General features: G+C 48.9%; 60 protein-coding genes and 1 riboswitch (1 of these 61 running past the window's edge). Of the genes, 57 read left to right on the forward strand and 3 right to left on the reverse strand.

Annotated elements, in window-relative coordinates; translation table 11 throughout:
• Positions 1-147: 147 nt before the first annotated feature.
• Entirely contained in the window at positions 148-672 is a 525-nt protein-coding gene (locus EJP77_RS19980) for a hypothetical protein (protein ID WP_127201029.1), read from the reverse strand.
• Between the two features lie 230 nt (positions 673-902).
• Here EJP77_RS19980 and EJP77_RS19985 point away from each other — a divergent pair, with 230 nt between their 5' ends.
• From EJP77_RS19985 to rsmI, 10 genes are all read left to right on the forward strand, one after another.
• The gene (locus EJP77_RS19985; protein ID WP_127201030.1) at positions 903-1,088 is read left to right on the forward strand and encodes a sigma factor G inhibitor Gin; all 186 of its coding nucleotides are present in this window, start codon (positions 903-905) and stop codon (positions 1,086-1,088) included.
• Between the two features lie 142 nt (positions 1,089-1,230).
• Positions 1,231-2,901, forward strand: coding sequence for an aminotransferase class I/II-fold pyridoxal phosphate-dependent enzyme (locus EJP77_RS19990; RefSeq protein ID WP_127201031.1), 1,671 nt, complete (start codon positions 1,231-1,233; stop codon positions 2,899-2,901).
• A complete protein-coding gene (gene tmk, locus EJP77_RS19995; protein ID WP_127201032.1) occupies positions 2,891-3,538 on the forward strand; it encodes a dTMP kinase in 648 nt (215 codons plus the stop codon). The genes EJP77_RS19990 and tmk overlap by 11 nt, the downstream gene beginning before the upstream one ends.
• A gap of 48 nt (positions 3,539-3,586) precedes the next feature.
• On the forward strand, positions 3,587-3,916 hold the full coding sequence (locus tag EJP77_RS20000; RefSeq protein WP_068621674.1) for a cyclic-di-AMP receptor: 330 nt from the start codon (positions 3,587-3,589) through the stop codon (positions 3,914-3,916).
• A 68-nt stretch (positions 3,917-3,984) separates the two neighbouring features.
• A complete protein-coding gene (locus EJP77_RS20005) occupies positions 3,985-4,428 on the forward strand; it encodes a YaaR family protein (RefSeq protein ID WP_127201033.1) in 444 nt (147 codons plus the stop codon).
• A 36-nt stretch (positions 4,429-4,464) separates the two neighbouring features.
• Positions 4,465-5,445: a DNA polymerase III subunit delta' gene (gene holB, locus EJP77_RS20010; RefSeq protein ID WP_127201034.1), complete on the forward strand. Its 981-nt coding sequence runs from the start codon at positions 4,465-4,467 to the stop codon at positions 5,443-5,445.
• A gap of 148 nt (positions 5,446-5,593) precedes the next feature.
• Positions 5,594-6,394, forward strand: coding sequence for a PSP1 domain-containing protein (locus EJP77_RS20015; protein WP_127201035.1), 801 nt, complete (start codon positions 5,594-5,596; stop codon positions 6,392-6,394).
• A gap of 77 nt (positions 6,395-6,471) precedes the next feature.
• Positions 6,472-6,792, forward strand: coding sequence for an initiation-control protein YabA (locus tag EJP77_RS20020; RefSeq protein ID WP_425464269.1), 321 nt, complete (start codon positions 6,472-6,474; stop codon positions 6,790-6,792).
• Between the two features lie 64 nt (positions 6,793-6,856).
• Complete coding sequence (locus tag EJP77_RS20025) at positions 6,857-7,612, forward strand: tRNA1(Val) (adenine(37)-N6)-methyltransferase (protein WP_127201037.1); 756 nt, start codon at positions 6,857-6,859, stop codon at positions 7,610-7,612.
• Entirely contained in the window at positions 7,609-8,496 is an 888-nt protein-coding gene (gene rsmI / locus EJP77_RS20030) for a 16S rRNA (cytidine(1402)-2'-O)-methyltransferase (RefSeq protein WP_127201038.1), read from the forward strand. Before EJP77_RS20025 ends, rsmI begins: the two co-directional genes overlap by 4 nt.
• 140 nt (positions 8,497-8,636) lie before the next feature.
• On the opposite strand, the gene EJP77_RS20035 is transcribed toward rsmI, so the two are convergent.
• Entirely contained in the window at positions 8,637-8,891 is a 255-nt protein-coding gene (locus tag EJP77_RS20035) for an AbrB/MazE/SpoVT family DNA-binding domain-containing protein (RefSeq protein WP_127201039.1), read from the reverse strand.
• A 305-nt stretch (positions 8,892-9,196) separates the two neighbouring features.
• Here EJP77_RS20035 and EJP77_RS20040 point away from each other — a divergent pair, with 305 nt between their 5' ends.
• The 13 genes from EJP77_RS20040 (at position 9,197) to EJP77_RS20100 (ending at position 21,852) form a co-directional block, all read left to right on the forward strand.
• Positions 9,197-10,480, forward strand: a complete 1,284-nt coding sequence (locus EJP77_RS20040; RefSeq protein ID WP_127201040.1) for an HD domain-containing protein — start codon at positions 9,197-9,199, stop codon at positions 10,478-10,480.
• 25 nt (positions 10,481-10,505) lie between these two features.
• On the forward strand, positions 10,506-11,270 hold the full coding sequence (locus EJP77_RS20045) for a TatD family hydrolase (RefSeq protein ID WP_127201041.1): 765 nt from the start codon (positions 10,506-10,508) through the stop codon (positions 11,268-11,270).
• A 281-nt stretch (positions 11,271-11,551) separates the two neighbouring features.
• A riboswitch (cyclic di-AMP (ydaO/yuaA leader) is annotated at positions 11,552-11,754 on the forward strand.
• Between the two features lie 261 nt (positions 11,755-12,015).
• Positions 12,016-13,161 carry a resuscitation-promoting factor gene (locus EJP77_RS20050; RefSeq protein WP_127201042.1) on the forward strand — a complete coding sequence of 382 codons (1,146 nt, stop codon included), beginning with the start codon at positions 12,016-12,018 and terminating at the stop codon, positions 13,159-13,161.
• Positions 13,162-13,447: 286 nt separating this feature from the next.
• Positions 13,448-14,002, forward strand: a complete 555-nt coding sequence (rnmV, locus tag EJP77_RS20055; RefSeq protein ID WP_127201043.1) for a ribonuclease M5 — start codon at positions 13,448-13,450, stop codon at positions 14,000-14,002.
• Positions 13,999-14,883 carry a 16S rRNA (adenine(1518)-N(6)/adenine(1519)-N(6))-dimethyltransferase RsmA gene (rsmA, locus tag EJP77_RS20060; protein ID WP_127201044.1) on the forward strand — a complete coding sequence of 295 codons (885 nt, stop codon included), beginning with the start codon at positions 13,999-14,001 and terminating at the stop codon, positions 14,881-14,883. Before rnmV ends, rsmA begins: the two co-directional genes overlap by 4 nt.
• 53 nt (positions 14,884-14,936) lie before the next feature.
• Positions 14,937-15,842 carry a sporulation peptidase YabG gene (yabG, locus tag EJP77_RS20065; protein WP_127201045.1) on the forward strand — a complete coding sequence of 302 codons (906 nt, stop codon included), beginning with the start codon at positions 14,937-14,939 and terminating at the stop codon, positions 15,840-15,842.
• A gap of 263 nt (positions 15,843-16,105) precedes the next feature.
• A complete protein-coding gene (veg, locus tag EJP77_RS20070; RefSeq protein WP_127201046.1) occupies positions 16,106-16,387 on the forward strand; it encodes a biofilm formation stimulator Veg in 282 nt (93 codons plus the stop codon).
• Between the two features lie 167 nt (positions 16,388-16,554).
• Complete coding sequence (locus EJP77_RS20075; RefSeq protein ID WP_068621700.1) at positions 16,555-16,734, forward strand: small, acid-soluble spore protein, alpha/beta type; 180 nt, start codon at positions 16,555-16,557, stop codon at positions 16,732-16,734.
• Positions 16,735-16,914: 180 nt separating this feature from the next.
• Positions 16,915-17,769: a 4-(cytidine 5'-diphospho)-2-C-methyl-D-erythritol kinase gene (gene ispE / locus EJP77_RS20080; protein WP_127201047.1), complete on the forward strand. Its 855-nt coding sequence runs from the start codon at positions 16,915-16,917 to the stop codon at positions 17,767-17,769.
• Between the two features lie 140 nt (positions 17,770-17,909).
• A complete protein-coding gene (gene purR / locus EJP77_RS20085; protein ID WP_127201048.1) occupies positions 17,910-18,749 on the forward strand; it encodes a pur operon repressor in 840 nt (279 codons plus the stop codon).
• Between the two features lie 173 nt (positions 18,750-18,922).
• Complete coding sequence (spoVG, locus tag EJP77_RS20090) at positions 18,923-19,213, forward strand: septation regulator SpoVG (RefSeq protein ID WP_127201049.1); 291 nt, start codon at positions 18,923-18,925, stop codon at positions 19,211-19,213.
• A 136-nt stretch (positions 19,214-19,349) separates the two neighbouring features.
• Positions 19,350-20,747: a bifunctional UDP-N-acetylglucosamine diphosphorylase/glucosamine-1-phosphate N-acetyltransferase GlmU gene (glmU, locus tag EJP77_RS20095; protein WP_127201050.1), complete on the forward strand. Its 1,398-nt coding sequence runs from the start codon at positions 19,350-19,352 to the stop codon at positions 20,745-20,747.
• A 151-nt stretch (positions 20,748-20,898) separates the two neighbouring features.
• Positions 20,899-21,852, forward strand: coding sequence for a ribose-phosphate diphosphokinase (locus EJP77_RS20100; protein ID WP_068621711.1), 954 nt, complete (start codon positions 20,899-20,901; stop codon positions 21,850-21,852).
• Positions 21,853-21,961: 109 nt separating this feature from the next.
• Here EJP77_RS20100 and EJP77_RS20105 read toward each other — a convergent pair whose 3' ends face one another.
• A complete protein-coding gene (locus EJP77_RS20105) occupies positions 21,962-22,162 on the reverse strand; it encodes a hypothetical protein (RefSeq protein WP_127201051.1) in 201 nt (66 codons plus the stop codon).
• Between the two features lie 189 nt (positions 22,163-22,351).
• On the opposite strand from EJP77_RS20105, the gene pth reads away from it, so the two are divergent.
• The 34 genes from pth to greA form a co-directional block, all read left to right on the forward strand.
• Positions 22,352-22,912 carry an aminoacyl-tRNA hydrolase gene (gene pth, locus EJP77_RS20110; RefSeq protein ID WP_127201052.1) on the forward strand — a complete coding sequence of 187 codons (561 nt, stop codon included), beginning with the start codon at positions 22,352-22,354 and terminating at the stop codon, positions 22,910-22,912.
• An 86-nt stretch (positions 22,913-22,998) separates the two neighbouring features.
• The gene (fin, locus tag EJP77_RS20115) at positions 22,999-23,229 is read left to right on the forward strand and encodes an anti-sigma-F factor Fin (RefSeq protein WP_127201053.1); all 231 of its coding nucleotides are present in this window, start codon (positions 22,999-23,001) and stop codon (positions 23,227-23,229) included.
• A 149-nt stretch (positions 23,230-23,378) separates the two neighbouring features.
• Positions 23,379-26,903 carry a transcription-repair coupling factor gene (gene mfd, locus EJP77_RS20120; RefSeq protein ID WP_127201054.1) on the forward strand — a complete coding sequence of 1,175 codons (3,525 nt, stop codon included), beginning with the start codon at positions 23,379-23,381 and terminating at the stop codon, positions 26,901-26,903.
• Entirely contained in the window at positions 26,890-28,017 is a 1,128-nt protein-coding gene (locus EJP77_RS20125; RefSeq protein WP_127201055.1) for a peptidylprolyl isomerase, read from the forward strand. The genes mfd and EJP77_RS20125 overlap by 14 nt, the downstream gene beginning before the upstream one ends.
• Before the next feature lie 239 nt (positions 28,018-28,256).
• Positions 28,257-28,799 (forward strand): stage V sporulation protein T, encoded by a 543-nt coding sequence (gene spoVT / locus EJP77_RS20130; RefSeq protein WP_127201056.1) that lies wholly within the window; start codon positions 28,257-28,259, stop codon positions 28,797-28,799.
• Between the two features lie 167 nt (positions 28,800-28,966).
• Positions 28,967-30,661 (forward strand): putative polysaccharide biosynthesis protein, encoded by a 1,695-nt coding sequence (locus EJP77_RS20135; RefSeq protein ID WP_127201057.1) that lies wholly within the window; start codon positions 28,967-28,969, stop codon positions 30,659-30,661.
• Positions 30,662-30,931: 270 nt separating this feature from the next.
• Positions 30,932-32,440, forward strand: coding sequence for a bifunctional methyltransferase/pyrophosphohydrolase YabN (gene yabN / locus EJP77_RS20140; protein ID WP_127201058.1), 1,509 nt, complete (start codon positions 30,932-30,934; stop codon positions 32,438-32,440).
• Between the two features lie 192 nt (positions 32,441-32,632).
• Entirely contained in the window at positions 32,633-32,905 is a 273-nt protein-coding gene (locus tag EJP77_RS20145; RefSeq protein ID WP_068621727.1) for an HU family DNA-binding protein, read from the forward strand.
• Positions 32,905-33,186, forward strand: a complete 282-nt coding sequence (locus tag EJP77_RS20150; RefSeq protein WP_127201059.1) for an RNA-binding S4 domain-containing protein — start codon at positions 32,905-32,907, stop codon at positions 33,184-33,186. Before EJP77_RS20145 ends, EJP77_RS20150 begins: the two co-directional genes overlap by 1 nt.
• A 158-nt stretch (positions 33,187-33,344) precedes the next feature.
• Positions 33,345-33,626: a sporulation protein YabP gene (yabP, locus tag EJP77_RS20155; protein ID WP_127201060.1), complete on the forward strand. Its 282-nt coding sequence runs from the start codon at positions 33,345-33,347 to the stop codon at positions 33,624-33,626.
• Entirely contained in the window at positions 33,623-34,192 is a 570-nt protein-coding gene (gene yabQ, locus EJP77_RS20160; protein ID WP_127201061.1) for a spore cortex biosynthesis protein YabQ, read from the forward strand. Before yabP ends, yabQ begins: the two co-directional genes overlap by 4 nt.
• 22 nt (positions 34,193-34,214) lie before the next feature.
• Complete coding sequence (locus EJP77_RS20165) at positions 34,215-34,562, forward strand: FtsB family cell division protein (protein ID WP_127201062.1); 348 nt, start codon at positions 34,215-34,217, stop codon at positions 34,560-34,562.
• A 119-nt stretch (positions 34,563-34,681) separates the two neighbouring features.
• The gene (locus tag EJP77_RS20170; protein WP_127201063.1) at positions 34,682-35,179 is read left to right on the forward strand and encodes a S1 domain-containing RNA-binding protein; all 498 of its coding nucleotides are present in this window, start codon (positions 34,682-34,684) and stop codon (positions 35,177-35,179) included.
• Between the two features lie 487 nt (positions 35,180-35,666).
• Positions 35,667-38,168: a stage II sporulation protein E gene (gene spoIIE, locus EJP77_RS20175; RefSeq protein ID WP_185897411.1), complete on the forward strand. Its 2,502-nt coding sequence runs from the start codon at positions 35,667-35,669 to the stop codon at positions 38,166-38,168.
• Positions 38,169-38,460: 292 nt separating this feature from the next.
• Complete coding sequence (locus tag EJP77_RS20180) at positions 38,461-39,201, forward strand: vWA domain-containing protein (RefSeq protein ID WP_127201064.1); 741 nt, start codon at positions 38,461-38,463, stop codon at positions 39,199-39,201.
• Entirely contained in the window at positions 39,185-40,108 is a 924-nt protein-coding gene (locus tag EJP77_RS20185; RefSeq protein WP_425464268.1) for a serine/threonine protein kinase, read from the forward strand. The genes EJP77_RS20180 and EJP77_RS20185 overlap by 17 nt, the downstream gene beginning before the upstream one ends.
• Positions 40,109-40,164: 56 nt before the next feature.
• The gene (gene tilS, locus EJP77_RS20190) at positions 40,165-41,613 is read left to right on the forward strand and encodes a tRNA lysidine(34) synthetase TilS (protein WP_127201065.1); all 1,449 of its coding nucleotides are present in this window, start codon (positions 40,165-40,167) and stop codon (positions 41,611-41,613) included.
• 52 nt (positions 41,614-41,665) lie between these two features.
• Entirely contained in the window at positions 41,666-42,205 is a 540-nt protein-coding gene (hpt, locus tag EJP77_RS20195) for a hypoxanthine phosphoribosyltransferase (protein ID WP_127201066.1), read from the forward strand.
• A gap of 101 nt (positions 42,206-42,306) precedes the next feature.
• Positions 42,307-44,418 (forward strand): ATP-dependent zinc metalloprotease FtsH, encoded by a 2,112-nt coding sequence (gene ftsH / locus EJP77_RS20200; protein ID WP_127201067.1) that lies wholly within the window; start codon positions 42,307-42,309, stop codon positions 44,416-44,418.
• A gap of 245 nt (positions 44,419-44,663) precedes the next feature.
• Positions 44,664-45,602: a quinolinate synthase NadA gene (nadA, locus tag EJP77_RS20205; RefSeq protein ID WP_127201068.1), complete on the forward strand. Its 939-nt coding sequence runs from the start codon at positions 44,664-44,666 to the stop codon at positions 45,600-45,602.
• Between the two features lie 39 nt (positions 45,603-45,641).
• Positions 45,642-47,258, forward strand: coding sequence for an L-aspartate oxidase (gene nadB / locus EJP77_RS20210; protein WP_127201069.1), 1,617 nt, complete (start codon positions 45,642-45,644; stop codon positions 47,256-47,258).
• Positions 47,248-48,114, forward strand: coding sequence for a carboxylating nicotinate-nucleotide diphosphorylase (nadC, locus tag EJP77_RS20215; RefSeq protein WP_127201070.1), 867 nt, complete (start codon positions 47,248-47,250; stop codon positions 48,112-48,114). Before nadB ends, nadC begins: the two co-directional genes overlap by 11 nt.
• A gap of 5 nt (positions 48,115-48,119) precedes the next feature.
• A complete protein-coding gene (locus EJP77_RS20220; RefSeq protein WP_127201071.1) occupies positions 48,120-48,887 on the forward strand; it encodes a type III pantothenate kinase in 768 nt (255 codons plus the stop codon).
• A gap of 91 nt (positions 48,888-48,978) precedes the next feature.
• Positions 48,979-49,866, forward strand: a complete 888-nt coding sequence (gene hslO, locus EJP77_RS20225; protein ID WP_127201072.1) for an Hsp33 family molecular chaperone HslO — start codon at positions 48,979-48,981, stop codon at positions 49,864-49,866.
• A 256-nt stretch (positions 49,867-50,122) separates the two neighbouring features.
• Positions 50,123-51,061, forward strand: a complete 939-nt coding sequence (gene cysK / locus EJP77_RS20230) for a cysteine synthase A (protein WP_127201073.1) — start codon at positions 50,123-50,125, stop codon at positions 51,059-51,061.
• A 196-nt stretch (positions 51,062-51,257) separates the two neighbouring features.
• Entirely contained in the window at positions 51,258-52,844 is a 1,587-nt protein-coding gene (locus EJP77_RS20235) for an anthranilate synthase component I family protein (RefSeq protein WP_127201074.1), read from the forward strand.
• Entirely contained in the window at positions 52,841-53,422 is a 582-nt protein-coding gene (gene pabA, locus EJP77_RS20240) for an aminodeoxychorismate/anthranilate synthase component II (RefSeq protein ID WP_127201075.1), read from the forward strand. Before EJP77_RS20235 ends, pabA begins: the two co-directional genes overlap by 4 nt.
• The gene (gene pabC, locus EJP77_RS20245; protein WP_127201076.1) at positions 53,419-54,306 is read left to right on the forward strand and encodes an aminodeoxychorismate lyase; all 888 of its coding nucleotides are present in this window, start codon (positions 53,419-53,421) and stop codon (positions 54,304-54,306) included. Before pabA ends, pabC begins: the two co-directional genes overlap by 4 nt.
• Positions 54,243-55,172 carry a dihydropteroate synthase gene (gene folP / locus EJP77_RS20250; RefSeq protein WP_127201077.1) on the forward strand — a complete coding sequence of 310 codons (930 nt, stop codon included), beginning with the start codon at positions 54,243-54,245 and terminating at the stop codon, positions 55,170-55,172. Before pabC ends, folP begins: the two co-directional genes overlap by 64 nt.
• A gap of 6 nt (positions 55,173-55,178) precedes the next feature.
• Positions 55,179-55,541 carry a dihydroneopterin aldolase gene (gene folB / locus EJP77_RS20255; protein WP_127201078.1) on the forward strand — a complete coding sequence of 121 codons (363 nt, stop codon included), beginning with the start codon at positions 55,179-55,181 and terminating at the stop codon, positions 55,539-55,541.
• A gap of 9 nt (positions 55,542-55,550) precedes the next feature.
• On the forward strand, positions 55,551-56,099 hold the full coding sequence (gene folK / locus EJP77_RS20260) for a 2-amino-4-hydroxy-6-hydroxymethyldihydropteridine diphosphokinase (RefSeq protein ID WP_127201079.1): 549 nt from the start codon (positions 55,551-55,553) through the stop codon (positions 56,097-56,099).
• Positions 56,051-56,275 carry a helix-turn-helix domain-containing protein gene (locus EJP77_RS20265; RefSeq protein ID WP_127201080.1) on the forward strand — a complete coding sequence of 75 codons (225 nt, stop codon included), beginning with the start codon at positions 56,051-56,053 and terminating at the stop codon, positions 56,273-56,275. The genes folK and EJP77_RS20265 overlap by 49 nt, the downstream gene beginning before the upstream one ends.
• Positions 56,276-56,282: 7 nt before the next feature.
• Positions 56,283-57,284, forward strand: a complete 1,002-nt coding sequence (dusB, locus tag EJP77_RS20270) for a tRNA dihydrouridine synthase DusB (RefSeq protein WP_127201081.1) — start codon at positions 56,283-56,285, stop codon at positions 57,282-57,284.
• A gap of 280 nt (positions 57,285-57,564) precedes the next feature.
• Positions 57,565-57,671: the start of a transcription elongation factor GreA gene (gene greA, locus EJP77_RS20275; RefSeq protein WP_127201082.1), read on the forward strand. It continues 370 nt past the right edge of the window; 107 of the gene's 477 nt are visible here — the first part of the coding sequence; its start codon is at positions 57,565-57,567; the stop codon falls past the right edge of the window.

The raw sequence follows: 57,671 nt of genomic DNA on the forward strand, positions 1-57,671 counted from the left end.
AGTAGGACGCCGCCAAGCGAAGAACCACTGCCGATCATCGGTGGTGGTTTTTATTTTTCAATAAGATAAACTTGCGAATACTCCATACAAAGACAACCCGGCTCTCTAAATTGAGAACCGGGTTGTTGTGTTTTGAGGCTTCTACTTTTAGGGCATATAATAGGAGATATCCTGCTCGTTGAGTTTGACCAGGCCATCCTTAGGCTGTTTACGAAGTGTGAGGAAGCCATAGTAGCGAGGGAGCATAAGCCATATATGCCAGAACAACATAGAGACTACAAAAGAAATTGGGGACCAAGGAAGGAGAATGGCAATCAAGCACAATCCTATCCAGGTAGTATGTAACTGAACTTTCTGGAATGTCCGGTAGTTCACATGCTGATCAGGCATATAACCGATCCAGGGAAGCTTGTAGCTAAATCTCCAGCGCTTACTATAGGAGTGTAGGACAATGATAAGTACAGAACGTGAAATAGCCAATTGAAACCAAAGGATTATAGGCAGGGAAAATATAAATGAAAAGATACTTGTCCATAGAATTGCAATGATTTCGGCCAGTACACAGACTAGGGGTAACAACAGAAAAATGACGACAAGAGGCCGGGGGAACGTAACCTTCTTCAAAAGTCTGTACTGATAGAAGGTGGCCTGGCTGGTATTTTCAACGGACATGGAGTAGCAAATCCTCCTTTAAAAGATCACTTAAATAGGTAATACGTTATGTATGCCTGTCTTATTAATATATCGGATGTAATAAAGAATATTTAAGGTTTGCCCCGTACAAACACCTAAAGAAGGCCCGCTGCATACACATATAGAAACAATTGAAGGGGCTATGAAATAGGTTTAAAATAATAGAAACTGTGCCATACTGATAGTAAAAAGATAAGGTGGGATCTTTATTGGACGGGCAGAGTGAAGAAAAGTGCATCATTTGCGGCGAGCATAAACAAGAGGGCATCGTGATTGTCTCTGAATTTATCTGTGACGCATGTGAGGCTGAGATGGTTCATACAGATGTTAAGGATGATAAATACCACTTTTTCATTCACCGGATGAAACAGATCTGGTTACAGAATAATGCTTAGGCTCTGATGAAAGGATCCACTTGCGTAATAAGGGGGTCCTTTTTTGTTTGTTTTTTGCGATCATTCGGTTCTGAAATATATATTACACAGGCTTATTATACGATAAAATAGAGAGAAACCGCAGGGAAGGATTTCATATGTTATGTCTAACCGCAATGACAATATAAAGGCTCCTTTGGCAGAGGCACTATTGAGATATGTGGAAAGGAAGGATACTTCTTTTCATGTGCCTGGTCACAAAAATGGACGTGTTTTTGAACAACTTACCGGAGGATATAAGGTTCTCCGTGAAATAGCGAGTATCGATGCTACTGAAATATTCGGGCTGGATGATCTTCACCATCCAGAGGGTGTCATTGCTGAGGCACAGGAGAAGGCAGCCAGCTTCTTTGGGGCCGAAGCGACTTATTTTTTGGTTGCCGGAAGTACTGCTGGCAACCTGGCCTTGATTCTCTCGGTGTGCTCATCACCGGGAGATGTGCTTCTCGTGCAGCGCAATGTCCATAAGTCCGTGATTCATGGACTTATGCTGGCTGGCGCGAACGCCGTGTTCTTAGGGCCGCAGGCTGATGCGGCCAGCGGCCTTACGACCATCCCGTCAGCGGAGACGGTGCGTGAAGCCCTGCGCCGGTACCCTGGCGCTAAGGGCGTGCTAGTAACGCATCCGAATTACTACGGGATGGGGGGCAGTCTTGCGCCGCTTGCCGAGCTGTGCCACAGCAGCGGAATTCCGCTGCTTGTTGATGAGGCACACGGTGCCCACTTCGGGCTGCATCCTGCGCTGCCAAGGAGCGCACTCAGCGAAGGGGCAGATGGCGTCGTGCAATCGACGCACAAGATGCTGTTCGGGCTTACGATGAGCGCTATGCTGCATGTTCATGGAAGCCTGATAGACCGACAGCTGCTCTGCCAGCGGCTGGCTATGATACAGAGCTCAAGCCCCTCTTATCCCCTTATGGCTTCCCTTGATCTTACCCGAGGCATGCTGGAGGGGGAAGGTCCTTCTATTTTTGAGGAAGGGCTTCAATGCGCCGCCAAACTTCGCAGAGAGATTCGGAAACTGAACAGAGTTGGTATAGTTGATATACCGCCAGCCGTAGACGGTCTGGATTGCAGCGAAATGAACGGGAACTTGGATGGTTATACCTTACAGGACCCTTTTAAAGTAGTGATTTATGATCAATCAGGCCAGATAAGTGGCTATAAGCTGCAGGAACGTCTGGAACAGGCAGGGTGTATTCCTGAAATGAGTGACCCCAAGTATGTTGTTCTGGCACTTAGTCTGGGGACAAGCCATGACGATATAGAGAAGGTATTAGCAGTCTTGGTTAATCTTGAGGAAGAGATGAAGGGGATCAACTCCTTAAATGGACAACTTCAGAGCAGGAATCCTAATTCGGAGGCTCTGTTCGGATACAGGAGTACTTCTGATGCAGAGAAGAATATTTCTTTTACCTCTAAAAAAGAAAATGAAGTACTGACAGCTAGCAATCAAGAACTTTCCACGTGGAACATTCCCACTGATTTGGCTATCAGCACTGTGGTACCTTTTTGCATGACTCCAATAAGTGAAGCCCTGCAGGAGAAAGTATCTATTTATCAAACAGAGGGCCGGGTGGCTGCAGAGATGGTGATTCCTTATCCGCCCGGTATCCCTATATTATATCCCGGAGAGCGGATTACTGGAGAAGTGTCTCAGCTGTTAATCAAGCTGCATCAAGCAGGTGCAAAATGCCAAGGAACAGCGGATTCAACGATGAGCAGTCTAAAAGTATATAAAAATCAGAAAGTTGGAGCAGAACATGGATGTTAACTGGGGGAAATTTATCACTTTTGAGGGAGGAGAGGGGTCAGGGAAGACAACAGTCTTGAGCAGGCTTTCAGAAATGATGAAGAAACAAGGCTCTCCCTTCATGATAACCCGAGAGCCAGGTGGCATCGAAATTGCGGAGAAGATCAGAACCATTATTCTCGATCCTGCGAACACCGCGATGGATGGACGAACCGAGGCGCTGCTCTATGCTGCTGCCCGGCGCCAGCATTTAGTAGAGAAGGTTATCCCCGCACTGAAGCAAGGGATACATGTCTTTTGTGATCGCTACATTGATAGCAGCCTAGCTTATCAAGGACACGCACGTGGGCTTGGTATTGAACATATTTTATCGGTAAATTCCTTTGCGACAGAAGGGAAAATGCCTGATCTAACCTTTTACCTGGATATCGAGCCTGAGAAGGGTCTCGCAAGAATTGAGGCGAATAACGGGCGAGAGGTAAATCGCCTTGACCTTGAGGGGTTAAGCTTTCATCATAAGGTTAGAGAGGGCTATCATATGATTGCGGAGTCTTTCCCAGAGCGGATTATTGTAATTAATGCGGACAGGGATATTGAAACCGTGGTTGAAGATGTAAAAGGCCATCTCAGCGTGACTTTAAAGGGTTTTCGCGAGTAATTGTTGAATGGTATAATATTTCTATACGAATCTAAGGGGGACTGTAAGATGAAGCTGATTGTTGCAATTATCCAAGACAAGGACAGTAATCGTCTATCGGGCGCGCTAGTGAAATCCAACTTCCGTGCAACCAAGTTAGCCAGTACGGGCGGCTTTCTTCGTGCCGGAAATACGACGTTTATGATCGGGGTAGACGACAATCAGGTAGAGACCGTACTGGGTGTCATTCGCAGCAGTTGTAAGGTTCGTGAGCAGCTAGTTACTCCAGTAACACCAATGAGTGGAACTACCGATTCATATCTCCCTCTACCTGTTGAAGTACAGGTTGGTGGAGCTACCGTGTTCGTACTTCCAGTTGATCGGTTTGAACATTTTTGAACCAATTAGGAATAGTTGCCAAACCGGGATTAAGATAATTGATTAAATGAGGAATGGCGTGATATAGATTGAAAATAGAACCGGGGTACAGGCCGCTTACCAGCGGCAGGGGAGTTACAGACGGTGCGAATAAACCCGTAGCAGCCAAAAGCTTCTCAGATGCGATGCAGCAGCAAGGAGAACAGGCATCACAAGAGGAATTGAACCGCCGGGTAAAAGAAATCCAACTGCAGGGTGACCGTCTGGCACATTCCATGACGGTTCGCGAACTCAAAGCCTACCGGCTTCTGGTCAAACGTTTTCTGGAGGACACCGTTCGCCGCGGTGTCCGGATGAAAGAAGTGAAGGGCTGGGACCGGCGCGGAAGAGGAAAGAAATATAACCTGATTGATGAGATTGATTCAGCACTGCTCAGTATGGCAGAAGAACTGCTTGAAAGTGAGCAGGGCAAGATAGAACTGCTCCAGAAGATTGGGGAAATACGCGGAATGCTGATTAATTTAAGCTTTTAAGCAGAAACCCCTTCTGCGTAGAGGAAGAGAGGAACTATGTCTTTTAAGGAAATTGTCGGGCAGGAAGGGGCCAAGAAGCTGCTTCAAAATGGGCTTCGCCAGAACAAGATCTCACATGCTTATCTGTTCAGTGGACCCGCGGGAAGCGGACAGAAAGAGATGGCACTGTCCTTCGTACAAGCTCTATTCTGTACGGAAGGTGGAGATGATGCCTGCGGGGAATGCCTTGAATGCCGAAAGCTCCTCCATGGCAATCATCCGGATCTGCATTTGATTGAACCTGAAGGAAACTCCATAAAAATTGACCAAATCCGCGATCTGCAGCGGATTTTCTCTTATCGCTCGGAAAGCGGAAATTTAAAAGCCTATATTATTCAAGACGCAGAAAAGATGACTGTACAGGCGGCAAATAGCCTGCTCAAATTTCTGGAGGAACCCCCTTCTCCAGCGGTTGCCATTCTGCTGTCTGATAATGGACGAGCTCTGCTTCCAACCATTCAGTCCAGATCACAGCTGGTTCCTTTTACAGCGCTTAGTCCTGGGCTTATGATGCAGGTTTTATCCGATGAGGAATATCCGGCTGCTCTAGTCCGTGCAGCTGTACATTTAGCGGCAGGTCTGGACGCTTGTAGGGATCTGCTTAAGCAGAATTGGTTTGCAGAAATCAGAAATGTAGTGGTACAATTGGGAAAGGAATCGACGAGCAGAGCGGGTTCAACTCTAATTACTGCACAGCAAAGCGTAATGAAAGCTGGACTTGGTGATCACTTGGATGTCCTATTCGACCTGTTTCATTTGTGGTTTAAAGATATGATTCATGCCAGTTATCAAAAGCACGATAGTATCGTTTTCATAGATGAGTGGGAGTTTATCTCCAACCATGCCAGAACACGAGGCGCCGAAGAATGGATCTCCTATATGGCGCTGGCCGCAGACAGCAAGAAGAAGCTGCGGTATAATATGAACGGCCAGCTATGCCTGGAGCAGTTCCTGATTACTTTAATGGAACAGAAATGAAGCCGGTGCTTCACGGACGGCTAGTAGGACAAACTTTCTCCCACATATATGGATTGAAGCCTATGATTCAATTTGTATAGGTTTAGAATTTAGTTACCAGGTGGGTAATTCCGCCGGATTAGCACAAGCTATACGAGGGGGTTAGTTTTTGTACACTGTAGTGGGTGTCCGTTTCAAAAAAGCGGGCAAAATATATTACTTCGATCCACTCGAGCTTGCGGTGGAGAAAGAGAATTGCGTCATCGTAGAGACAGCAAGAGGGATTGAGTACGGTAAAGTGGTCGTCGGCAAGAAGACGGTGGACGAGTCGGATGTGGTGCTTCCACTGAAGAAGGTCATCCGGGTTGCAGATGGATCAGATGCCAAGGTTGTTGAGGAGAATAAGCTTGCGGCAAAGAATGCATTTGCCACATGTTTAAATAAAATTAAAGACCATGACTTGAAAATGAAGCTGGTCGATGTGGAATTTACTTTTGACCGTAATAAGATTATTTTTTATTTTACGGCTGAGGGTAGAGTTGATTTTCGGGAACTTGTTAAAGATTTGGCAAGTATCTTCCGTACAAGGATTGAACTTCGTCAAATTGGAGTAAGAGATGAAGCGAAGATGCTGGGCGGGATTGGACCATGCGGACGGGTGCTCTGCTGCTCGTCATGGCTTGGAGATTTCGAGCCTGTATCGATCAAGATGGCGAAGGATCAAAGCTTATCCTTAAATCCTACAAAGATCTCCGGTCTATGCGGCCGGTTGATGTGCTGCCTCAAGTTTGAGCATGATAATTATGAAAGTACAAAAGAAGAGCTGCCTTCCGTAGGTAAAATGGTTATCACTTCCCTGGGTGAGGGAAAAGTGGTGGGGATTAATGCCGGTTCACGGACTGTGCATGTACAGCTTTTTGAAATCGGCAAGGTTAAAGAACTTCCATTGGATGACGTGGTCATCAAGTAAACCATAGAGATGACTCTTGGGGTGGGAACTTGGAAAAAAAAGATATTTATACAAACCTGCTTGATTTGGAAACCAAAATGGACAACCTGCACAGTGAACTTGGAATTCTCAAGCTTGAAGTGAAGAAGCTGCTGGAGGAGAACCAACGCTATTCTCTTGAGAATGAACAGCTGCGCAAAGTATTGAAACGAGAAGCAGAAGCAACTGCATCTGCGTCTTCGATATCCGATAATCCTGCCGAACTCCATGAGGGCGGGGAGAATATCGATATTGTTGGCGAAGGTTATGATAACTTGGCTCGCCTTTATCATGAAGGCTTCCACATTTGTAATGTGTATTATGGACATCTGCGTACAGAGGGCGACTGCCTTTTCTGCCTGTCTTTTCTTAATAAATAACAAGCCGTAGGAGTTTATTCCTACGGTTTTTTTCAAATTTGAATGAAATGGAAGTAATCGACGAATGCAAACTGTACCGATATATGATCAAGAGCGGATAGATGATTTGCTTACCCACGACCTGCACATTATACAAAGTGATGAGGTATTCAGCTTCTCTATGGATGCCGTCCTGCTGGCAAGGTTCGCTTCCGTACCGAAGTATGGCAGAGTATTGGATCTCTGCACTGGGAACGGGGTTGTCCCCCTACTGCTAACTACAAGAACTGAAGCCCAGATTGAAGGGATTGAGATCCAGGAACGTCTTGCAGACATGGCAGAACGAAGCGTGCGGATGAATGGACTGGAGGATCGTATTACAATTAGACTCGGAGACCTGAGAGATCTGGTAGGCGAGACGGGGCATGGTGCCTATGATGCGATTACTGTAAACCCTCCGTATATGCCGCTTAGAGCAGGGGAAATCAAGCTTAACACACACCAGGCTATCGCCCGTCATGAGATTCACTGCAGCCTGGAGGAGGTTATACAAGCCTCCATGCGGCTTCTTCGAAATGGAGGCAAAGTTACGATGGTCCATAAGCCACAGCGGCTGGGTGAGATTATCTCCCTGCTCAGACAGTACCGGCTTGAACCTAAGCTTATCCGGTTCGTGCATCCACGCAAACATATGGAGGCTAATATTGTTCTAATTGAGGCGTTAAGAGACGGGAAACCGGATATGCGTATCCTTCCACCCCTTATCGTTTATCAGGAGGATGGCCAATACTGCCCGGAGATTATGGATATCTACTACGGATCAAATGAGGGAACTAAATGAATATACACGTACAGAAAAGCTTTCAGTTAGAGAGTGACCGGGAGATCGGCAAACTGTTCCTTGTAGCTACGCCTATAGGCAACCTGGAGGATATGACCTATCGGGCCGTGCGTACGCTGCAAGAGGCTGATATTATCGCTGCTGAGGATACCAGGCAGACCCGTAAGCTGCTATCACATTTTGAGATTTCACCCAAGCGGCTGCTCAGTTATCATGAGCACAACAAGACGGCAAGTGGTCCTGAGCTTGTCAGACTTATAATAGAAGGAAACGATCTGGCACTCGTCAGTGATGCTGGTCTTCCAGCCATTTCTGATCCTGGACAAGACCTGGTTAAGCTGGCACTTGAAGAAGGCATCTCCGTCATTCCGGTTCCTGGAGCCAATGCTGCACTCTCCGCATTGATTGTATCTGGACTTCCGACGGAACGGTTCCAGTTCGCCGGATTCCTGCCCAGAGATAAGAAGGATAGGGAGCGTCAACTTAGCTCTTTGCGGGATTATGAAGGAACTATTCTGCTCTATGAGTCCCCTCATCGGATTATAAAGACACTCCAGCATATTCTTGAGGTGTGTGGGGACCGGAATATCGCCATGGCAAGAGAGCTGACAAAGCGGTATGAAGAGGTAGCAAGGGGGCCGATTAGTGCTTGTCTGGGCTGGCTGGAGGAGCATCCACCACTGGGTGAGTACTGCATTGCGATTGAGGGTGCCCAGGAAGACGAAGTTCAAGAACGAAAGGGGCTCTGGTGGCAGCCGCTAACTATTGAGGATCATGTCGCACACTACGAGCAGGAAGAAGGGCTCAGCAGGAAGGATGCCATGAAAAAGACGGCGGTTGACCGTGGGGTATCCAAACGTGATATCTATAATGCTTTGCTCTAAAGAGAGAATAGGGTTAATAAAGGTAATACACACAAAAAAATGACCTTCTTCAGGCCGGATTCAGGTCCTGAAGAAGGTCAAAGGAGATATGAAAAGGTTAGAATTAACAGTTTAAGTAAATCTATTATATACTACTTTTCTTAATTTGTCACAGGTGAAGGAATCTCAGAAAGACATTCGTGACATACGATTTTACCTTTGAAGTAAGTAACATGCTCAGCATTACCACAGAAAATGCAAGCGGGTTCGTATTTCTTGAGCATGATGCGTTCTCCATCTACATAAATTTCGAGCGCATCTTTCTCTCCAATACCCAGAGTACGGCGTAATTCAATAGGAATTACCACCCGTCCCAGCTCGTCTACTTTTCTTACAATCCCTGTTGATTTCATCATAACCGATGATTGCCCCTCTCGCTATAATTTAAAAATGTCATAATTCGACACGGTTCTCTGTTTTATGATAATTATAATACCAACGATTGCCAAAACAGTCAACCTATTTAATGCTAACATGCTATATTTTTATAAAAGCCATCGTTGCTAATCCCAAACAGGGCTTTGCATCTCCCGGATATATTATTTTGACGCATTATTCGACATTTGGAAATTGGCATATTTGTATATACGACAAAATTCGACAAAAGTTGTGATGAATATTCAAAAAAAATAAAAATATTTTGGATAAGGAGAATGAGATCATGAACCATCCACTTTCTGAAGAAAAGGTATTCAAAGATCCGGTTCATAATTATGTTCATGTACAGGACGACTTGATATGGTCTCTCATCAATACGCCGGAATTTCAACGCCTAAGAAGGATTAGGCAGCTGGGGACCTCCTATTTGACCTTTCATGGGGCGGAACACAGCCGATTCTCCCATTCTCTAGGGGTTTATGAGATCACACGCAGAATTATTTCACAATTTGAACGGTCTTCTTATACGGATTGGCCGCCAGAGGAAAAGCAGGTTGCCTTGTGTGCAGCTCTTCTTCATGACCTGGGACATGGCCCCTTCTCTCATTCCATTGAAGAAGCCTTTCATATGAATCATGAGGATTGGACATGCAAGATTGTTCTCGGCGATACCGAGGTCAATAAGGTGCTCAGAAGGGAAGGCGAGGATTTCCCGGAAAAGGTAGCCTCGGTTATACGCAAAGATTACGATAAGGCGATTGTGGTCAATCTGGTGTCGAGTCCACTTGATGCGGATCGTATGGATTATCTGCTGCGGGATGCCTACTTTACAGGTGTTAACTACGGCACGATAGATATCGACCGGATTCTAAGAATGCTTCGTCCCTTCCAGGGAAGAGTGGTTGTCAAGGAGTCGGGTATGCACGCCGTGGAAGATTATTTGATGTCGAGATATCAAATGTACTGGCAGGTGTATTTCCACCCGGTTACCCGGAGTTCAGAAATTATACTGCGTCAGATTTTCCGCAGAGCGAAGGAGCTTCATCAGGAAGGATTCCACTTCAACTTTTTGCCAGACCCACTGCCAGGACTTTTTAACCGTGATTTGACTGTGGAGGAATACTTACTGCTTGATGAAGCATTGGTGCAGACCTCATTTGTGCAGTGGAGACGCGAAGAAGATGGGCTTCTGGCAGATTTATGTTCTCGATTTATCGACCGGAAGCTGTATAAATACACCGAACTGGAAATGTTAGATATGGAAATAATTGATGAAATACGCCGAGTCTTTCGAGAGTTAGGACTTGATCCTAATTATGATCTGGAAATTGATTTCCCGACGGATCTTCCCTATGATGTGTTTCGGCCTGAGGATGACTCTAAGAAAAAGCAGATTTTGCTGCTTGACCGCCAAGACAGGCTGCGCGAAATTTCGGAGGTATCTGACATTGTTCGTTCGATCAGCGGGATTCACCGCGGTAAATATCATATGTATTATCCGGAAGACAAGCTGCGTGCAGTGGTTCATATGCTGCCCAAAGATATAGCCGACTTATTTAATTTGTAATATCCCTGAAGGAGGATACTTCACAATGCTATTTGATACTCATACCCACCTAGACGCTGCTCAATTCGACGAGGATCGCGAGGAAGTTATTGCCCGCGCGGTAGAGCAGGGGGTAACCCGGATGATTAATGTCGGATTTAACCGGGAGACGATTCCCTCCACCATGAAGCTGGCGGAGACTTACGATTTCATCTACGCTGCCGTAGGGTGGCATCCACAGGATGCGATTACGATGAAAGATGGAGACTTGGAATGGATAGCCGAGCTTTGTGAACATAAGAAGGTCGTAGCCATCGGAGAGATCGGGCTTGATTATTACTGGGATACCTCACCAAAGGATGTCCAGCATGAAGTTTTCCGCAAGCAAATTGGACTGGCCCGCAGTCTAAATATGCCGATTGTTATTCATAACCGGGATGCTCACGAGGACGTGATTCGTATCCTGCGCGAGGAGAAAGCTAGTGAGGTCGGAGGAGTTATGCACTCGTTCTCGGGCAGCTGGGAGACCGCCAAGATGTGCCTGGATCTTGGATTCCATATTTCCTTCGGTGGACCTATTACCTTCAAGAATGCCAAACAGCCGAAAGAAGTGCTAAAACAGGTTCCGAATGACCGTCTTCTGATCGAGACGGACTCCCCATACCTCACTCCGCATCCATTCCGAGGCAAGAGAAATGAGTCGTCTTATGTGCGGCTTGTAGCTGAAATGGCGGCTGAGCTAAAAGGCATTTCTTTGGAGGAATTAGCTGAAATTACAACCAAAAATGCGCTGGAACGATTTGGAATTTGATGAAATCGGGAGCAAAAGCGGTGAAATAAAGAGTATTTTGAAAAGATGAATAGTTTTTAATCACTAGAAGGATGATTATTACAAAAAATTAACCAAATATTTAAAAAAACTAGTTGATTCCTGCTTTACAACATGCATACAAACAGGATAGAATCTTTTCAGTAATTGATTTGTAAGTTTTGTAAAGCGGCATGGATTTGCTAGCTATGTGAATTGAACCCATGAGATGGATTTAATTACAAAGCTATGAATCGTGCACACAGTCAATTACAAGGTTCCAAGAACCAGTCTCGCTGAATCTCCCTCACCGGAGAACGGGGGAACCAATGCGGATATTTAAGCATAAATATTCCGTGTTTGATTTCTTTACGGGTCTTTGGGGTGAATTCAAGGTCATTGCGCCATGAGCGGATGAACCAAGATAGGGCAGCTCTCTACGCCCGAACCCGACAGCTAACCTCGTAAGCGTATGAAGAGAGAGGCATACTCGTGCATCCTACATTCCTTTAGTCAGCCGGAAGCCACGAAAGAGATCCTCTTAAACTCTTTCTTTAGGCTTCTTTTTGTTTTGAATAAAGGTGATAGGGGCGTCATACAGTGGTATGACAGGAGGAGGCGCCTAACAGGCTGGAGCAGGATACGAACATGCTGCATTTCGGGCATTTCGTAAAAAACGGTATATAGTCGCGTCAAATTCTATATGAGTCGATCTTAGACGGCGGGGCTATGAAGGAGGACGTAAGAAGTGGGCTTTTTCGGACCTAAAGAAACTACCCATGGTTCACGATCATCCAGCATGTCTTACGCGTTGCGATGGAAGCAAGAGAACAAGCGTCAAATTATAGTTGGAGGAATTATCACCGTCGCATTGCTTGTCAGCGTAATGGCTTGGTTCTACACCCAGGCTGACAAGAACATTTACTTGGTTGCAGATGGCAATACGCAGTCTACCGGTACACCGGAGACGAAGCCAGATCAAGTGCTGGAACAGCAAGAAGCTAACCTGAATGCAGAAGGCCAAGGTTCACTATCTTTGAGCGGCACTTTTCAAGATGGGAATCAACTCTTCATCGACCGTGTGGTTCCGGTTAAGGTCACAGCGGATGGTGTGACTAGTCAGCACCTGACTACGGCGGAGAATGTTCAGGAAGCTATATCCAAGCTGGGCGTATCTGTATCAAGCGAAGACAAAGTGTATCCTTCCTTGAACAGTCCGATTCAATCGGACCTGCATATTCGTATCGTCCGGGTTGATAGACATACCCTGAAGAGAACGGAGAGCATCCCTTACACCTTTGTTAAGACTTCAGATCCTTCTCTGGAGAAGGGCAAGACCAAGTTGGTCCAGAAGGGCCATACAGGTGTTGTGGTTCAGGAAATCGAAAAGGTGTATCAAGATGGCCAGTTGGTGTCGAAACGGTTAGTTAATAAGTCCGTGGAGAAGCAGCCATCAACGAAAGTATTGGCTGTAGGCACGAAGCCAAAGACCCAAGTTCTAGCAGCGAGCATTGACCGTTCCAACCAGGCTGTGAAGATCAGTCAGAACAACAGCGTCAAAAAGGGCGGCGTGCAGTTCAAATATAAAAAGGTGCTGAAGAACGTATCCTTGACTGCGTACTCTTCCGAAGAGAGCGGCATTGGTACCAAGACAGCCTCTGGAGCCCGCGTAAGCGAAGGAAGAACCATTGCGGTGGATACCAGTGTGATTCCTATGGGTTGGTGGGTCTATATTGAAGGCGTGGGCTTCCGCAAAGCGGAGGATACCGGCAGCGCCATTAAAGGCAACAAAATCGATGTGTATTATGATAGTTTGAAGGCTGCAAATAACTTCGGACGCAAAAAGGGACGTACTGTCTATGTTATTGGCCCTGTCAAACCGGAATTGAACTAATCCATTCTGTACCGACATTTACTTTGAACGTGGAATAAGGTACCATAACAGATGGTGAATATGTACATGATAAGAAGAGGAGCCTTCCTCTTCTTTTTGTTATTCTGGGTGGATTGATCCAGTGACAGCACAGCCTAAGAACGCAATATGGAGATTCAAGAAAGCTGATTAATGTATATATCGTAATATTGACACTGGTTTTTAAGGGGTTCCCAGGAATTAACTGAACAGGCGCCGAAGGGTGCTTTTCTTTATATTATAAGCTGCTATGGAAAGGATGGCGTCCATGATTAAGGAGGTCATTGTAGTAGAAGGACGGGACGATACGGTTGCCATCAAGAGAGCGGTAGAGGCCGATACGATCGAGACAGGCGGGTCAGCCATTGGCCCTGCTGTCATTAAGAAGATCAAGCTGGCACAGGAGCGCCGGGGAGTTATTATTTTTACAGACCCGGACCATGCCGGAGAACGCATACGAAAGATTGTGGCTGCCAAAGTCCCTGGATGCAAGCATGCTTTCCTGACGGAAGCAGAAGCTACTTATCGGGGGGATATCGGAGTGGAGAACGCTTCGCCTGAGACGATTCGTGAGGCGCTGTCCAGGGTTCGCAGTGAATACGATGGAGAAGAGACGCTTATCGACTTTAATGACCTGATTGAAGCAGGGTTGATTGTGCATCCTAATGCTGCCGCAAGGCGTCACTTCATGGGCGAGCTGCTGGGGATAGGGTACTGCAATGGAAAGCAGTTCTTTAAGCGCCTGCGTATCTTTCAGATCAGCAGAGAAGAATTCGCTGCAGCCCTTCATCAATTAGAGGAAAAAGGAGTATACCCCGAATGAGCAGGATGGAAGATATATCAACCCCGAAGCGGACGAAGGAAATTATTCAGCGGCATGGTTTTGCATTCAAGAAAAGTCTGGGCCAGAACTTTCTTATAGACCAGAATATCCTGTCCAAGATTGTAGGAGCTGCTGAGCTGGATGAAACGAAAGGTGCGCTTGAAATCGGGCCTGGTATAGGTGCATTGACTCAGAAGCTTGCTGAAACCGCAGGCAAGGTCACTGCTGTAGAAATCGATCAGAGGTTGATTCCGATTCTGAAGGAAGTGCTTGAGCCCTATCCTCATATCCGTATCGTGCATGGAGATGTTCTGAAGCTGGACCTAAGGACGTTAATTGAGGCGGAATACGCAGGACAAAGCGGCGTCAGTGTTGTGGCCAACCTCCCCTATTATGTAACAACGCCGATTATTATGAAGCTTTTGGAAGAGCATCTGCCGCTTGAGAATATTGTGGTGATGATTCAGAAGGAAGTGGCGGAACGCATGGCCGCTGCACCGGGGGGCAAGGAATACGGCAGTCTGAGTATTGCGGTTCAATATTATTGTGAGCCTGAGCTGGTCTGCATTGTTCCTCATACCGTGTTCATTCCGCAGCCGAACGTAGATTCAGCTGTCATTCGTCTAAAAGTTCGTAAAGAGCCGCCAGTTGCGGTTGATGATGAAGCGTTCTTTTTTGACGTAGTACAAGCCTCGTTCGCGCAGCGGAGAAAGACGATCTCCAATAACCTCAAAGCCCGGTTCTTCGCAAAGGAAGGCCGTGAAGAGCTGGAGAGACTGCTTCAAGAGGCGGAGATCCTGCCATCGAGACGCGCAGAGACTTTGAGTCTTCACGAATTCGCAAGGCTCAGCAATGTGCTGATTCGGGCAGGGCTGAAATAGCTTGGCCTTAGGAACCAAACTACACGTTTGCCCATACGATGAGTCTAGAGGTGATGGACTTGACGAATTTGGGAGACCTGGTTGTGCGCCGATCCTACGGAGGAGATGTTACCTTCCGAGTGGAATCCATGACACGCAGCCAAGCAATCATTAAAGGAACTGAATTTCGGTTATTGGCGGATGCTCCGCTTATGGATCTGGTAAGAGTAGAGCGTCCCGTACCCTCTGAGAAGTCCCAGCGGGCCAGAGTGAAGGCCACGGAATCGCTGGAGCGGCTTCAGAAGGATCGGAAGGACCAGGACGAACGCAATCAGGCTGAGTTGATGCATGAGCTGCATTCGCTGAGTGGCCCTGCCTATTTCGAGGTGCCAGGGAAGGTGCTGCATTTGGACGGAGATCCGTCCTATTTGAAGAAGAGCCTTGATCTTTATGAAAAGCTGCGTGTTCCTGCGGATGGTTACTACGTCCAGGAACCTGCCATGGCGGATGCCCTGCGCAGCCTGCTGCCGAGGGTACGACCGGATATTCTGGTCATAACAGGACATGATGGTGTACTCAAGGGTCTGATTAACCAGGACCTGTACAATCTGAACAGTTACAAAAACTCACGCAGCTTTGTAGAGGCGGTGCAGGTGGCTCGTCAGTATGAGCGCGGCTTTGATGCACTGACGATTGTCGCAGGGGCCTGCCAGTCCCATTTTGAGGCGCTGCTGCAGGCAGGAGCTAATTTTGCAAGCTCACCGGCCCGCATTCTCATTCATGCGCTGGACCCTGTATATGTGGCTGCAAAGGCCTCTTTTACCCCGATACGGAATACGATTCATATCACAGATGTGCTAAATCATACCATCAGTGGTATTCAGGGAGTAGGAGGAATTGAGACCCGAGGCAGCTACCGGATTGGTCTGCCTAGACTTCGGGATCTTTCAACTCTAAAAGTGGTTCCTTCAGCCAACTAACTCGTTCTTAAGTTGATATGTTATATAGGTCCCGGGATACGGGGCCTATTTTATTTTGTATGGAATTTTAATTAAATTCAGGTATTCTGCATAAGCTAATTAGGTCAGTCCAAAGTATTTTACCCCGACATAACAAGGGTTTAGCTAGGCCTGCAAAAAAAATCGTTGACAATCGTTTTTTACCCTTGATATAATTGTTTATTTTGGTTTGACAAAGTTGTCGGTTGGTAGTATAATGGACAAGAAAGAGGTGGTCATAGGTAATGGCGAAAAATGCGCTGTCAGAAATTAAGAACAATCTCGAAGCTCACGTTGGACAGAAGATTCTGCTGCGTGCGAACGGGGGTCGCCGTAAGACCGTTGAGCGCACTGGTGTTCTAGAGGAGACCTATCCCTCTGTCTTTATTGTCAAGCTTGACCAAGAGCAGCAGACTTTCAAACGCGTATCCTATAGTTATGCCGATATACTTACCGAATCCGTTGAAGTCACGATCTGTGATGATAATGCAGACAGCGAGATGAGGATTTCGTATATTAAACCTTAGAACATCATGTTATACAGTTTACAAGCGGTCTTGACGCTACGTCAGGCTGCTTTTTTATTGGGGTTGAAGACCTGTCCGAAATTGGCTGCAGATTCTGTGAATGAGATCCGGGAGGCGCGTTATACTAACAAGGTTCCTTACTCATAGATCTTAAAGGAGGGCCTCTCATGTCGCGCAGAAGACGCAGTGTCATGTCCGAAGACCTGAAGGTGGAGCTTGCCAAGGATCTGGGCTTCTACGATACCGTGCAAAAAGAGGGATGGGGCGGAATCAAAGCCAAGGACGCAGGCAATATGATTAAAAGGGCCATACAATTGGCGGAACAGTCCGCATCCCGCAATTCGTAAACACCCAAAGGCTCCTCCATGCTTATGGAGGGGTCTTTTGTCTCTATTCCACTGCATAAATAAGACTTCATATAAAGTTTTTGTTATAATGAACAAAATAACCTTGCAGTGCCTATGGAATGAGCCCGGAGCTACGGGGTTCAAGCCATCTAGACGGAAACTTAAGAGTGGGTGAACGCCTTGAAGATTTACGAAAAAGCACCGGCGAAGATTAATCTTATGCTGGATGTCCTACATAAACGGCCTGACGGCTATCACGAAGTGGAAATGATTATGACGATGGTCGATTTAGCTGATCGACTGGAGATGAAGGAGTTGCCGAGGGATACGATTATCATCTCCAGCCAGGTCGGTTATATCCCGCTGGATGAGAAGAATCTGGCATTCCAGGCAGCGAAGCTGATTAAAGAGCGGTATCAAGTGTCCAAAGGGGTATATATCCATCTGGACAAGAAGATTCCTGTAGCTGCCGGTCTGGCCGGGGGCAGCAGTGATGCGGCTGCTACGCTTAGAGGACTTAATCGATTATGGGATCTGAACATTCCGTTAGAGGAACTGCAGGCACTAGGAGCTGAGCTTGGCTCCGATGTTCCTTTCTGTGTAACTGGAGGGACCGCTCTAGCTACAGGGCGAGGGGAGCAGCTTACCCCTCTACCAGGTCCTCCTCAGTGCTGGGTCATCCTCGCCAAGCTGCCGATTAATGTATCAACCGCCGAGGTATATGGACGCTTCCGAAGCGATAAGATCCAGAAGCACCCCTCTGCGCGGCGTATGCAGGAAGCTATTGAGCAGGGATCGTTCCCTGCTGTATGCAGCGAGCTTGGCAATGTGCTTGAGGATGTAACGCTGCAGATGCACCCGGAGGTGGCTCAGCTGAGAGAGACGATGATTCGGCTCGGTGCTGATGGGGTGCTGATGTCAGGCAGCGGGCCTACGGTATTCGGCTTGGTGTCCAAGGAGTCCAAAGTGGCCCGGATATACAACGGCCTTCGAGGCTTCTGCAAAGAAGTGTATGCCGTGCGCCTGCTCACATAAGCTGAGAGGACTTCGTGCAACATTTTTTGGACATAACCGTACAAAGATGGTATATTTTCATTAAAATATTCGGATTTTATAGATTAGGAACTCGGGGTTAGACGTGATCCGGGTTCTATCTATTTAGCGAGGGGTCTTTCGTGAAAAAATTAAAAAGAAGCGCCAGATTGGTGGAAATGACCCAGTATCTGTTACTCCGCCCACATCACCTGATTCCACTAACTACATTTGCAGAACGATATGGAGCAGCCAAGTCCTCTATAAGTGAAGATCTGTCGATCATCAAAGAAGTTTTTGAAGAAGAAGGTATGGGGGATCTGCTGACTCTTGCCGGTGCAGCCGGGGGCGTAAAGTTCATTCCTAAAGTCGGGGAGACGCAAGCACGGGAGTTTATTGATCAGCTGTGCGGCATGCTGTCTGACCGGAATCGCATACTGCCAGGCGGCTATTTGTATATGTCAGACTTACTGGGTCTTCCAAATCTGATGAACGAAGCGGGGCGGCTGTTCGCTACCGTATTCGCTAATCAGAATATTGATGTCATTATGACTGTAGAGACAAAGGGGATTCCGCTTGCCTATGCCACCGGAGCCCAGCTTAATCTTCCGGTTGTGCTGGTACGCCGGGACCATCAGGTAACTGAAGGGTCTGCCGTAAGTATTAACTATGTCTCAGGCTCGCATAAGAGTCTGCATACGATGACGTTGTCCCGCCGGGCACTGAAAGAGAATTCACGTGTACTGATCGTGGATGACTTCATGAAGGCTGGAGGCACGATTCAGGGCATGGTCGACCTGCTCGCTGAATTTAACGCTACCGTAGCCGGCGTAGGGGTCCTTGTAGAGTCAGGGGAAGTGGAGTCCGAGCAGCGTCTGCTCCATGATTATGTATCCCTGGCAACGTTAACGGCGGTTGATCCTAAAGTGAAAGAAATTGTAGTTCAGCCGGGCAATTATTTCAGCAAATTTGATGCCAAATAGATTTTGTCGAATATCCCAAATATCTTAGCAGATTCTCACGAATTTAGTCGAAAAGGTTGTCTTGCAAAAAAAATTCCTTAATTTAGGGCTTTTTGTTCGCCAAAAAAGAGGATTTCCGTCTGCAATGTGGAATATTACACCAAGTCTCTGATGGAAAAAGGTGGTGAACACATATGCAAATTACGGATGTAAGACTTCGCCGTGTAAGCTCAGAAGGCAGAATGAAAGCAATCGCATCCATTACCATCGATAACGAATTCGTTGTTCATGACATTCGCGTCATCGACGGTAATAATGGAATGTTTGTCGCTATGCCTAGCAAGCGCACACCGGACGGTGAATTCCGGGACATCGCTCATCCGATTTCTTCCGGTACCCGTGAGAAGATCCAAGCTGCGGTCCTCGCTGAGTATGAACGCGCTGCGGTTGAAGAGGAAGAAGAAGTGATCGTTGAAGGGGCTTAAGATTCAATCTGTATAGGAGTTATGTCTTATCTTATTGGGGTTCAAGAAAAGAGGGCCATGTACTAGTGGCTCTCTTTTCTTTTTGCGCAGAATAAGATATATTCAGTAATGAGTTCAAGAGAAGGAGGCCGTGGCCTTGAAAAGATTAGCAATTGTTCTGGCTGCAGGACAGGGTAAACGCATGAAATCAAAGCTATACAAAGTGCTGCATCCTGTATGTGGCAAACCGATGGTTGGACATGTTCTAGACACCGTGAAAAAAGTCAATTGTGAACGCAGTATCGTGGTCGTAGGTCATGGTGCAGAAGCCGTCCAGTCTTATCTTGGAACATCAGCAGAATACGTACTGCAGGCACAGCAGCTCGGTACGGGTCATGCTGTTAAGCAGGCCAAGGACCTGCTGGGGAGTGAAGAGGGAACAACAATTGTGATCTGCGGAGATACTCCTCTTGTTACACCAGAGACGCTGGAAGAGCTGATGAAGGTTCACCAAAGCAAGGGTGCAGCTGCAACGGTGCTTTCCGCTGTGATGGACAACCCTAAAGGATATGGACGTATCATTAGAGGAGAAGACGGTGCTGTTGTTCAAATCGTTGAACAGAAGGATTGCACACCGGAGCAGGATGCAGTAAAGGAAATCAACACCGGCACTTATTGTTTTGATAATGCTAAATTATTTGCTGCACTCGAGAAGGTTACGAATAATAATGCTCAGCAGGAATATTATTTAACGGATGTAATCGGCATTTTCGTAGGGGAAGGCGAGGTTGTTAGCGCTTACGTGACGGATGACCACGCAGAATCTATTGGTGTAAATGACCGTGTTGCTTTGTCAGAGGCTGAAGGCTTTATGCGTCAGCGGATTGTTAAGAAGCATATGTTAAACGGAGTTACAATTATCGATCCAAGCTCGACATATATCGGAGCTGATGTAACTATCGGTTCAGATACCGTGATTTATCCGGGAACCACGATTTCCGGCAATACAATAATCGGGGAACAATGTGTAATAGGACCTTCCACAGAGATTGCAGACTGCACTCTTCAGGATGAGGTTACTGTTAAACATTCCGTACTCCATCAGGCGGAAGCCGGCAGTGGAACAACGGTCGGACCTTTCGCTTATTTGCGTCCAGGAACCAAACTTGGGCAAAAGGTAAAAGTAGGCGATTTCGTAGAAATCAAGAACGCTTCACTCGATGACGGCTCCAAAGTTTCTCACCTCAGTTATATTGGGGACGCTAAAGTCGGTAAGAATGTAAATATCGGCTGTGGGGCGATTACGGTAAATTATGATGGTTATAATAAGTCAATTACCGAAATCGAAGACGATGCCTTTATCGGCAGCAATGTGAACCTGATTGCACCTGTCAAAGTAGGTAAAGGAGCTTACGTGGTGGCAGGCTCCACCATTACGCAGTCTGTCTCAGATAACGACTTGGCCATTGCCAGACAGCGCCAGGAGAACAAATCCGGTTATGCGGAGAAGATTCGGGCCCGTGCACAAGCGAAGAAGCAAAGAGAACAAGATTAGACTTAAGGCATCAAGATCTGCACGGAATATTTCAATGACCATCCAAGTATGGAATGAACTAAATTTAGTGATCAATCCGTATGGATTGAGCTAAAGCCTGGTCATCGATATTCTTTAGTTCAATCTATTTAGCACGGAGGGTTTTAATTTTATGACTTATTGTGATTCCAAACTAAAGATTTTCACATGTAACTCCAACCCTAAGCTTGCCCATCAAATTGCAGATTACATCGGCATTCCTATGGGTGATTCGGAGACAACGAGCTTTAGTGATGGGGAAATTCAAGTGAAGCTGTCCGAGAGTGTTCGCGGTTCTCACGTATATGTTGTTCAATCCACCTGCGGGCCTGTTAACGATAACCTGATGGAGCTTTTGGTTATGGTGGATGCTCTTAAACGGGCGTCTGCAAAAAGCATCAACGTCGTTATCCCCTACTACGGATACGCGCGTCAAGATCGTAAGGCACGTTCTCGTGACCCGATTACAGCCAAGCTTGTAGCGAACCTGATCGAGAAAGCAGGAGCTCATCGCGTCATTACGATGGACCTCCACGCTATGCAGATCCAGGGATTCTTCGATATTCCTGTGGACCACATGCTCGGGGTTCCCATTCTGGCGCAATATTTCCGCTCCAAGCAGATTGAGAATCCGGTTGTCGTCTCACCTGACCACGGGGGTGTTGTCAGAGCCCGTAAATTGGCTGATTTCCTGAATGCGCCGCTTGCCATTATTGACAAGCGTCGTCCGGAGCCCAATGTCAGTGAAGTGATGAATATCATCGGGAATATCGAGGGTAAAACAGCCATTCTTGTAGACGATATCATCGATACGGCCGGTACGATTGTGCTGGGTGCTAATGCTCTTAAAGAAGGCGGAGTAAAAGAAGTGTATGCGTGCTGTACACATCCTGTTCTGTCCGGTCCAGCCATGGAACGGCTCGAGAACTCCCCGCTTAAAGAGGTTATCGTGACCGATACGATTCCAATTACGCATCCGAATCCTACAAGCAAGCTTAAGGTGTTATCGGTTGCCCCACTTATGGGTGAGGCGATTATCCGTGTACACGAGGAGTTATCGATCAGCAAACTGTTTGAAATCGAGTAAGAAGGACTTCTAGAAATGCAGAGGGGTTACCACTTCCATTGGGGGAGTGGTAACCCCTATCGGCGTATAACGCAAGGGTGGTGACATACGGGGAACCGAGGGCGCCCGGCTAATAACCGGGGCGGGATATGAAGCTGTAAGCCGTTCTTCTGTACAGTGTGTCACCGACCAAGACAGCATGCTCATCAAAGTCTCGGATCCAGCCTATATCGACATGAATGCCGTGGCGGTAGATCTGGACGGGGATGGCATGTTCTAAATGGTCCTGGAAGTGGGAATCCTGTTTAAGTTCTGAGCCAAATGCATGCAAAGATGTCTCACCTTCTAACGATATAATGGTTAGTGGTTGTCAGTAATATGGGATAATGGAGACTCATGTCATTTATTTTAATCAATAATGGACCAAATGAGAACGATTTCTTTTGACAAAGGACACAAACCCTTGATTTTACAGGAAAAAAGAAGGGGTAGGATGATAGAAAAGGGGTAAGCGCAGAGTATGAAATGGATCGTAGGGCTCGGCAACCCAGGCCCAAACTATGAGAAGACAAGACATAATATCGGGTTCATGGCACTGGATGCTCTCGCGGCTAGACATGGAATTGCGATCAAGCAGAGTAAATGTAAGGCCGTCATAGGCGAAGGGAATATATCAGGAACCAAGATTGCTCTAATCAAGCCGATGACCTATATGAATCTTTCAGGTGAGTCAGTCCGGGCCTTTATGGATTATTATAAAGTATCTTTGGAGGACCTGATTGTAGTGTATGATGACCTGGATACAGAGATTGGGCGGAATCGCCTTCGTTATCAGGGCAGCGCAGGAGGCCATAATGGAATTAAGTCCATTATTCAGCATACAGGAACCCAGGTGTTCAACCGGATCCGAATGGGGATCTCCCGTCCACAGCCCGGATATCCGATCGTGGATTATGTACTGGCGCCTTTCCCAAGGAAAGAGGCAGAGCTGCTTCAGCAATCGATAGATGAAGCGGGGGATGCCATTGAATTTGCGCTGACCCATACGTTTGAACAGACGATGGCCAAGTTTAACAAGTAAATATAAGCTCAAGGCACCCGGGAGGCTTAGAATGGTGGATTTGCGGACATACTGAAAGGTATAATTCACCTTCTGGAGGCATAACAATGGCAGTAAACTATGTGTGCCGGCACTGCCGGACTTTTATTGGAAGAATTGATTCCGAACTTGTGTCCGAATCTAGGCTCGGTTTCCAATTCTTGACCCCCGATGAGCGGAGAGATATAATAGCGTATGATTCAAACGGGGAAATGACCGTAAGGGTTACCTGCGATTACTGCAGGGAAGCACTAGAGAATCATCCGGAGTTAACTCTTCTTTCGAACCCGCTTCAATAGCAGGCGGTTGTGTAATTTCGGTGGTTCTACCGAAGACGTATTGTAGAGCCTTGGCACGAATGCTGAGGCTTATTTCTGGTTATTTACGGCCTGCTTCCGCCTATGGATAGGACGGGTCAGGATTAGTAAGCATAAGAGAGGTGCAACTCTTGTTACAAGCACTTATAGAAGCATTTTCTAAAGATCCGGATTTTGAGTCTCTGAGCACCGGTGTGACAGCCGGCATGAAGGAGCAGCTCATCTCCGGTCTATCAGGATCATCCAGACAGGTGATGCTAGCGGCTCTGCATGAGCAGATTCAGCGACCGCTTCTGGTTGTGACGCATAACATGTTCTCCGCCCAAAAGATTGCCGAGGATCTGCAGGAGGCGTTATCGCCAGATCAGGTTCTCTTATACCCGGCGAATGAACTCGTGGCTGCTGAAGCCGCCGTATCGAGCCCCGAAACTCTGGCTCAAAGAATAGAAGTACTGCTCAAATGCTCGCAGGGTTTCCGCGGGATTGTTGTCGTGCCTTTCTCCGGGGTCCGCAGGTACGTACCGGTACCTGAAATGTTGGCCACAGCAGAGCTGAAGCTTGTGCTTGGCGGCACGATTCAGCTAGATTCCTTCCTGACTCAAATGGTGGAGCTCGGTTATGAACGGGTTCAGCGTGTCGAGAACCGGGGAGAAATGAGTGTTCGCGGAGGAATTATAGATATTTATCCGCTCACGTCTAAGCTTGCCTACCGGATTGAATTGTTCGATGAAGAAATCGACTCCATTCGTACGTTCGATCCTGTCGATCAAAGATCTGTGGATCAGGTCAAAGAAGTATCCCTTCCTCCGAGCAAAGAACTTATCGCTTCTGGTGAACGTCTGGATCGCGCTGCCGAAGCGGTAAGTGCGAGACTTGCAGACCAGCTGGAGAAGATGACGGACCGCCAAGCCAAGCTGAAGCTCAAAGAAGAAATATCCCGTGAGATTGAGCTGATGAAGGAGCATGTTAATTTTCCGGAACTCTATAAATATATTTCTCTAATTTATCCCGAGAACAAGACCTTGTATGATTACATGCCTGAGGATACGCTGCTTATTATGGATGAGCCGGCAAGACTGCTGGAGACGGGTAAGCAGCTTGAGCGCGATGAGGCGGAGTGGCATCTTCATTTGTTCCAGAACGGGAAGAGCCTTCCGGAGCTCCCACTATCGGTGGATAGTGACATAGTCATCTATGAGCGTCCATTCCAGACTCTCTTCATGTCGTTATTCCTGCGGCAGGTGCCTCACATCCAGCCCCAGAATATCCTGAATTTCACGAGCAGGACTATGCAGGATTTCCACGGGCAGATGAATGTGCTGAAGTCAGAGATGGACCGCTGGAAGAAGAGTGGCGCGAACGTGCTGATGCTGGCCAGCAATGAAGAACGAATCGAGCGTATGCGGCGCGTCCTTCAGGATTACAATATTGACGAGCCGACCTTGCTGCAGGGCAATCTGCAGACGGGATTTGAGCTCCCTTCCATCCACCTGGTTGTCATTACCGAAGGGGAGATGTTCTCGCAGAAGCAGCGTAAAGCCCGCAAGGTTGGACGCAGTATGGATAATGCAGAACGCATCAAAAGCTATACGGAACTGAAGATCGGGGATTATGTCGTTCATCAGAACCACGGGATCGGGAAGTACATCGGAATTGGAACCCTTGAGGTTGGCGGAATTCACAAAGATTATCTGCATATCATGTATGCCGGTGGTGACAAGCTGTCCGTACCGATTGACCAGATTGATCTTATTCAGAAGTATGTGGGGTCTGAAGACAAGGAGCCCAAGGTCTATAAGCTGGGCGGTACAGAATGGACCCGGGTTAAGAGCAAGGTTCAGTCCTCGGTTCAGGATATTGCGGATGAATTGATCAAGCTCTACGCAGATCGACAAGCGTCACCAGGTTACGGATTTGAGAAGGATACACCCGAGCAGCAGGAATTCGAGGCTATGTTCCCTTATGATGAGACCCGAGACCAGATGCGGGCCATTGAAGAGATTAAGAAGGATATGGAGCAGAATCGTCCGATGGACCGCCTGCTCTGCGGCGACGTGGGCTATGGCAAGACCGAGGTCGCGATTCGGGCAGCATTTAAATGTGCGATTGAAGGGAAACAGGTGGCTGTACTTGTCCCGACAACGATCTTGGCACAGCAGCACTATGAGACGTTCCGGGAGCGCTTCTCAGGCTATCCGATTAACATTCAGGTGCTCAGCCGCTTTCGCAGCCGGAAGGAACAAAATGAGACAACTAAAGGAATCAAATCGGGGACTGTTGATATTGTGATCGGAACCCATCGCCTGCTCTCGCAGGACTTGGTATTCAAGGATTTAGGGCTGCTGATTGTGGACGAGGAGCAGCGGTTTGGTGTTACTCATAAAGAGAAGCTCAAGCGGCTCAAAGTGAATGTCGATGTTCTTACCCTGACAGCGACGCCTATTCCGCGGACCCTTCACATGTCGATGCTTGGGGTGCGGGATCTGTCGGTCATTGAGACACCTCCGGAGAACCGGTTCCCGGTTCAAACCTATGTGGTTGAGCACAGTCAGGCACTTGTACGTGAGGCGATTGAAAGAGAGCTGGCCCGCGGAGGCCAGGTATACTACCTGTATAACCGGGTCCAAGGCATTCAGGAGATGGCCGCTCAAATCTCGATGCTTGTGCCGGAGGCCAAAGTTGGGATTGGACATGGTCAGATGTCGGAGCAGGAGCTGGAGAAGACGATTCTGGACTTCCTGGATGGGGAGTATGACGTCCTTGTAAGTACGAGCATTATTGAGACAGGGGTAGATATCCCGAATGTGAATACCCTAATTGTGCATGATGCGGACAAAATGGGGCTATCTCAGCTGTATCAGCTGCGTGGACGGGTGGGACGTTCCAACCGAATTGCCTACGCCTACTTCACCTATCAGCGCGATAAATCGCTGACTGAGGTGGCAGAGAAGCGGCTGCAGTCCATCAAGGAGTTCACAGAGCTTGGCTCCGGCTTCAAGATTGCCATGCGGGACTTGTCGATCCGCGGGGCAGGGAACCTGCTCGGTGCAGAGCAGCATGGCTTCATCGCGTCGGTCGGCTTCGACCTGTACTCCCAGATGCTTGCTGAAGAGATTCAGAAGCGCAAGGTGACTCTGCTTGGGGAGGAGCCGCCAGAGAAGCACGAATGGAATACGGTGCTTGATTTGAGCATTGATGCCTATTTACCGCCTGAATATATTTATGATAGTATTCAAAAAATTGAAATTTACAAAAAGGCAGCCACGCTTACGACTCTGGAGGAAGTATCCGAGCTTGCGGACGAGCTTCTTGACCGGTTCGGAGAACCACCGGAGGCTGTAGAGAATCTGCTGGCCGCAGCAAGACTGAAAATCTACGCGAAGCAGTATGGAATTGAGTCAATTACACGGCGCGGAGATGAAGTCCAACTGAAGTTCCATGAAGGACGCGAAAAGGCTTTAATCCCTGCCAAATTCGCCGAAGTTGGAAATCAATACGGAAGACGTGTACAATTTAACCAAGGGACGGGTATTCTGATCCAGATTAAAATTAAAGGTTTGAGTGACAAAGAGATGATGGATCTGCTGGAACAGTTCCTTGAATCCCTTAAGGATGCATTCAAATCGAAGGGAGAACTACAAGATGTTGCGAAATAATAGCAGGTCATGGAAGACACTGCTTGTGGCTTTGATTGCAGTGCTGACCTTTTCCATACTGGCCGGTTGTTCCAAGAAGACTGAGCCGGCTCCAGCGGAGAATACCAAGAATGCGGCCACGGAGACCAAGAAAGATACCAGCAAAGTCGTGGCTACGTATGAAGGCGGCGAGATTACGGCGAACGAGTTCGACCTGGAGCAGCGGATTATGCTGCTGATGTCTCCAGAAATGGAGCAGCTCGCTCAAATGGATGAGTTCCGTGATTACCTGATCAAGCAGGAAATTGCCTATGCTTATTTAAGCTCCAAGGCGGATGATAAGTCCAAGCAGGAAGGCGAGAAGAAGGCGGACGAGCAGATTGCCCAGATGAAGAAGCAGCTGGGAGACGAGCAGTTCAAGAAAATGCTTGAGAGCAAGAAAGTATCCGATGCTGAATTCAAAGCCTATATGGTTAAAGTCTTCACGGTTATTCAAAGTGAAACCTCCAAAGTAACCGATGACGAAACCAAGAAGGAATTTGAGACCAAGAAGGGCGACTTTACTGTGGCTACAGTGCGTCATATCCTCATTGGCCTTACCGATGCTAACGGCAAGGAGCGCAAGCAGGCCGATGCCCTCAAGCTGGCTAAAGAAATCAAGGCCAAGCTGGATAAAGGCGCTGACTTTGCAGAGCTAGCCAAGAAATACTCCGAAGACCCGGGCTCCAAGGATCAGGGCGGCTTGTACAAAGACGCTACCGCGGGCGACTGGGTTCCACAATTCAAGGAGAAGGCCCTGACTCTGCCGCTGAACAAAATCAGTGATCCGGTTGAAACCGATTATGGATACCACATTATGCGTGTAGAGGCCCGTACCGAGAAGACCTTCAATGACCTGACTCAGGCACAGAAGGACTCCCTTAAGACCAGCGTGGCTTCAACCAAGCTTGATGATTTCATGCAGACTGGCTTAACCAAAATCATCAAGAAGATCGATCTTCCTAAGGTTGAGACCAAGAAGGAAGGCGCTGCGGATTCCTCCAAGAGCGGGGCAGCAACTACGCCTTCTGGCACAACTGATAAAGGGACTACCACCAATGAAGGCACAGCACCAAGCTCAGGCACAGGTAAATAACAGCAATTTTCTTGGCCGGGGGCAGCGCGAGATGATCGCGCTGCTTTTTGTCCCCATTTTGGTGCGAAAGTTTAAGGATAAGGTTAATGTATAAGGAATTGGGAGCAGCCTAATACTATGGTCAAGAATTAAATGATATGGATTCAATCAATCCAGTCCATATTATCTGGACCCTTCTCTATTCATAAAAAAGCTACAGTAGTTCAATAACTTCTTTAGAAAGCGGGGCAACATGTGAAATGAAAGCTACTGGAATTGTACGTCGTATTGATGATTTGGGCAGGGTTGTTATTCCAAAAGAAATCCGCCGGACCTTGCGTATTCGCGAGGGGGATCCGCTTGAAATCTTTGTGGATCGTGACGGTGAGGTTATCCTGAAGAAATATTCCCCGATCGGGGAGCTTGGCGACTTTGCCAAAGAATATGCGGAATCTTTATATGAGAGTACAGGACATATTACACTGATCTCAGACCGTGATACCATTATTGCGGTGGCAGGAGCTTCCAAGAAGGAATATTTGGACAAGCAGGTTAGTATCTTGCTGGAGAACAGCATGGACAGCCGCAAAATTATGGTTGAAGCGAATACCGGGACCTATGAACTTATTAAGGATCATGCGGAAACGATATCGACCTTCGTTATTGCACCTATTATTGCAGGTGGCGATCCTATCGGCTCAGTGACGCTTGTGAACAAGGATGAATCGGTAAAGATGTCCCAGCTCGAATCCAAGATGGCCGAGACAGCTGCAGGATTCCTTGGCAAGCAAATGGAGCAGTAGGTGTAAGGATATTCATTCATTTGCAAAACGTAAAACTCCCACTGCCTGATTTTCGGCCGCATGGCCGGCAAAGCAGAGGGGGTTTTTTTGTGGTCATTTCCCTGAGGTGTGGACAAGGATTATAATGGAATGAGGTTAAGTATTGCTACAGTAAAGTGGGGAACCTCATGAAACAAACTTCCAGTGCCGGGAGAATGCTTAAAGGAGCGGTGCTGTTAAGCCTGGCGGCGATTGTGACCAAGCTGCTTGGAACACTGCAGAAGATACCTCTGCAAAATATCGGGGGAGACGGGGTCTTCGGTATTTATAACACCGTCTATCCCTTCTATACACTGCTGCTAACGCTCGCAACCGCGGGCTTCCCAACCGCGGTATCCAGGTTCGTGGCCGAGCGGGAAGCCGCCGGCAACCGGGCAGGGTCGGCCGAGGTGCTCCGGCTGTCGGCCGTGGTTATGCTGGCCCTGGGCTGTGCCGGGGGCCTCGGGATGTACTTTGGCGCGCCGCTGCTAGCCGATTGGATTGGCAATCAGCATTTGGTCCCCGCGCTGAGATGTACGGCGCCGGCACTCTTCTTCGTACCTGTGTCGGCGGCGCTGCGCGGGTACTTTCAAGGCCTGCAGGATATGCTGCCGACCGCGGTGTCGCAGGTTATTGAACAGGCTATCAGGGTGGGGGTCATGATTGTTCTGCTCCTTTCCTTCACCGCTGCCGGGTCCTCTGACAGCACCGTGGCCTCCGGGGCGATGATCGGATCTGCCGCTGGGGGGCTCGCAGGGCTTGTGGTTATGCTGCTGTATTGGCAGCGGCATCGTAGACGCACGGAGGTTATCTCTTGGGGGAAAAGCGGCAGCGGGTGGAAGGGAAGTCGGCAGGAAGATACGCAGTCCAAGCCCATAGCCGAAGGTGAAAGGCATGGAGAAGGAGAACCGCGAATCAGGCTGCTGAAGAAGCTGCTGGCTTATGCCATTCCGATCTGTCTGGCTGCCTTGGCTGTGCCCCTGATTAGCCTTGTAGATACCTTTACGCTGCCGCGCCTGCTTAAGCAGGGCGGATGGGATGAGCTAGGTTCTATGGTGCAGGTGGGCATCTATAACCGCGGTATCCCGTTGGTCCAGCTTGTAACCATGCTGGCCGCTTCCCTGTCGGTGCTGTTCATTCCTGCACTCGCAGAATTCAAGTACAGGGGGGACCGAGAAAGTATCGAGTCCCACTCCCGTCTGGCCCTGCGCTGGTTCTGGCTGATTGGACTTGCAGCATCAGCCGGGCTTGCCGCGCTGGCAGAGCCAATCAACATCATGCTCTACAAGGACACAGCCGGAACTGCGGCGATGCAGTGGATCGCCTTGACGGCCGCTCCGAGCACGATGCTCACCTTGACGGCCGCCCTGCTCCAGGGACTGGGCACCGTGCGGGCGCCGGCCCTGTATCTGGCTGGGGCCGCGGTGCTCAAGATCGTGCTCAACCTGCTGCTGGTGCCGCAGCTTGGCATCACCGGGGCCGCCATCGCAGGCGTGGCGGCCTACAGCCTTGCCGCAGCGCTCAGCCTCGCGCTGCTGGTGAAGACCACAGCGCTGCGGCTGCGCCTGGCAGACGCTGTGCTGAAGCCAGCGCTGCTGATCGGCGCGCTGGCCCTGGCCGTGCTCGCCCTGCGCTGGCTCGCAGACGCAGCCGGCCTAGGGCCGAGCCGCACCACCGCTGCCGCCGAGAGTCTGCTCGGCGTGTTCGTAGGTGCGGCAGTCTTCGCGGCCGGCGTCCTGCGGCTGCGCCTGATGACAGGGCCGGAGATCGAGGCCCTGCCGAAGATTGGGCCGAAGCTCGCCAGGCTGCTTCGGCGGCTGCGTCTGCTGCCGGAGCAGGAGTAGACGAGATAGGCGTACGTCCTCGTTTTGTGTAATTCTTTTTGCGTTGAAGAATGAAGGGTCACCCGTCGGATCACACTTCTTAGTGGATCGACGTGGAGTAACTCAATTCCGTGGATTGCTGATTCATCGTCTCAACTCTCAGTGCTTAACTTTGTAACCTTGGTTATTATCATTCATTATTAAAGGGCAGGGTGCTTAATTTCCGGCTATTTATCATAAAAAGTCAGCATATTACCCCGCGACCAGCGGGATTTCAGGAGTGTGATACAGGTGGGTGCTTCAATTACTGTTATTGGTCTCGGATCTGGCGATCCGGACAAGCTGACTGTAGGGAGCCTGAAGAAGCTTCAGCAGGCAGAGCTCCGTTATGTACGGACACTGGACCATCCAGTCGTTAGCTGGCTGGAGGAGACCGGGATTTCCTTCAAATCGTTCGATGAGGTGTATGAAGCCAAGGATGATTTCCCGTCCGTGTACGATGAAATTGCCAGTCAATTGCTCGCTGCCGCGTCAGATCTGCCGCCCGAACGTGAAATCATCTATGCCGTTCCCGGACATCCCATGGTAGCGGAGTCAACCGTCAAGCTGCTGCGTGAACGCTGTCCGGAACGGGGAGTTCGACTAGATATAATCGGCGGGGAGAGCTTTCTGGATGTAGCCTTTACACGTCTGGGCTTTGACCCCATTGAAGGGTTCCAGCTGCTGGATGCGTCGGAACTGGCATCCTCGCTCGTAGAGCCGCGTGTACATACGTTAATTGGCCAAGTGTACGACAGCTTTACGGCTTCCGATGTGAAGCTGAGCCTCATGGAGACCTATCCGGATGATTATCCGGTTACGGTTGGTCATGCCCTGGGTGTAGCCGGACAGGAGAAGATCGAACAGGTTCCCCTGCATGAGCTCGACCGTGTGGAAGGGTACGGGAATTTGTCGTTAATCTATATTCCGCGGGATGATAATGAGATGCTGCGGCAGCGCAGCTTCGAGAGACTGCATGAGATTGTGACCATCCTGCGCAGTCCCGAAGGCTGTCCATGGGACAGGGAGCAGACCCATCAGTCCATCCGTAAGAACCTGATTGAAGAGACCTATGAAGTGATTGAGACCATTGATGAAGATGACCCGGATCATATGCAGGAAGAGCTCGGTGACCTGCTGCTTCAAATCATGTTGCATTCGCAAATGGAAGAAGAAACCGGGATATTCACGGTCTATGATGTTATCGGCAGTCTGAACGACAAGCTGATCTTCCGGCATCCGCATGTATTCGGGGATTTATCTGCTGAAGATGCGGAGGAGGCTCTGAATAACTGGGAGGGCATGAAGGCTGAAGAGAAGAGGAAGAAGGGCATTGTTCCTGAGAAACAATCAGCCCTAAGCGGGGTTCCTCGTGATCTTCCGGCGCTCATGAAGGCTTTCAAGCTCCAGAAGAAGGCTTCCAAGGTAGGTTTTGATTGGGAGGATGTCGAGGGGGCCCTTGGCAAGATTGATGAGGAATTGGCAGAACTTAAGCAGGCAATTAGAGAAGGACATGCGGCGTCCGAGCAGGCTCTTGAGCTGGGTGATGTTCTGTTCACCGTAGTCAATGTCGCCAGGTTTATTGGTGCAGATCCAGAAGAAGCGCTGAGTCTGGTGAACCGCAAATTCAAGTTCCGTTTCGAGTATGTTGAGCGCAAGCTGAACGAAGCCGGAAGAATGTTATCTGAGAGCAGCCTGGAGGAGATGGACCGCTTATGGGATGAGGCCAAGGAAGTAGAGCGTTCGGGCCGTATTCTTTGAGGTGAGCAGGGGGCAATTTTGTCCATTTCGAGGTTTTTGTGAAGAATACAAAGAATTTAATGGCATCAAGCAGGAATTCGTTATTGAAGCAAGAATTACCTAAAGACCACTTCGCGGTTGATTTTCGGCTTATCCAGCCTGTTTACTTCCGCATATACTCTATTTTTTTGAATATTGGGAGGCTTTTAATTTATGAACAAGACAGATCTGATCAACAACATTTCGAGCAAAAGCGGTTTGACTAAAAGAGACGTTGAAGTCGTGCTTAACGGATTTCTTGGCGAAATCACGGATGCTCTTTCCAGCGGAGACAAGGTTCAATTGATCGGCTTCGGTACTTTCGAGACTCGCAAGCGCTCCGGCCGTACTGGTCGCAACCCGCAGACTGGCAAGACTATCGAAATTCCAGAATCCAACGTTCCTGCATTCAAAGCAGGCAACAAGCTTAAAGAAGCTGTAAAATAATGCGTCTTGATAAATTCCTGAAGGTCTCAAGGTTGATTAAACGGCGCACCGTAGCTAAAGACGTCTCCGAACAAGGCAGAGTGCTGATTAATGACCGGGAAGCCAAGCCGAGCAGTTCCGTCAAAGTGGGCGATGAAATCACCGTTCAATTTGGACAGAAGCTGGTTACGGTTAGGGTGGAGCGGCTTGCCGAGAACACCCGCAAGGAAGAAGCATCAAGCCTATATACGTTAGTGAAAGAAGAGCCAATAGCAAAGGATCAGGGTCTGGATTGGACCTAAAGCCTTAAGCTTATCTTCCTAGAAAAGGGCTGTTCCCAGACAGATGAATCTGTCTTAGGGAGCAGCCCTTTAGATTTTTATATAATTGAAGATCACCTGGGTTCTAAAGGCTGTATTCCCCCCATAAGATGGTTACTGTAGAGGGAGGGGTACATGCCATGAATGATCAAGGAAGAGGAAAGCTGCAGGAAGTGCATATGCATAACCGCAAGCTGCTTGAAATATCCGGCGTGAATAACGTGGAGAGCTTTGATAGTGAGGAATTTCAGCTCAAGACGGAGCTTGGGCATCTTACGATCCGCGGACAAAATCTGCACATCAAAAATTTAAGCCTGGAACAGGGTCTTCTAGCCATTGAGGGCGTTGTGAACTCCCTGTCGTATGTAAACCCCGGATCCCAGCGTAAAACCAAAGGTTTCATCGGGAAGTTGTTTAAATGAATTTGCATGTGCAGTGGGTGACCCTGCTATGGATGCTTTTTTCCGGGGGAATATTGGGGGTCGCCTTTGACAGCTACCGCGTTGTATCAGGCCAGCTGCGCTTTCCGCGGTGGACGGTTCATGCCCTGGATCTGCTCTACTGGGCAGCTGCTTCAATCTTCGTCTTCCGAATGCTGTATCAGAGCAATCAGGGCCAACTCCGATTCTATGTATTCTTGGGTTTGTTTGTAGGCGTTTGGATATATTTTTTATTCTTAAGTGTTATAACGGAGCGTTTTGTGGTAATGTTAATGGTGGTAACCAAACGGATTTATGCCTTGGTTCTGCGGTTAATTCAGCTATTCATCATTGCTCCTATCCGCATTTTGCTGAAAGGCGTCAAGCTTGCGCTAGGCTTCGCGTGGATCGTGGTGCTCTTTCTCGGACGAATCTCTCTATTGCCGATATGGAGAATCTTAAGGTGGATGGCCATGCCTCTGCTAAGACGCTTTCATATTCCTGAGCGGGCTGACAAGCTTAGATCGTGGGCGGTTCAACTCTGGAACCGTTGGTTTACCAAGAATTAAAGGGTTTTGGAGGTGGGATATTTTGCGCGTTGTATCTGGAAATGCATCTAGGAACAGTGAACCTGCTCCTGTCAAGAATGCAGGCGCCCGCAGGCGGTACAGGCTGTGGCTTGCTTTCATTGTCATCTTTATAGGATGGGCAGGGTATACTTTCATCTCCCAGGCCAGTCAGATTGGGGCGAGCTCGCGTGAACTCTCAGAGAAACAAGACTCCAAAGCCAAGAGTAACCAAGCATTAGATCAGCTCAAAACTGAAATAGAACGTCTGAAGGATCCGGAGTACATTGGTCAAATCGCAATGAAGAAATACGGGTTATACAGACCTGGAGAAGTGCCGATCCGTGTACCGGATTCCGAGGGCGAGAAATAGATAAACTCATACAGGATATACGTCTGTTGACCTTGTTTGAGTCATTCGGTATAATCAAATCACCGAAGCCAAGATCATGATGTCTTGGTGACATTTTTAAGGGAGGATCATTTTATTTTATGGCAATAGAAGTGGGCACCAAGTTAGAAGGCAAGGTGACGGGCATCACGCACTTTGGAGCATTTGTGGATCTATCAGGAGGTGTCACCGGTCTCGTACACATCTCGGAGATCGCCGATAACTACGTCAAGGATGTTAACGATCATCTTAAGATCAACGATGTTGTGACGGTTAAAGTCATTAACGTTGATAAAGACGGTAAGATCGGGCTTTCGATTAAGCAGACTGTGGATAAACCTGCGGAAGCACCAAGACCTCCACGTGCACCAAGACCAGATCGTCCTAGTGGCGGCGGTAGAGACGGAGATCGTCCTAGTGGTGGTGGCGGAGGCGGTTTTAACCGGGATCGCGGAGGACGCTCATTCAAACCTCCAGTGGGCAAAGCTTCTTTTGAAGATAAAATGTCACGCTTCCTCAAAGATAGTGAAGAGCGTATTTCGTCGCTGAAGAAGAACACCGAAGGCAAACGCGGTGGCCGCGGCGCGAAACGAGTATAAATCATCTTTAATATTTAATACAACAGACCGTAAGCCTAGCGCTTACGGTTTTTTTGTCGCCCTCGTTTGTCGCCAGGAAGGGGGTTCCATTTTTTTGCCGACAACATCCAACGCTTTTCCGTAAGTCTCAGGGCAAATCGCTAAGAACGCAGGGCGAACATAATGAAAAATGATGCGCGGCAGAAGGCGAACATAGATTTGGTTAGAGAGTGCTGTTCCGAGTGCTGGCAAGGGTCAAGGGCCACAGGCAAAGCCCTCTCAATTTGTCGTAAATTTCTTTTCGGCTTACCCCGCCTTCTGACAAACTTTCCATAGACACGCTCCTATAATGGGACATACCTCACTATGCAGGTTGAGCTAAAGACAGCGGGGTTCAGATACTCCAGGTTAGAATGAATACATAGGAAATGAACGAAATGTTCAATACCTAGCGCTTGACGTTCATCTCTTTAGTTCAATCTGTATTAAATCCAGAGAAGGTGGTGCCATGATGGAGAAATGGAATGTGATTGCTTTTCCGGGAATGAAGAAGGCGAAGGAGCAGGACGGGGAGAAGTGGTGGCTTAAATGGAGACAGACCTCGGCTGCTATGAAGACAAGCCGTTTTGTGGCTGCGAACAAATGGACCTTCCTTCTGACGATGATGGGATTCTTGCTGGGTAAGGCCACGATCCTGAATGAATTGTCCCCTTTTGCTGTCGCCTATTTTGCTGTTATCGCTTTCATGCGGCGGGATCTGCTGCTTCCGGTCTTTGCCTCCGTTGTAGCAGGTGCAATATTTGCTCCTCACCATCACTTTCTCTCGGTTGTGTGGGAATTAATTATCATCTTCCTGATGCAAAAGGGACTCGAATCGTTCGAGAAGGCGGAAATTTCTTATGCCCCCATCATGGTCTTCACCTCAGCCTTCCTAGTCAACCTTTTCGGAGCCCTTATCGGACCTTCCCTGTCCTGGTATACCTTGACCATGACTGTGATGGATGCGGTACTCAGCTTCGTGCTTACGCTGGTATTTCTGCAGGCCGTGCCCATCTTCACTTATAGAAAGAAGAACTATAATCTGCGGAATGAAGAGATCCTGTGCTTGATCATCCTGCTGGCCTCGGTTATGACAGGTGCTGTTGGATGGCAAATTAACGGCTTGTCTCTGGAACACATTCTTTCCAGATATCTCATTCTTCTGTTCGCGCTGGTAGGCGGGGCACCACTAGGAGCCTCGGTAGGTGTAATCACGGGGCTTATCCTAAGCTTGGCCGATATGTCAGCCATCTATCAAATGAGCCTGCTGGCATTCTCCGGGATGCTCGCCGGGATGCTGCGCGAAGGCCGGAAATGGTCAGTAGGGCTCGGCATGCTGCTGGGTTCATCGATCCTTTCAATTTATCTGACCGGTCCAGGTGATGTGATGTCCTCCACATGGGAGACCTGCGCAGCCGTAATCCTATTCATGCTTACGCCAAAGACCGTAATCGGCTTTATAGCCAAATATGTGCCTGGAACCAAGGATTATACGGAATCCCAGCATGAATATGCCAAGCGGATTCGAGATATTACCGCAGAGCGGGTCACGCAGTTCTCCCACGTCTTCAAGCAGCTTTCCCGCAGCTTTGGACAAGTCTCCAGCTCAGGAGAAATAACAAGACGCGGCGAGGAAATGGACCATTTCATGAATGCGGCAACTGAGGGAGCCTGCAGCACCTGTTTTCGCAAGAATCACTGCTGGGACGGGAACTTTTATCAGACCTATAAGTTTATGACCGAAATGATGACTACTATAGAAGAGAATCCAGAGGTTCGGCATGACGAGCTTCCAGTTAAATGGAATAAAGTATGCAAGAAGACGGATCAGGTCCTGAATATTATGAAGCGGGAATATGACCTCTACCAAAATGATATGCACTGGAAACGGCAAATATACGACAGCCGTCAGCTGGTAGCCGAGCAGCTCTCCGGGGTGTCCCAGGTTATGGAGGACTTGGCCAGAGAGATCAAGAGAGAGAGTCAGACGATGTACCGCCAGGAGGAGCAGATCAGAGAGGCTTTGGAGATTATGGGCTTGTCCATTCACAGCGTGGATATCATTTGTCTGGACCATGGCAATGTTGAAATTGAGATTACCCATGCGTATACCCGTGGTTATGATGAGTGCCGTAAAATCATAGCGCCCTTGTTATCCGACATTCTGGATGAGCACATCGCGGTAATGAATGAATCCGTGCCATCCGGCAAAGAGGGTCTAGCGAATGTTACCTTTGGGTCGGCAAAGTCCTATGAGATCTCCACCGGGGTAGCCGGTACTGCCAAAGGGGGCGACCTGCTGTCAGGCGACAGCTTCAGTGCGGCAGAGCTCGGCAACGGGACTTTTGCGGTAGCCTTGAGTGACGGTATGGGGAATGGGGAGCGGGCAAGACTGGAGAGCAGCACGGCCCTGAATATATTAGAGCAGCTGCTTCAGTCGGGAATGGATGAGACTTTGGCTATCAAATCCGTGAATTCGGTGCTGATGCTCAGATCACCGGACGAAATATACGCAACGGTGGATATGGCTCTCATCGATGAGCATTCGGCGCGCACCACCTTCATGAAGATTGGCTCATCACCCAGCTTTATCAAGAGAGGGAATGAGGTAATCTCCGTCTCTGCGAGCAATCTCCCAATCGGGATTATCCAGGATATTGAGGTAGACTTGGTTACGGTGCAGCTGTTGCCGGGCGATATATTGATTATGATGACCGATGGGATCTATGATGCACCAGGTTATGCGGTGAACAAGGAGCTGTGGATCAAGCGTCTCATTCAAGAGATTACTACGGAAGAGCCACAGGCTATTGCCGATTGCCTGCTCGACGCTGTTATCCGCTATCAAGGGAACCAGATAAATGATGATATGACCGTGGCTGTCGCCAAGGTGGATCATCGCCGTCCGGAGTGGTCCACGCTGCATATTCCGGGAGTAGACCGCTTGGAACGCCCGAGAACCGTTAGCTAGTCGACGGCAATTTCATTGTACGGCTAGTAATCCTACAACCTTATATGCATTGCCCGGGAAATGGAGGCAGCTTGGCTGGGCACTCCATTTTCCTTTCTTTCGGATACTAAATGGATTGGACTAAAGATTGCATTCACTCGTTGCAGATTCTCCATGAAAAAGTAATACTAAGCTCGTTAGTTCTTTTCGTTCATTCCATATGATTCTTTCATTCTCTTAGGTTTGAACCTGTTCCAGGTTGGAAATAACTAGAGACAGAGAACCTGGAATCCGGAAGGGACGGCGAATATGAATGAAGCAAATTCTATTAATTACAGACGGCTGCTCTAATGTGGGGCAAAGCCCGGTAATGACTGCCTCATTGGCACGTCAGGAAGGAATTACAGTGAATGTGATCGGAATCGTAGATTATGGAACAATTGGAGAACTGGGCAGTTTGGAGATTAGGGAAATTGCCAAGGCGGGCGGGGGGATGAGCCAATTATCCGGAACGGAGAAGCTTGCGCAGACGATGCAGATGATGACCAGAAAGACCGTGGTTCAGACGATTCAGCAGGCGGTTAATAGAGAATTGAAACATATTTTGGGAAAAACATCCGTCGAAGACCTTCCTCCTGACAAGCGGTCCGAGGTCGTTGAGGTTGTGGATGAGCTTACGGAGACTACACCACTCGAAATTGCGCTCTTAATTGACGCAAGTGCAAGCATGAAGCCAAAGCTTGCTGCCGTGGAGGAAGCGATTCGGGATTTAATGATCAGCTTGAATGCACGTGAAGGAATGAGCCGGCTTGCTGTATTTCATTTTCCTGGACGTCACGGGGGTGAGGACGCGGTGCTAGATCAGGGGTGGACCTCGGATCTCAGCGGAGTACGGAGCCTGTTTCAACATATGGCAATGAGAGGGGCAACCCCAACCGGGCCGGCGATCCTTAAGGTGATTGATTTCTTCCGATATGGTACAATAAATGGAAATCAGACTAGGCCGGAGGACAATGATGAAAGAGAAGGGATGCTCGGTGACTACGTCGTATAGAACGAGTATCCCGGCCGGGACGCTTGTAACGGGACGCTGGCGAGGAGGACGATATCTGGTTCAGCGGCTCCTCGGTCAGGGAGCGAACGGGATCGTATATCTTGTACAGCAAGCCGGGACGCGCAATTTATATGCCCTTAAGATGGGCTATGACGCCTTGGATCTGCAATCGGAGATTAATGTGCTGAAGGCGCTGCAGGGTCAGCATAATGCTGAGGATCGGGATCTTTCTTATCTAGTGGAGGTGGATGATTTCACCTTGGGGGATAGAGAGATTCCTTTCTATGTTATGCGGTATGTGAAAGGCGAGCCGCTGAGCAAGTTCCTTACCCGCCGGGGAGGGCAGTGGCTTGACCTTGCTGGTCTTAACCTACTTAAGCAGCTGGCAGCTCTTCATAAGGGGGGCTGGGTATTCGGGGACCTAAAGCCGGACAATGTCCTGGTGTCAGCATACGGGGACGTTGAGCTCATTGATTACGGCGGCGTAAGCCAGAATGGGCGAAGTGTGAAGCAGTTCACTGAGTGGTACGACCGCGGATTCTGGAATGCAGGGGGCCGGACGGCTGATGCGGCTTATGATTGGTTTTCTTTTGCTGTGGTATGTATCCATATGCTGGCGGAGAGCCGTCTCAAGACGGCGGCGAATCAGCTTCCGCAGACCCGGAGCACCGCAGATCTGGTCCAGATCATGAATCAGGAACCGCGTCTTCGTCCTTATTCCAATTGGCTGAAGAAGGCCATTAGCGGCGGGTTCGAGCATACAGATGAGGCTTATGAGATGTGGAAAAGAATGATCTCGCGGAAGCCGGTTCGGCACTCCGTCCGCAGAACACCGGGCTGGCTTAAGAGCGCGTTTGCCATTTCCTTATTTCTGCTTGTCTGTGCTATCTATTTAACGCTGCGTTAGCAAGTGCTAATTGTTCACATCCGGTTGGATATCCGGCGCAGCAAGGGGAGAACGGCATGGAAGACTTGAATCAGCTTGCAACTTATGTGCGCAGCATGGCGCGCAAATACGACTTATGGTCTGCTCATGACTGTATTGTAGTCGCAGTATCCGGCGGTCCGGACTCTGTGGCTCTTTTGCATGCTCTCCACCAAATAGCCTGGGAGCCGGGCTCTTCCCTCCGCTTGGTGTGTGCACATGTGAACCACGGGTTTCGCGGTGCGGAGTCCGATGCGGAGGCAGATTTCGTAAGGGACGCAGCAGACAGACTGGGGATTCCCTTTGAGCTTGGCAGCTATGATGTGCCGGCTTTTATAGAAGAGACAGGGCTCAGCCTTCAGACAGCGGCCAGAGAGAAGCGGTACGAGTTCCTGCACAGCATTGCGGATAAATATCATGCTTCAGCTATCGCATTAGCCCATCATGGGGACGATCAGGCTGAGACGGTTATGCTGCGTCTGCTAAGGGGAACCGGCATGACGGGACTTGCCGGAATGAGAATCAAACGGCGCGAAAAAAATGTGGAACTAATCAGACCCCTGCTGCGTATATACAAGACGGACTTGATCCGGGTGTGTCATAATTGTGGTTTGGCGTATGTGACAGACAGCAGTAATCTGAGTAATAAATATGCCCGCAATGCTGTCAGGTTGGATGTACTGCCCTTTTTGGGGCAATATAATGGTCAGTTGGCTGAATCGCTGAATCGCCTGGCAGAAGTTGCCGGCGAGGAAGATGATTATATGCATCAAGCCGCCAAGGAAGTATATGGCAGACTTGCCAGACCGGCAGAAGGGGGAATCGCCTTCTCTGCCAAAGACTTTGGCCGTTTACATGCTGCTTTACAACGGAGGTTGATTAAACTAATATTAAATTATCTGCCTTTGAACACCGATGACATTGATTTCCTGAAAATTGAGGTCATTCGTGAACGTATTCTGCAGGAGTTTCCCTCCAACTGGAGTCTTGATTTGGGCGGGGGCCTGCAGTGTAAGAGAGAGTATGATGAAGTATCCATTTTACCGGAGATTACGGATAAGGTTAAGCTGGAATATACATACCGTCTAGAGGAAGTTCCCGCACGATTACCGATACCCGAAACCGGAAGAGAATTAAGATTTACTTTACGGCCGCGTGACGCACAGTCTACGGAGTCAGACTGGAAGGCATCCGGTAACGATGAAGCCTTATTTGATGCGGATAAGATTAAGTATCCGCTGATCGTACGTTCCCGCCAGCCGGGAGATATCATGAAAGTCATGGGATTAAACGGAAGCAAAAAGGTTAAAGATATTTTCATTGATCAGAAAATACCTCCATCTGTCCGCCAGAACATACCTGTTGTAACGGATGCAACCGGCCGTATATTATGGCTGCCCGGTGTCCGCCGATCCGCACATGCGGCGATAGGGAATCACACTTCGTCCATTCTGCGCATGCAGGTGGATCGCGAAGGCGGAAGGTAACCGGTTATCGCCATAGTCAGGCTTTCATAGTATAACTTAGGAGGTTCTTGCATTGCAGAACGATATCAAAGAAGTCCTTATTAGCCGGGAACAGATTCAAGACAAGATAGTGGAGCTCGGCCAGATTCTCAGCAAGGAATATGAGGGCCGTAATCCGCTCGTTATTTGTATTCTCAAAGGAGCCTTTATTTTTATGGCCGATTTGGTTAAAGAGATAACAGTACCTTTGGAGCTGGACTTTATGGCTGTCTCCAGCTACGGTGCATCAACGAAGTCTTCGGGGGTCGTGAAGATCATCAAAGATCTTGATACTTCTGTAGAAGGACGTGATGTACTCATCGTCGAAGATATTATCGATAGCGGTCTTACACTAAGCTATCTGATCGATGTGCTGCAGCGTCGAAATGCGAAGTCCACTACTATAGTTACCCTGTTCGACAAACCGGCACGCCGGACGGTGGATCTGCAAGCGGATTACACAGGTTTTGTCCTTCCCGATGAGTTCGTGGTCGGGTATGGCCTGGACTATGCCGAGAAGTACCGTAACCTCCCTTACATCGGGATTTTGAAGCCTGAGATTTACACCAGCTAAGACAGCACTCCGCAAGTGCCTAGTGCCTACCCTGCGCCATTGTTGAGATGGCCAGACAGGCTATGGTAAAATAACTTAAGTGTTTTGAGAGGAGGTAGGGGATGAATCGGTTCATCCGGAATTCTGGTTTTTATTTAATTCTTTTCTTAGTCGTGGTGGGCATCGTCCAATTCCTCAGCGGTGGGGGCGAGGCGGCCGACACCCCTAGATATGACCAATTGCGCCAGCAGCTGCAGGTGAACAATGTCAAGGAAATGACAGGTCAATTTGACGGTTATGCATATCGGGTGACCGGTAAATACAGGAACAAAGTAGATAACAAAGAAAGCTTTCAGACCTATGTTCCTTATGATACAAACGTAGTTGCAGAGCTTACTGATTACAGCCAGAAGAACAAAATAAGTTATAGTTGGAATAAGATGGAGGGCGACAGCATTTGGCTTACGCTCCTGACATCCATTGTTCCTCTAGCGATTATGTTCATTCTGTTCTTCTTCCTCTTTAACCAGGCTCAAGGCGGCGGCGGTAAGGTAATGAACTTCGGCAAGAGCCGTGCCCGGTTATATAATGAAGAGAAGAAAAAGGTTACATTTGAGGATGTAGCCGGTGCGGATGAAGAGAAGCAAGAGCTCGTAGAAGTTGTTGAGTTCTTGAAAGATCCCCGCAAATTTGCGGCTGTCGGAGCCCGTATTCCTAAAGGGGTACTCCTGGTGGGTCCTCCAGGTACAGGTAAAACCTTGCTTGCCCGTGCAGTAGCCGGTGAAGCAGGCGTTCCTTTCTTCAGTATTTCAGGTTCGGACTTTGTGGAAATGTTCGTCGGTGTCGGCGCATCCCGTGTCCGTGATTTGTTCGAGAATGCGAAGAAGAATGCTCCTTGTATCATCTTCATTGATGAGATTGATGCGGTAGGTCGTCAGCGCGGCGCCGGACTCGGCGGTGGACATGACGAACGTGAGCAGACGCTCAACCAATTGCTCGTAGAAATGGACGGCTTCGGTGGCAACGAAGGTATTATTATCGTAGCTGCAACGAACCGTGCGGATATTCTTGACCCTGCGCTCCTTCGTCCGGGACGTTTTGACCGTCAGATTACGGTTGACCGCCCAGATGTGAAGGGCCGTGAAGCTGTACTTAAGGTACATGCGCGTAACAAGCCTTTGACCAAAGATGTTCGCCTAGATGTAATTGCTAAGCGTACAACCGGATTCACAGGTGCAGACCTGGAGAACCTGCTTAATGAAGCGGCCCTGCTTGCTGCACGCCGCAACCGCAAGGATATCTCCATGCGCGAAGTTGATGAAGCTATCGACCGTGTTATCGTAGGTACTGAGAAGCGCAGCCGCGTGGTCAGCGATCGGGAGAAGCGCATTGTGGCCTTCCACGAAGCGGGTCATACGATTGTGGGTTACTTCCTGGAGCATGCAGACATGGTTCATAAGGTTACCATTATTCCACGTGGTCGCGCCGGCGGGTATGTAATTATGATGCCTAAGGAAGACCGCATGCTGGTCACCAAGCAGGAGCTGCTTGATAAGGTTACCGGCCTCCTCGGAGGACGTGTATCCGAGGAACTGTTCATCGGTGAAATCGGAACCGGAGCTTACAGTGACTTCCAGCAGGCTACCAGCATTGTCCGCAGTATGATTGTGGAATACGGTATGAGTGAGAAGCTCGGTCCAATGCAGTTCGGAACTTCTCAAGGCCAAGTGTTCTTGGGCCGCGATATCGGGCACGAGCAGAACTATAGTGATGCGATTGCTTATGAAATCGATCAGGAAATGCAGCGTTTCATCAATGAAAGCTATGAACGTTGTAAGCAGCTGTTGATGAAGTATTCCAAAGAGGTTCACCTCATTGCAGAGACACTCCTTGAGGTGGAGACACTCGAACTGGATCAAATCAAACAGTTGATCGAGACAGGCAAGCTTACGCCGGATCCGGATGGAGACGGAGGCGGGTCTTCTGAGACTGGCTCTCCCATTGTAGATACAATTGGAGATGTGAATGTTCGCATTCAGGCTAGAGACGAAGAAGCTCAGCCGCAAGTTCCAGGCGGAGATATCCCGAATGATGTACCGGGAAGCTCAGCGAATGATATCCGCGGAGACCATCCCGTGGACACACCTGAGGGAACCGTGAAGGATGCCCCGGTCACACCACCGCAGCCGAAGGATCAAGATGGAAGCGGGAATGGTGGCAGTACACCGCTATAATTGAGCGAATTCTTATAATTACCAACAAAGGTATATAAGGAGCATTCGCCGAAGCAAACCGGAAAACACTTGGTGTTTTCCGGTTTTTTTGCGGATTGAGGCAGATTGACAGCAGAACTCACGTTGTGTAAATTAATTGTTAAACAATGCACAAAGTTTTTGGGTTGTCCGGATAGACAGAGAGACCGGGTTTGAGAGGCTAAGTTTAATCCATATTGCTGTTAAGATACGGGGGAGGATGTCGGGTGGAGGCATTAGCTTTGGAACGCAAAGCAGAACAGAACCGCGAACTTCGGGAGCGGCTTGCACAGCTTAAGAAAGAAAGAAACGCCATTATTTTAGCTCATTACTATCAGAGGGATGAAATTCAGGAAGTTGCTGATTTTCGTGGAGACTCTTTTTTGCTGGCACAAAAAGCGGCACAGACCGATGCCGAGGTAATTGTATTCTGCGGGGTTCACTTCATGGGGGAAAGTGCCAAGATTCTGGCTCCGAATAAGACAGTTCTTATTCCTGACGAGCGGGCGGGCTGTCCGATGGCGGACATGGTCAATGTAGACGGTCTGCGCAAGGTGAAGGCCCAGTATCCGAATGCGAAGGTCGTTACTTATATTAATTCATCTGCCGAGATCAAGGCGGAGACTGATATTTGCTGTACTTCTTCAAATGCTGTGAAAGTGATTAATTCAGTAGATGCGGATGAGATTATTTGGGTTCCGGATAAGAACCTGGGTAACTATGTTCAACAGCATACCGACAAGAAAATGATTATCTGGGAAGGATACTGCAACACCCATGATATGTTGACAGTCAAAGATGTAGTTGAGATGAAGGCCAAATACCCAGAGGCCCAGTTCGTGGTTCATCCTGAGTGCCGCCCAGAGGTAGTTGAGATGGGGGACTTTGTAGGGAGCACCACAGCTATTCTCGATTACTGCAAGCAGTCCGACTGCAAGCAGTTCATCGTGGGGACCGAAGACGGTACGGGCTATCAGCTTAGACTGGACAGTCCGGATAAGGAATTTTATTTTGCTACCAAATTTCTCGTATGTCCGAATATGAAAGTAAATAATCTGAAGAAGCTGGTCAAATGTCTGGAGACCATGCAGCCGCAAGTGTATGTTCCACCGGCTGTGGCGGACAAAGCCAGAGCATCCCTAGAGCGCATGTTACAGGTTAAGTAGCATGCGCTACTCTCTTGCCCTAAAGACAGGTGAAATGAAATGATACCTAAATACTTAGTGGATTTTGATCTTGGAGAAATTCCGATGCGTGAAACAGACGTCATTGTGATTGGTACGGGGATTGCGGGTCTGTTCGCAGCCATTAAAGCAAGTGAAGACCGGCGGGTCGTCATGATAACGAAGAAGGGCTTAATGGAAAGCAACACAAGATATGCGCAGGGGGGAATTGCAGCCGTGATCTCGGAGGAGGACTCACCTGAGTCTCACCGGGATGACACTCTTTTTGCAGGGGCTGACTTTTGTCTGAAGTCCGCAGTAGATGTGCTTGTACATGAAGGCTCTGAAGGAGTAAGAGATCTTATACGAATGGGAGCCGCCTTTGATCAGGAGAACGGCGAATTAGCACTGACCCAAGAGGCTGCCCACAGTCATCGGCGTATTCTTCATGCAAATGGAGATGCTACAGGATATGAAATTGTACGGGCTCTTTCCCAGAAGGTCCGCGAGATAGAGAACATTGAGATTCTGGAATATCATTATGTCATTGATTTAATCACGGAACAGGAAGAATGCCAGGGGGCGTTGCTTCAAGGGCCGGATGGCCAGCGGCTTTTCCTGCGTGCGGATGCAACGGTTCTGTGCAGCGGAGGGGCAGGCCAGCTCTATCGTTATACAACGAACCCAGAGGTAGCGACCGGGGATGGCGTGGCGATTGCTTACCGGGCTGGTGCTCATATCCGGGATATGGAGTTTATTCAATTCCACCCTACGGCACTTAGCTATTCCGGAGCTCCTCGGTTTCTAATCTCGGAAGCGGTGAGGGGAGAAGGGGCAGTACTTCGTAATATTCATGGTGAGCGTTTCATGGAGAAATATCATCCCCAGCTCGAGCTTGCACCGCGAGATATTGTGGCTAGAGCGATTGTAAGTGAAATGGAAGCTACGAAATCGACGTTTGTATACTTAGATATCACGCATGAGCTGCCAGAGACGGTGAGAAACCGTTTTCCAACCATCTATGAGACTTGTATTCGATACGGACTCGATATCACCAGCGACTGGATTCCAGTAGCCCCTGCTGCGCATTATATGATGGGCGGGGTTCAGACTAACCTGCAGGGAGAGACTACGATTGCCCGGCTGTATGCCTGTGGTGAGGTGTCTTCAACGGGAATCCATGGAGCTAACCGATTGGCCAGTAACTCTTTGACAGAAGCAATCGTGTTCGGCCGCCGAATTGTGGAACAGATTCGCAAGCTTGCTCCCCTGGATGCTGCATGGGAGAATATCTCTAACAAGGAACAGCGAACAGGGATGTTCCCCTCCAAGATCAGTGAGCGGAAGCTGAAGCTGCAGAAGATCATGGTCCGGCATGTGGGAGTCAGACGGGATGAAGACTTGCTAAGGAAGGGCCTTAAAGAGCTGCAGCAGCAGACGGATATTTTTGGATATGAACTGCGGCGGAGTGAGGAACTGGAGTATGCGAATATGCTGACCTGTGCTCTTCTCGTTACGGAATCTGCACTAGCTCGTCAAGAAAGCCGGGGCGGACATTATCGGGAGGATTATCCGGAACGCAGAGATATAGAATGGCTGAAGCGAATTGTTCGCCATCGGGAAAAAGGAATGTTGGAGGCTGCGATCGATGATATTTAATGGATATAATGAAGGCCTTATCGAATCTATACGTGGTTGGCTGAGAGAAGATGTCGGCTCCGGAGATGTGACCACATCGGTGACTATACCATTTGGTCATGAATCCAAAGGAATTATCCATGCCAAAGATAACGGGATTATTGCGGGAATTCCTGTAGCCCAGCTTGTGTTTGAGGTGGTGGATTCCATGCTTTCTTTCAAGGCTCATGCTGAGGAGGGGCAGTATGCTTCCAAGGGAGATGTCTTGATTGAGGTGGAGGGCAGCACGCACAGCATTCTCACCGGAGAGCGTCTGGCACTGAACCTACTGCAGCGCTTATCGGGAATTGCTACACGTACGCGCACGTATGTAGATGCTTTGGAAGGCCTTGATGTGAGATTGGTGGATACACGCAAAACCACCCCAGGCCACCGGATGCTGGAAAAGTACGCGGTGCGCATGGGAGGAGGAGCCAATCACCGGTTCGGCCTGTATGATGCGGTTATGATTAAGGATAATCATATCAAGGGAGCGGGTGGTATCGCTCAGGCTGTCAGCCGCGCGCGGGCGAATATCCCGCACACAATGACTATCGAAGTCGAGACCGAGAATATGGAGCAGGTCGAAGAGGCCCTTGCTGCCGGAGCAGACATTATTATGCTTGATAATATGCAGCCGGATTTAATGAAGCAAGCGGTTCAGCGGATCAAATCAGCAGCCCCCCATGTTACGGTGGAGGCTTCTGGTAATGTGTCGCTGGATACGATAAGGGGTATAGCCGAATGTGGAGTAGATGTCATATCTGTAGGCAGACTAACCTACTCCTTCGAAAGTCTGGACATCAGTCTGGATCTGAATGACAAGAAAGTGAGGTGAGAGCCATGATCCTTGTGGTTGACGTGGGCAATACGAACATCGTGCTCGGGATCTACAAGAACCGTGAGCTGCTGCACCATTTCCGTTTGGGGACCAATCGGCAGTCTACAGGGGATGAATACGGCGTTTTGATACATAATCTGTTTCAAATGTCGCATATTGATGTACGGGATATAGAAGGCGTAATAATATCCTCTGTCGTTCCTCCGTTGATGCATGTGCTGGAGCAAATGTGTGAGACGTATTTGAAGAAGGCTCCGCTGATCGTGGGTCCGGGAATCAAGACAGGACTCAATCTGCGATATGAGAATCCGCGTGAGGTCGGAGCTGACCGGATTGTCAATGCGGTGGCTGCCGTAGAGCTTTATGGCGGCGGTCCTTTGGTCGTGGTTGATTTCGGTACAGCGACTACGTTTGATTGTATAGATGATAAAGGCAATTATTTAGGCGGCGCTATTGTGCCGGGTATAGGGATTGCCACAGAGGCGCTTTATCAGCGAGCATCGAAGCTGCCGCGGATTGAGCTTGAGAAGCCGAAGAAGGTAATTGGACGCAATACGATCCATGCCATGCAGGCGGGTATTATTTTCGGGTATGCGGGGCAGGTTGATGGAATTGTGGGGAGAATTCGCAGCGAAATGAATGCGAAGCCCAAAGTGGTGGCTACGGGCGGCTTGGCAGAGCTGATTGCCAGCGAGACAAGCAGCATTGAAGAGGTCAATCCACTGCTCACCTTGGAAGGATTAAGACTAATTTACGAACGGAATTGTTAATCCGAAGCATATACTTTCGCAAACATGAAGCAGGGCTATATCCATATACTAAGCTGGAAAATCTGAGAACTTTAAGGAGGCGTAACGGAATATGAGCCAAGAGAAGGATCGTTTAATAAGAGGTACTGCAATGGACGGGAAAGTACGTGCTTTTGCTGTAAGAACAACCCAGCTCGTAGATGAGCTGCGCCGCCGGCATGACACCTACCCAACTGCAACGGCCGCCCTCGGGCGTACGCTTACGGCTGCAGCCATGATGGGTTCGATGATGAAAGGCAATGAGAAGTTAACGGTTCAGGTCAAGGGCGACGGTCCCATTGGGCAAATTGTAGTCGATGCGAACGCCAACGGGGAAGTCCGCGGTTATGTAAATGATCCACATGTCCATCTTCCGAGCAACAGCCTTGGCAAGCTCGATGTGGCAGGAGCCGTGGGAACAAGCGGTTTTATCCATGTCATCAAAGATCTTGGGCTCAAGGAGCCGTACCGTGGCAGTGTGCCTATTATCTCCGGAGAGCTTGGCGAGGATTTCACTTATTACTTCGCTGTGTCGGAGCAAACACCATCCGCTGTAGGTCTGGGTGTGCTAGTCGATAGTGATTCCTCGGTCATTGTAGCCGGAGGCTTCATTATTCAGCTTCTTCCTGGACTGGAGGACAAGGAGATTGCAGCCATCGAACAGGCGATCGGACAGCTTCCACCGGTTACTTCTCTGCTTGATCAAGGCTTGGAGCTTGAAGAAATGTTGAAGTGGATTATCCCGGACGTCAGGGTCCTGGATGAAATGGATATCACCTTCGCATGCACCTGCTCCCGGGAGCGGGTTGAGAAGACTCTGATCAGCCTCGGTGAGGATGAGCTCAATCAATTGATGGAAGAAGATGAACAGACCGAAGTGGTATGTGACTTCTGCCGGGAATCGTATGTTTTCAAGCGGGAGGAACTTCGAGAACTGCTGGAGCAGGCGAAAAGCAAATAATAGGAAATACAAATACTTTGCTGTGCAGGTTCAGACTTTTGACACGGATAGCAAAGTATTTTTGTCGTCCATTATTGACAACCCAAGTAGGTATTGATAAGATAAGACTAGTTGAAAACCTACTTAATTACTCGGATATCATAACAGCCAGGATCTAATGATTTAAATGGATACCTGCGCTTGTGCTATATACAGCTTAAGCTGCTTCATATTTATTTATATGAAATGGGTTACTATTCAGGGGAGGGTTTATATCATGGCTAAAGTCGTAAATAATGTAACAGAACTAATTGGTGGAACACCTTTGGTACGTTTGCAGCGCATTGTACCGGAAGACAGCGCGGAAATCTATGCAAAGCTTGAGTATCAGAACCCGGGTTCAAGCGTTAAAGACCGTATTGCCATCAGCATTGTGGAAGAAGCAGAGAAGCAAGGTCTTCTTAAGCCAGGCGGCACAATCATTGAGGCTACTAGTGGTAACACAGGTATCGGTCTTGCTCTTGTGGCAGCAGCTAAGGGATACAAAGCGGTTATCGTAATGCCTGAAACCATGAGCATTGAGCGTCGTAACCTGCTTCGCGCATATGGCGCTGAGCTGGTACTGACCCCTGGGGCAGAAGGTATGAACGGAGCCGTTAAGAAGGCAGAAGAGATTCTTGCTGCTAACCCTGACTATTTCCTCGCGGATCAGTTCCGCAACCAGGCTAACGTGAAGATTCACCGTGAGACTACAGGTCCTGAAATTGTAGAAGCGATTGAGTCCCTGGACGGTAAGCTGGATGCATTCGTAGCGGGTATCGGTACAGGCGGAACCATTTCCGGCGCAGGTGAAGTGCTGAAGAATCGTTTCCCTGATATCAAAATTGTGGCTGTTGAGCCAGCGGCCTCCCCGATCTTGGCTGGCGGCAAGCCAGGTCCTCACAAAATCCAGGGTCTGGGTGCGAACTTTATCCCTGAGATCCTGAACCGTGACATTTATGATGAAATCATTCATATCGAGAACGAAGAAGCTTTCGAACAGGCTCGCAAAGTAGCCAAAGAAGAAGGCATCCTTTCCGGTATTTCCTCCGGTGCAGCTGTACTGGCTGCTCTTAAGGTAGCTAAAGAGCTTGGCAAAGGCAAGCGTGTAGTTGTAGTCATCCCAAGTAACGGCGAGCGTTACCTGAGCACACCTCTTTATAACTTTGAAGGTTAATACGGTTGGTTAAACATCTAACATAACTAGGTTGAATCGGCCCCTATGAATTCCTGAGTGGAGTTTATGGGGGCCGATTCTCTATATTCAGCTTAAATTAACCCTAAGCAGCATGAGATTGGGGCTTTCTTCGCAATCAAACCTTTAGTATACTAGCAAACAATAGACAGGCTTTTGAGCAGGGGGTTGAAGGTGGATGAAAGTATTAACTGCATTCGAGCAGTGGCAGCAGTGGGCAGGTGAAGAGTATACCCTGCTTCCACTGGCTATGCGAATCAGTGAGGGGGACACCCTCCCCCTTTCTTGGATGCGTGCATGGGAGTACGCCTCCCCTTATTCCTTCGTGCTGGAAAGTGGCAAGGACGGTAAATTTACTTTTCTAGGGTTGAACCCTGTTTCGGTAATTCGCGGCAAAGGAAGTCAGGCGGAGGTTAGTGACCTCTCTACAGGAGAGAGCAGCTGTGTTCAGGGCGCTCCTCTGGAATTAATTCGACAGTGGATGGAACCCTATAGAGCGCCGGCTTTGGAGGGCCTCCCCAAATTTAGCGGGGGCTGTGTTGGGTTTCTGGGCTATGATGTAGCCCGCTCTCTGGAGGATTTGCCTCAGAAAGCGAAGGATGATCTGCTGCTGGACGATTATGTCTGGATGCGGATGAATGAGCTGTGGATTGTGGATCAAGAGGAACAGGCAGTCTATGCCGTTGTACATCTTCCGTTTGAAGGAGCCAAGACAACTAAGGGCCATATTCAACATGACATTCTATCCGCTCTATATCAGGATGCCTGTCAGCGTGTAGCGAAGATGAGTAAGCAGTGGAAGAACATCATGAGCTGGGGAAGATCAGATGACGCAGCACAAGAGATTGTGCGGAGAAGGTCAAGAGCTCAGGAGATCCAAGAAGCAGGGCAATGGCCGCAGAACGGATTAAGCACCTCTTTTGAGCAAAAAGACTTCGAGAATGCGGTTACCCGAATTCAGCAGTACATTTCGGCCGGGGACGTGTTCCAAGTGAATCTGTCATTACGTCAGCAGCGCAATCTCAGTTCCACACCGGAAGAGATTTATGAATGGCTGCGCCATATGAATCCTTCGCCATACATGGGTCTGCTCAGATTCCCGGAGTATCAGCTTGTATCCAGCTCCCCTGAGCTGCTGGTAAAGCTGGAACAGGGAGAGATGAGCGCAAGGCCCATCGCGGGTACAAGGCGGCGGGGAAGAACGGCCGAGGAGGATCAGCGAATGGCGGAAGAACTCCGAAGCAGCGAGAAGGAGCGGGCCGAGCACATTATGCTGGTTGATCTGGAGCGTAATGACCTTGGCCGGGTTGCGGCTTATGGATCGGTGAAGGTGAGCGAACTGCTTGCCGTTGAGTATTATTCACACGTCATGCACTTGGTCTCTGAGGTGAAGGGTCAGCTTGCTGAAGGGCGAACCTTATATGAAGTTATTGCTGCCAAGTTCCCGGGTGGAACGATCACGGGTGCACCTAAGGTAAGAACAATGGAGATTATTGAAGAGCTTGAGCCTGTAACGCGGGGACCTTATACCGGGTCCATGGGCTGGATTGACTATCGTGGTAATATGGAATTAAACATTATTATCAGAACGTTAGTGGTTAAAGACAACATCGGTTATATTCAGACCGGAGCAGGAATTGTAATCGACTCGGAGCCATATCGCGAGTATAGGGAATGTCAGAACAAGGCGCGGGCTATAGCGCTAGCCGTGGAGCTTAGTGAAGAGGCTGCCCAAATTAACCGAGGACAGGAGATGTTGACATGATTTTAGTTATAGATAACTATGATTCGTTCACTTATAACCTAGTACAGTATCTTGGCGAGCTTGGAGAAGAGGTCACCGTTCGGCGTAATGATGAGATTGATATTGAAGGAATCAGGCAGCTTGCTCCAGACCATATCCTCATCTCCCCAGGTCCCTGCACGCCCAACGAGGCCGGCATTAGCCTGGACGTGATCGAGAATTTCAAAGGGATTATTCCGATCTTCGGCGTATGTCTGGGTCACCAGGCTATTGGCCAATCCTTTGGAGGAAATGTAATTCGGGCCCAGCGTCTGATGCATGGCAAAACCTCACCGATTCTTCACCAGGGCGCCTCGGTATTCGAAGGCCTTCCAACTCCGTTTACCGCGACTCGTTATCACTCGCTGCTTGTTGAACGAGACACTCTGCCAGACTGTCTCGAGATTACAGCCGAGACGGAGGAAGGCGAGATTATGGGACTTCGCCACAAAGAATATGATGTAGAAGGTGTTCAGTTCCACCCCGAGTCCATTATTACCGATCATGGTCACCAAATTCTGCGTAACTTCCTCAGCCGCAAGGCGGGAGCCAGAGCTTGAATTTCATCGGGATAGGTGGACAAGTTGTACCTGCAGATAAAGCCGTGGTATCCGTTATGGATCACGGCTTTATGTACGGACTCGGTCTGTTCGAGACGTTTCGGACTTATAACGGGGTTCCTTCGCTGCTGCTTCGCCACTTGGATCGTCTTACTGCCGGCTGTGAGTCATTGGGTATTTGTTATCAACCTAACATAGATGAGTTGATGAATCACATATCCGAACTGCTCGCCGCATCTAATCTGACAGAAGCCTATATTCGCTATACGCTCACGGCAGGGGAGGGGGACCTAGGCCTCCCCGTGGGTGACTATGAATCACCGCAGGAGATTATTTATGTTAAGCCGCTCCCGGAAACCCCAGCTTTACTCTATACCGAAGGAAGGCCGCTTAGATTATTGCACACACGGCGGAATACGCCGGAAGGGGCAGTTCGTTTAAAATCGCTGCATTATATGAATAATATATTAGCTAAGAGAGAATTGACGGCCAGCAGCCAACCGGGGGCTGGACCGGCAGAGGGGCTTCTTTTGACAGCGGATGGTTACCTTTCAGAAGGAATCGTGAGCAATCTGTTTTTTGTGAGGGACGGCGTGCTGTATACCCCTTCTGTTCAGACTGGCATTCTGCCTGGGATTACTAGGAGTTGTGTGATTGAAGCGGCGGCTGAACTGGGCCTGACCTGTGAGGAGGGCTTTTACACCTGGGACGAGCTCCTGCAAGCGAATGAGATTTTCACCACGAATTCGATTCAGGAATTGGTGCCAGTCAATGCTCTATATGACACGGATAATAGACGGAAGATGGTTGGAGCAGGGAAATGCGGCGATCTGACGGCCGGACTTTTGCAAGCTTACCGGAAGAAAGCGAGGAATTTGGCGTGAGACCACGGTTCTATGAACGCAGCTATCGCTGTGGAGAGAATACCCTAACGCTTGGACACAGAACCTTGATCATGGGTATTTTGAATGTAACTCCTGATTCGTTCTCGGATGGGGGAAAATATATAGAGCCGGATGCGGCGATAACTCATGCCCTGCAGATGGTGGCGGACGGAGCGGATATTATTGATATCGGCGGGGAGTCAACTCGTCCAGGTCATGATCCTGTAAGCCAGGAAGAAGAACTTCACAGGGTAATTCCTGTGATTCACGCGATACACCAAGCGGCGCCGCACATCGTAATTTCCATAGATACATACAAAGCCGAGGTGGCCAGACAGGCGCTTCTGGCTGGAGCGCATATCATCAATGATGTATGGGGGGCCAAGGCTGACCCGCAAATGGCTGCAGTTGCCGCCGAATTTGGCTGCCCAATCATCCTGATGCATAACCGCCATGACCGGAACTACCGCAGCTATATTGAGGACATTGTAGAAGACCTTCAGGAGAGTATCGATATCACACTTCGCGCGGGTGTGGCTAAAGAGAATATTATTCTGGATCCGGGTGTTGGCTTTGCCAAAGACCATGGTGAGAATTTACGCATCATGCGTTCTCTGGACCGCTTAACAGAACTCGGATATCCTGTACTTCTTGCCACCTCTCGCAAAAAGTTCATTCGAACCACGCTGGATCTGCCGGCTAATGATGTAATCGAGGGAACGGCCGCAACAGCCGCACTCGGCATCGCCCAAGGCTGCCAGATTATTCGGGTGCACGATATCGCACCCCTGAAACGCACGATAGACATGTGCGACGCTATTATGTACAGCCCTAAGCACATTACAGAACTTGTTGAAGAGGTGTGAAATCATATGGATAAAATGACACTAACCCGTATGGAATATTACGGCTATCACGGTGTATTTGAAGAGGAACGTAAGCTAGGTCAGCGCTTCTATATAGATCTTGAGCTGCGACTTGACCTGCGTCAGGCAGGCATCAATGACGATTTGACTCAAACGGTTAATTATGCCGAAGTCCATGAACTCGTCAAAAACATCGTAGAAGGCAGAAGCTTCAAATTAATCGAAGCCCTTGCTGAATGTATTGCATCCGAGATACTCGCCACTTATACTGTTATAGATGAATTGACAGTTAAGGTTACCAAGCCTCATCCGCCTTTTGATATTCATTTCGAGGGTGTTACTGTGGAGCTGTTAAGATCAAGAAAGTGAGAACCTGCTATGAATTCACATTCTACCTCTGAAGGATCAGAGGCTTATATTGCTTTGGGGGCTAATTTGGGTGAGCGGGAAGCGACGCTGCTCGAAGCCATTGATCGCCTGAATCAGCATCCTCTAATTACAGTGCTCCGCTGTTCCAGTCTTTACGAGACGGATCCGGTGGGGTACGTGGATCAGCCTAATTTTATTAATATGGCTCTCGCTCTGCGCACCACGCTGGAACCGGAGGAGCTGCTGTCCGCCATGCTTCAGATTGAGCTCGAGCTTGGACGTGAGCGGCATATCCACTGGGGACCGCGGACAGTAGATTTGGATCTGCTCTGGATGGAAGGAAGAACCCTAGATACGCCCCAGCTGACCCTTCCCCATCCCCGTATGCAGGAACGTGCCTTTGTGCTTGTTCCGCTACTCGAGATCGTTCCGGAGGATGATCACACGGAGTTATTTCCATTTGTACAATCAGCATTAGACTCAGGGGGCGGGAAAGAAGGCGTCCGTTTTTGGAAGAAATGCAGCTGGCACACCGCATCCGGGCATTCCGCAAGCTAAAGGGGTATACCCAGCAGCAGCTCGCTGAGGAGACTGGCATATCGCTTGCCGTCCTGGGAGCTATCGAGCGGGGGAACCGCCGTGCCGATGATAAAGTCGTTGAGACCATTGCTAACGTTCTGGGCATTTCCGTGTCGGAGCTTAAACCTTTCGATAACAATACAACAAAGGAGTGAACCAGACGTGCTTAAGATCGGCGATATTGAAATGAAGAATCAGGTCGTGCTTGCCCCGATGGCAGGCGTGTGCAACCCGGCCTTCCGGCTGATTGCCAAGGAGTTCGGGACCGGCCTTGTCTGCGCGGAGATGGTCAGCGATAAGGCGATCCTTAATGGGAACAAGCGCACAAAAGAAATGTTGTTTGTCGATGAACGGGAGAAACCTCTAAGCTTGCAGATTTTTGGCGGTAACCGCGAGTCTCTTGTTGAAGCTGCCAAAGTCGTCGATCAAGATACCAACGCAGATATTATCGATATTAATATGGGCTGTCCTGTGCCCAAAGTAACGAAATGTGATGCAGGCGCCCGTTGGCTGCTTGAACCGAGCAAGATTTATGAGATGGTATCTGCCGTTGTAGATGCTGTAAGCAAGCCGGTCACAGTCAAAATGAGAATTGGCTGGGACTCTGAACATATTTTCGTGGTAGAGAATGCCAAAGCCGTGGAAGCAGCTGGGGGCAAGGCCATCAGCGTTCACGGGCGCACCCGAGAGCAGCTCTACACCGGTCAGGCGGACTGGAGCTATATTAAGATGGCCAAGGAAGCGGTCTCCATTCCCGTTATTGGGAACGGCGATGTGAATACACCGGAGGATGCCCGCCGCATGCTCGATGAGACAGGCTGTGACGGGGTCATGATCGGCCGTGGCGCACTTGGCAACCCATGGATGCTATACCGGACGATTGAGTACCTGAAGAGCGGGGAGCTTGCACCTGAACCGACTCCAGAGGAGAAGATCCGGATTGCTATTCTGCACATGGACCGTCTGGTCGCGATTAAGGGCGAGAATACGGCGGTCATGGAGATGCGCAGACACCTCGCTTGGTACCTTAAAGGAATGAAAGGCGGCACTCACGTGAAAGACATGATCATGGAAGAGACGAAGCGTGATGAAGTCGCTCGAATCCTGAAGGATTATGTGATGAGCCTTGGGGCAGAGCCTACCGATTCCTTGGTAACTGTCTAAAGTCTATGGTTGCAGGCATAGGAAACGTTCGAGTTCCCATATAAAACGTTTTCATTTCATGGCCTGTATGTCATTGACATTTTGCAGTGCTTACCCTATAATTTCTCAGTATAAATTCGCCTCAAGAGATAACTTCCCAGCACAGAGATGTTCTCATCTATGTGAGATTGCATATGATATTCTCTAAATGATGCGTGATATTATATGGAATGAACTACAGATAGACTGTGTAGTTCATTCCATATTGCGAAATTTATTTCCATGACAGGAGAATCGGTTGATGAGCGATAAAGAAGTTATTCTTACCCAAGACGGTCTCAAACGACTTGAAGAAGAACTGGAGAACCTCAAATCCGTGAAACGCCGTGAAGTGGCCGAACGGATTAA

The organism is Paenibacillus zeisoli, from assembly GCF_003994465.1.
GTDB classification, from domain to species: Bacteria; Bacillota; Bacilli; order Paenibacillales; family Paenibacillaceae; genus Fontibacillus; species Fontibacillus zeisoli.

Excerpts from the sequence above, each read along its gene's own strand:
- EJP77_RS19980 (WP_127201029.1), bottom strand. The coding sequence starts at position 672 with ATGTCCGTTGAAAATACCAGCCAGGCCACCTTCTATCAGTACAGACTT.
- tmk (WP_127201032.1), top strand. The coding sequence starts at position 2,891 with ATGGATGTTAACTGGGGGAAATTTATCACTTTTGAGGGAGGAGAGGGG.
- tilS (WP_127201065.1), top strand. The coding sequence starts at position 40,165 with ATGGAAGACTTGAATCAGCTTGCAACTTATGTGCGCAGCATGGCGCGC.
- holB (WP_127201034.1), top strand. The coding sequence starts at position 4,465 with ATGTCTTTTAAGGAAATTGTCGGGCAGGAAGGGGCCAAGAAGCTGCTT.
- EJP77_RS20180 (WP_127201064.1), top strand. The coding sequence starts at position 38,461 with ATGAAGCAAATTCTATTAATTACAGACGGCTGCTCTAATGTGGGGCAA.
- cysK (WP_127201073.1), top strand. The coding sequence starts at position 50,123 with ATGGCTAAAGTCGTAAATAATGTAACAGAACTAATTGGTGGAACACCT.
- EJP77_RS20150 (WP_127201059.1), top strand. The coding sequence starts at position 32,905 with ATGCGTCTTGATAAATTCCTGAAGGTCTCAAGGTTGATTAAACGGCGC.
- EJP77_RS20145 (WP_068621727.1), top strand. The coding sequence starts at position 32,633 with ATGAACAAGACAGATCTGATCAACAACATTTCGAGCAAAAGCGGTTTG.
- yabP (WP_127201060.1), top strand. The coding sequence starts at position 33,345 with ATGAATGATCAAGGAAGAGGAAAGCTGCAGGAAGTGCATATGCATAAC.
- EJP77_RS20075 (WP_068621700.1), top strand. The coding sequence starts at position 16,555 with ATGTCGCGCAGAAGACGCAGTGTCATGTCCGAAGACCTGAAGGTGGAG.
- EJP77_RS20000 (WP_068621674.1), top strand. The coding sequence starts at position 3,587 with ATGAAGCTGATTGTTGCAATTATCCAAGACAAGGACAGTAATCGTCTA.
- EJP77_RS19990 (WP_127201031.1), top strand. The coding sequence starts at position 1,231 with ATGTCTAACCGCAATGACAATATAAAGGCTCCTTTGGCAGAGGCACTA.
- EJP77_RS20020 (WP_425464269.1), top strand. The coding sequence starts at position 6,472 with ATGGACAACCTGCACAGTGAACTTGGAATTCTCAAGCTTGAAGTGAAG.
- rsmI (WP_127201038.1), top strand. The coding sequence starts at position 7,609 with ATGAATATACACGTACAGAAAAGCTTTCAGTTAGAGAGTGACCGGGAG.
- EJP77_RS20235 (WP_127201074.1), top strand. The coding sequence starts at position 51,258 with ATGAAAGTATTAACTGCATTCGAGCAGTGGCAGCAGTGGGCAGGTGAA.
- folP (WP_127201077.1), top strand. The coding sequence starts at position 54,243 with ATGCGGCGATCTGACGGCCGGACTTTTGCAAGCTTACCGGAAGAAAGC.
- rsmA (WP_127201044.1), top strand. The coding sequence starts at position 13,999 with ATGAGCAGGATGGAAGATATATCAACCCCGAAGCGGACGAAGGAAATT.
- yabQ (WP_127201061.1), top strand. The coding sequence starts at position 33,623 with ATGAATTTGCATGTGCAGTGGGTGACCCTGCTATGGATGCTTTTTTCC.
- nadC (WP_127201070.1), top strand. The coding sequence starts at position 47,248 with ATGATATTTAATGGATATAATGAAGGCCTTATCGAATCTATACGTGGT.
- yabG (WP_127201045.1), top strand. The coding sequence starts at position 14,937 with ATGGACTTGACGAATTTGGGAGACCTGGTTGTGCGCCGATCCTACGGA.
- nadB (WP_127201069.1), top strand. The coding sequence starts at position 45,642 with ATGATACCTAAATACTTAGTGGATTTTGATCTTGGAGAAATTCCGATG.
- spoIIE (WP_185897411.1), top strand. The coding sequence starts at position 35,667 with ATGATGGAGAAATGGAATGTGATTGCTTTTCCGGGAATGAAGAAGGCG.
- EJP77_RS20170 (WP_127201063.1), top strand. The coding sequence starts at position 34,682 with ATGGCAATAGAAGTGGGCACCAAGTTAGAAGGCAAGGTGACGGGCATC.
- rnmV (WP_127201043.1), top strand. The coding sequence starts at position 13,448 with ATGATTAAGGAGGTCATTGTAGTAGAAGGACGGGACGATACGGTTGCC.
- hslO (WP_127201072.1), top strand. The coding sequence starts at position 48,979 with ATGAGCCAAGAGAAGGATCGTTTAATAAGAGGTACTGCAATGGACGGG.
- folB (WP_127201078.1), top strand. The coding sequence starts at position 55,179 with ATGGATAAAATGACACTAACCCGTATGGAATATTACGGCTATCACGGT.
- EJP77_RS20045 (WP_127201041.1), top strand. The coding sequence starts at position 10,506 with ATGCTATTTGATACTCATACCCACCTAGACGCTGCTCAATTCGACGAG.
- veg (WP_127201046.1), top strand. The coding sequence starts at position 16,106 with ATGGCGAAAAATGCGCTGTCAGAAATTAAGAACAATCTCGAAGCTCAC.
- EJP77_RS20135 (WP_127201057.1), top strand. The coding sequence starts at position 28,967 with ATGAAACAAACTTCCAGTGCCGGGAGAATGCTTAAAGGAGCGGTGCTG.
- EJP77_RS20040 (WP_127201040.1), top strand. The coding sequence starts at position 9,197 with ATGAACCATCCACTTTCTGAAGAAAAGGTATTCAAAGATCCGGTTCAT.
- EJP77_RS20220 (WP_127201071.1), top strand. The coding sequence starts at position 48,120 with ATGATCCTTGTGGTTGACGTGGGCAATACGAACATCGTGCTCGGGATC.
- EJP77_RS20025 (WP_127201037.1), top strand. The coding sequence starts at position 6,857 with ATGCAAACTGTACCGATATATGATCAAGAGCGGATAGATGATTTGCTT.
- pth (WP_127201052.1), top strand. The coding sequence starts at position 22,352 with ATGAAATGGATCGTAGGGCTCGGCAACCCAGGCCCAAACTATGAGAAG.
- spoVG (WP_127201049.1), top strand. The coding sequence starts at position 18,923 with ATGCAAATTACGGATGTAAGACTTCGCCGTGTAAGCTCAGAAGGCAGA.
- EJP77_RS20035 (WP_127201039.1), bottom strand. The coding sequence starts at position 8,891 with ATGATGAAATCAACAGGGATTGTAAGAAAAGTAGACGAGCTGGGACGG.
- ftsH (WP_127201067.1), top strand. The coding sequence starts at position 42,307 with ATGAATCGGTTCATCCGGAATTCTGGTTTTTATTTAATTCTTTTCTTA.
- spoVT (WP_127201056.1), top strand. The coding sequence starts at position 28,257 with ATGAAAGCTACTGGAATTGTACGTCGTATTGATGATTTGGGCAGGGTT.
- pabA (WP_127201075.1), top strand. The coding sequence starts at position 52,841 with ATGATTTTAGTTATAGATAACTATGATTCGTTCACTTATAACCTAGTA.
- fin (WP_127201053.1), top strand. The coding sequence starts at position 22,999 with ATGGCAGTAAACTATGTGTGCCGGCACTGCCGGACTTTTATTGGAAGA.
- folK (WP_127201079.1), top strand. The coding sequence starts at position 55,551 with ATGAATTCACATTCTACCTCTGAAGGATCAGAGGCTTATATTGCTTTG.
- EJP77_RS20125 (WP_127201055.1), top strand. The coding sequence starts at position 26,890 with ATGTTGCGAAATAATAGCAGGTCATGGAAGACACTGCTTGTGGCTTTG.
- EJP77_RS20100 (WP_068621711.1), top strand. The coding sequence starts at position 20,899 with ATGACTTATTGTGATTCCAAACTAAAGATTTTCACATGTAACTCCAAC.